The following is a 57,671-nucleotide window of genomic DNA, read 5'->3' as shown; positions in this document are numbered from 1 at the left end:
CAGGCGGATGGTGAAAGGCACTACATCAACTACCGCGACTTGAGCGTCCAGCAGCTTGGCTCGATCTATGAGCGCCTTTTGGAACACGAAATCGTGCGTGAAGGTGATCAGGTTCTTGTGCGACCAAACACCTTTGCTCGCAAGAACTCAGGCAGCTATTACACGCCGGACAACCTGGTCAGCTTGATCATCGAAGAGACACTTGAGCCGCTCGTAACCGGCATCACAGAGACGTTTCTCGCCAATGTTGAAGAGGTCAGAAACGAGCCGGTAGGAACCAATCGTCGGGTCGGCCTGCGGCGTTTCGATCCTGCAATGAAGTTGCTTGAACTGAAGGTATGCGACCCTGCAATGGGCTCGGGTCATTTCCTAGTCAGTTTGGTGGACAAGCTCGCAGACCATGTCATTGAAGCTATGGCAGAAGCTGAAGCCAGAGTGGATTGGGGTGACTACATCTCACCCTTGGCGGAGCGCATTGAAGCGATCCGCAACACGATCTTGGACAACGCGGAGGCGAGCGGCTGGACGGTCGATATGGACCAGCTAGACGACCGGCATATAATCCGCCGAATGGTACTGAAGCGCTGCGTCTATGGGGTTGATAAGAACCCGATGGCGGTAGAACTGGCAAAGGTTGCCTTGTGGCTGCACACTTTCACAGTCGGCGCTCCCCTTAGCTTCCTTGATCACCATTTGAGGGCTGGAGACAGTCTATTCGGCTCGTGGGTAAAGGCGGGAACAGAGAAGGCTGCCTCATATGGTTCTCCGCTTCTGTTGCATGATCCCATAAGAAAGGCCGTTCATTCCGCATCGCAGATGCAGATCGTAGAAGGGTTGACCGACGCAGAGATTGCGGAGGCGCATAGGTCGGCAGACATCTTCGATCAGATCACCGACATGACCGCTCCGCTTGCCTCGCTCTTATCGTTCATTCACGCCCTGGAGTGGGTTAATGGCAATGACAGGACGCGGATCGGCTTGATCAATAGCTTCTTTGACGGCCAATTCGGCGACCCCGTCGATATTGTTATGGGTAAGTCAAAGCCGCGAGGCGGTCGCGATCTTGCCGCATTCAAAGAACTATTGAATGAGATCAAGGAAATTGTTGAGGAGGAAGGTTTCCTACATTGGCAAGTCGCCTTCCCCGGCGTCTGGACCGATTGGGAAACAGACAGTCTGGTAGGTGGATTTGACGCTGTCATCGGTAATCCACCGTGGGATAGAATGAAGTTGCAGCAAGTGGAATGGTTTGCTGCACGACAACCTGATATCGCGTTGGCACAACGCGCATCTGATCGCACTCGACTTATCAATGAGCTTCGGAAAGCCGGAAGCCCATTGGCAGCGGCGTTTGATAAGGCCAGCGCTCGCGCTGAAGCCAGTAGTCGAATAGCCCGGAGAGGTGGTGACTACCCACTTCTCTCAGGCGGAGATATAAATCTCTATTCCTTGTTCGTCGAGCGGGCGATGAATTTGGTTAAGCCTCGCGGGATGGTTGGCCTGCTGGTACCGTCTGGTATTGCATCTGACAAAACAGCATCAGCCTTCTTCAAGGGCGTGGCAACAGAAGGACGACTAAAGGCGCTCTATGACTTTGAAAATCGTCGCACCCGTTATGGATTGCAGCCGTTTTTCCCCGACGTGGATAGCCGTTTCAAGTTTTGCGCCTTCATTGCCAGCCCATCACCGACGGATCATGCAGCACGATGCGCATTCTTCCTACAAGACGTGGCAGAAACGGAAGACAGTGAACGCTGTTTCCCTCTCAGCGCAAAAGACTTCGCGACGGTAAACCCGAATACAGGGACAGCACCTATCTTCCGTAGTACGCGGGATGCGGTTCTTACGTCAGAGATTTACCAGCGCTTGCCTGTTCTGGTTGATCGTTCTCATGGTGAACCTCGGAAGATTTGGCCGATCCACTACGCGACAATGTTTCATATGACCAACGACAGCGAGCACTTTAGAACACTCGAAGAATTGGGTAATCAGGAACAAGCATATCACTTAGGCGGCAACGTCTATCGCAGCGCAGCGGGCGACTGGCTGCCCTTATATGTCGGCCGGATGATCCATCTTTACGATCATCGCGCAGCATCTGTCAGAGTGAACGAGGGAAACATTCACAATGCCGCACTAAGCGATGACGTTGAGATTGCAGAAAAAGCCAATCCCGATTTCGTCCCAATGCCACAGTACTGGGTTCCAGCCTCCGAGGTACGATTGCCGATCAATGCTGAATGGGTCATTGCCTTCAGGGACATTGCAAGAGCGACAGACGCACGTACCATGATATGCACGGCATTGCCAAAAGTGGGTGTCGGCAACACCGCACCTTTGATCCTCCCGGATAGAGGAAAAACGTTGGCGCCTGAACTCTTGGCAAATCTTGCATCCCTTTGCCTAGACTACGTCACAAGGCAGAAAGCCCAAAGCACACACCTGAACTGGTACATTGTCGAGCAGTTGCCAATCGTTCCACCGAACGCCTACGAGAACACAAAGTTTGGCTCCAAAACAGCGGGCGAGTTGATTAGGGCAGCAGTGTTGGAGCTCGTTTACACCGCTCATGACATGGCGGGGTTTGCGAGGTCATTGGGCTACACGAACGACAAAGGCAACGTGAAACCTCCCTTTGTTTGGAATGAAGAGCAAAGGCTACATCTCGTGGCCAAGCTGGACGCAATTTTCTTCCACCTCTACGGCATCACAAACAGGGATGATGTGCGGTACATCTATTCGACGTTCCCTATCGTTGAACGAGAAGAGCTCACAAAGTGGGGCGGGATCTACCGTTCCCGCGAACTCTGCCTTGGCTACATGAACGCTTTGGCAGCAGGTCACCCAGACGCATTTGTCAAAGGCTAATTGCAGGATCAATGCGCGGGCTGGGCGACCTCGAAAACCAAAGATTTTTTCGAGGGGGTATTTAATACCCCTCGTACAGCCACTTCCCCCTTAGGGTACCGTCGGCTACCCGGGTCCATACTCTGTGCAGTGGCCGCACAATCAACCAGCGAAAGCCTCAGTGACAGACTGAGCACATTAGGAGGGCATAGGGGGGGCTGTCCGCAGGGGCATGCCGTAACGTACACCCGGAATGGTGTACAAAAGACTGTACGAAAGGGTTGACCTAGTTCAACGTACATGCATTTTAACGGACATAACCTTAACGGATAAAGGAATGGACCATGTCCAAGACTGTACTCTATGCCCGTGTTTCAACGACAGACCAGACGCTTGATCACCAGCGGACACAGGCCGAGCAAGCAGGTTTTGTCATTGACGAGGTGATTGCAGATCATGGCGTGTCAGGCGTCAGCACCAGACTTGCGGACAGGCCGGAAGGCAAGAGGCTGTACGATAAGCTTCGCCATGGTGACATACTGGTTGTCCGGTGGGTCGATAGGCTTGGTCGCAACTACGAGGATGTGACCGACGCGATACGGCATTTCATGCGGCAAGGGGTGATCGTCAAAACTGTCATCAACGGGATGACGTTCGACGGGGCGACGGCGGACCCGATACAACAGGCCGTTAGAGACGCGCTGATTGCGTTCATGGCCGCGACGGCGCAAGCTCAGGCCGAAGCCACAAAAGCCGCTCAGCGGGCCGGCATCGAGGCAAGCAAGGGCGATGTCGAACGCTATCGGGGCAAGAAGCCAAGCTATGACCGGAAGACGTTCCGGCAGGTCGTGGACATGCTGTCAATCGGCAATGGTGCATCCGAGATTTCCAAGGCGACGGGATTGACCAGACAGACCGTTCTCAGGATCAAGGGCGATCAGGCCGGGGCGGAGGCTGCCCTTGCAAGGTGGGACATGTGATGGCCTTGGGCCGGGAGGCGAAAAGGCCGGAAACTAGGGGCTTTTCGCTTGTGGTCCCTATTAGGAATAACAACGGTTTTAAACCGGCGCTTTCCCGCCTTCGGCGGATCATAAGCCGGGATTGAGCCGAAGGCTGTTAAGCCGGAATGTTTTAGCTGTTGCTTACGGTATCAGTCTCACCCATCGGAGATGGAAATAGTACCAGTAGTAAATACAGATATAGATACAGAGATACGATAGATATAAATACATATAAATAAACAATATCATATAATTAGTATCGTAAATAGATAAATATACAGCATTCCACAATGTATATAATAAATTGTATATACAATAGATTAATACCACTATAGTCATAACTTTGTCGTACAGTTACAACATACGATAGTAACTATGGACTTATATCTACATGTACATCGGCCACACGGATCTGACCTGTATGGTTCCGGCTAGATGTATTACATAATAACAACAAGAAATTCGACGCAGATCATGACACGGCTACGATCTATAGAATTAACAACAGTCATGTTCAATTTTTTGCATAAGTTGATTAATACACTGCTTCTTTACCAATGCCGGAAACAGATTATCAGAACAGTTGCTTACATCGGCATTGTGTAAGATTGAAAGGTCAAGAAATATACACCAGAACCTCATTCGGCTGGTCAGATTTCTGCTTCGAACTCGCCAGCGTGAAAGGTGCGGCCAACCCGGCAGGATGTATGGCGTCTATTTCGGCCATAGCGGGGCGTCAGGGCGCATTGCGGGCTTCAGATAGGCAACCATAGCCAAAACGATATTTTGCTCGCTACGGCGCAGATATGGCGGTTTTTCGGCCTGGGTGGAAATTCAGATAAGACACTGAAACAAATGGTCTTTTCGTACACGGCGCTCGTAGAGCCTGCTTGTGGAATGGCCCGTAGCGATCACCTGCCAGGACGATTTCAGCACCATGGCTGCCTTCTGCCTGTCCATGTCCGGGCCAAGCCTTCCGACACAAGCATGTCGCCAAGGGATCGGCCATCCCGTACCAGCACACGGAGTTTGCGCCCGTACTTGTCTTCGTCTCGCCCCTGCCATGCCTGCATCTGGAAAGGTCCGGCATTGACCAGTTCTATGAAGCGTGAGGTTGCACGATCCCCTAGCGCCTTCTCGGCTGCACAACGGGGTTCACTGACTTCCGGCGTGTCTATGTCAGCAACGCGGATTTTGACGCCATTGCTCCAAAGCGTATCACCGTCCACGATGCAGTTGATGCGGACGCTTCCGGAGCAGCGCTTGTAGGTCACGCTCTGTTTGATGGCGGCAAAGACCACTTGTTCGGTTAGCTGCGCTTGTTTGCCGTTGAATACGGCGATGGGATTGCTAAACCCAGCAGCAAGCGCTGTGACTGAATTGGCGCTGTCGATGAATTGAGACGCAGCCAAGCCAATGGCAAAGCTTCCAGTCATGGCAATGGCTGTGAGCTGGATGAACGAGCCGGTTTTGGCAGCTCGCTTTTTGTGTCGTGGCTTGAACTGCACAACCTTGGACATGAGAAATGCTCTCCCTCCCTGCACTGGATACAGGCGGGCGGTGTAGGTCAGACTAATTGGATCGCTGCAATTTTAGACAATGCTGGTATTTCAGGCTTGGGCTGCTGCCTTTGGTGACGATGGTTCGACCTTGGGGTACTTCGCTTGCAGATAATCGTAGTAGCGAACCCCGAACATTTCCTTGAACATGGCTTCCATGTTGAACCGCAGGATTTGCCCCATCATCATGGCTGCTGCTTGCTCGTCTGTTTTAACTTGCCTGATAATCTCGTTGCGATGAGCGGCCAGTTCGGCTTCGGTGATGTCCGTGCCTGCTTCTTCCTTGTGCATGGCGCGAATGAATGGCCCTAGAGCCGCATGGCTGTTGGCCCACTGGATGTTCGCGGAAAGTAGCTTGCGAATATCTGCAACGGCCTTCGGGTAATCGCTGGGCTGTAGATTGCGCCCGCATTCAGCTTGAAGGTAGTTGCCCAAACTGGCGATGAAGGATTGCTGCACGCCTCCGGCGATACGCGGCTCCATGAGGCCGACAAGCTGTTCCGGTACATCGCCGCTGCTCGAACCATGGAGGCACAACGCATTTGTAGCGTAGTAGACGGAGAATTTTCTTACCCAGTCGTTCCGATTAGCCGGTGCCCGGTTCTTGTAGAGCCAGTAGACGCAACCGGCGATGACAAGAAGTACGATGATTTCCATGATGCTGCCCCCATGCGGAAGGGCGGTAATCGCGGTACGTCCCCGCGAATTGCCCTTCGATCTCTGGTGATCGGGGAGTTAGTAACCGTACAGCGACGGCCCCACGGCCTTTAGTTCGGAGAACCTGGACATACGCCGCAGGCTCCCCGACCATATAAGGTCGAAGAGTGGTGCTGATTTGGCAGCACGCATACCTAGCTGTAGGGGTTACTAAGCCCCTGAAGCCGCACGTACGGCTCCAAGGTCTGTTTCTCGTGTTCGCGCTTTGTTGTCAATCCTGAATGGAAATATCAGGTTTCTGTGCTGGCAAGCTGTAGTCCAGCTTTTGCATAGCGTAATTGCGCTGCTGCAATGTGAAGCCTTCCTTGAAGTACTGCTTGTGCGTCATGCCATCCTGCTCGTGGCCGATGATTGATTTCACCAGTGGGTCCGCTACGCCAGCTTGCAGCAGTCGCGTGTTAACGGTGTGTCGCAGGCTGTGGAAAACGCGCGTCTTGGATTTCAAGCCAAGCTGGACGAGAAGCCTGTCATTGAACCAGCGGCTTTGCTGCCGTCCCCATCCGTTCTTCGGATCGTAGGTGAAGTCGGGGAAAAGCTTGGTTGCCCTCTTGTCGGTCATGGCCTGTACATATTCGAGAAGTCCGGCCTCAATAAGCTTACTGTGTATCGGCACCAGACGGCGAGCGGCGGACGTCTTCAAGCTCTTGCGATCGCCTTCCTCGTTCATATCGAACACCCATACACCGTCCTGTTCCCGAATATCCTTGAGGTGCAATTGGGCGATTTCGCCAAGTCTGGCACCTGTATAGATGCCTATGAGCGTGGCCCATTTCTGATATGGTTTCGTAACCAGCCCATGCTCATTGTGTAGAACCGCCCGCAAAATCAGCCGGATTTGTTCATCCGTATACGCCTCCCGGTCGCCTTCCCTGTTCTTCTTGGCCTGTTTGACGGCGAGACCGGAGAAGAAGTTTTCGCTGATATGGTGGTTCTGCTTCGCCCACTCGAATAGCTCACTGTAGGTTTGCAGGTACTTGTTGATCGTCGGAACCTGAATGGTCTCGATGTTCGGAAGATTGAGGACATCGGCCAGTGGCTTGCCTCGTGTCAGTGGGTTTTTGGAACGGTTGCGCGGATAGACAAGCAGAATGTCCTTGACCCGCTTCGCCTCCATGGCCGTCAACGTCCGTACGTCCGTATCGCTGCCAAGAATTTCTTCCAGTAGTTTGATATGGTCCACCTTCTCGATAACCGTCTTGGCTGCCCATGCGTTCCCGCGCTGCCTTTCCTTGCTGTAGGTGGCGGCAACGTCGCTGATGCTCATTCCCGCCACTCTAGCGCCCTGGGTCATATCACCAGTAGGTGAGATTGGGCCGCTTTCGAAATCATAACGCTGCAACGACTTGTCGTAGGCAAGGACTGCCTTCACAAAACCATGGAAGGACAGTTTCATTTCCCGTTCAAGCCAGACGTATTCAGCGCTGCCCTTGCTGATGCTCAGCCCGTACTTCTCGATAAAACGGTCAAGAAGATCGTCGTCGGATTTGACGAGGGAGAGCGGAGTATCTGTTTTTCTTGCCTGCTTGGCGACACGCTTGCTGGTCTCGTAGGTCTGCCTGTCCAACTCGCTCAGCGGGCCGGTATCGTTCATCTCGGTCTTCGCCTCTTCTAACAATTGGCGAAAATGCTCTGTCAGTACGCCTCTCAGTTCCTCGTGCCGCATCCCGTATGCAATTCCGTGTTCATTCAACTGTTCACCTATCTGGCTCAGGGAACGGGACAAGCGCAATGCTTTTCGTGGTTCGCGGGTCCGTAGCGAAAGCTTGAGCGTTGATGCTTTTTTCTGCGGATGTAGCTGCTTCGGTAGAGGCCAGCGTAGATAGAAAACGCCGCATCGGGACTTCACGAGATAGGCCGGATTGAACAAATCAATGTTCCCCTTGGATGTTCCCCCAAGAAAATCCGGCATCTAAGTAATTGATTTTAAACGAAATGGTGGGCCCGGAGGGACTCGAACCCCCAACCAAGCGGTTATGAGCCGCCGGCTCTAACCATTGAGCTACAGGCCCCGGCCGGCATTGCGCGGCGGTGACGGACAATGGTAACCCGTCGCGGACACGCTCTAACCGAATTCTTAGGCAGCGACAAGCCGTTGCCGTATTCGCTACACAATCGATCGCCAAGACTGCGCCATCATCAAGCCGGAGGACATCCCGAATGAAGACTACCCTGAACGCCACTCTCGCGGCCGCGGCCCTGTTCGGCCTAACGGCGGCGGCAGCGCCAGCCTTGGCGGAGACGCCGCGCGAGGCGACGGTGATCGTCTCCGGCGAAGGCGAAGCGACGCTGACCCCCGACATGGCGATCCTCACCATGGCCGTCGTACGCGAGGCCGAGACGGCTGCGGATGCGCTCTCGGCCAACAACGAGGCGATGGCGGCGGTGCTTGCCGACCTGAAGCAGGCGGGTGTCGAAGAGCGCGACGTGCAGACGAGCGGCTTTTCCGTCAGCCCGCGCTACCGTCAGGATCCCTCGACCGACGGCGGCTACGAGGCGCCCGAGATCGCAGGATACCAGGTGAGCAATTCGGTAACCGTGCGTGTGCGCGACCTCACCGCGCTCGGCGGCATCATCGACCGGTCGGTGAAGCTCGGCGTCAATGACGGCGGCAATATCGCACTCACCAACGACAATCCGGATGCAGCGGTCGCGCAAGCCCGCAAGGAAGCCGTCGCCGATGCCGCCGCCAAGGCAAAGGCGCTGACGGACGCAGCCGGCGTCAAGCTCGGCCGTATCATCGAGATCAACGAGAATTTCGCCCGGCCGATGCCGCAGCCGATCTATCGGGCCGCGATGGCCAAGGAAATGAGCGACGCGTCGGTTCCGATTGCAAGCGGCGAAAACAGCTACACTGTTACGGTCAACATCACATACGCCATCGAGCAGTAAGCAAGACGGCACTATAGACAAAAGCCGCTCCGGCCGATTGGCGGGAGCGGCTTTTTCATGGGCGTTACCCGGATCAGCTGCGAATCAGCGGGCAGCCGTGACGATTGGCGAACACCATCCGGTCGAAGCGGTGATGCCGGTGGCCAGCCACGACGACTTTATGACGCGAGACGTGCTCCACATGGGCGCGACGCAAACCGGTCCAGCGGGCCTTCTCGACCGCCATCATCGGCCGGCAGCCGCGCTCGCGGTCGCCGTGCCATCCATGGTGTCCGCCGGGGCGACCCGGTCCGCCGATGTGAAAGCTGAAGCCGGGGGCATCGTAGTAGTATCCGCGTCCACTGGCACTAGCCGTGGTGGCGAATGCGGTCAGCGACATCAGGGCACCCAGCATCGCTGCGCCGATCTTGATCAAGGTCTTCGTCATGGCTGCTCTCCTCAGGTTCGATCTCCCGCGTCCGTGGCGGTGACAGGGACCCTAGGACAGGCCGGCTGAACGCCCGCGTAACCCTCCATTCAGCCAGGGTTCATTGTAAACGAGATCAGCCGGAAAGATGCAGCACCACCTCGCGCCGGTGCGGCCGGTCGCGATGCTCGAAGAGATAGATGCCCTGCCAGGTTCCAAGTAGCAACCGGCCACTTGAGACGGGAATCCCGAGCGACACCTGCGTCAGCCCGGCCTTGATGTGGGCCGGCATGTCGTCCGCCCCCTCGTCCCGGTGCACGAGATAGGCCATGGCGGGATCCGTTGCCGGCGGCACCAGCCGCGCGAAGAAGGCTTTCAAATCACGCTTCACGTCCGGATCGGCGTTTTCCTGGATGATCAGCGAGCAAGAGGTGTGGCGTACGAAGACAGTCAAGAGCCCCTCGCCCCGCCCGGTCCTTTCAACGAAGTCGGAAGCGGCGGAGGTGAATTCGTAAAGTCCCTGCCCCCGGGTATCGATCGTCAACCGTGTCTGCGCCATCGCATCGCCTTCCCTGAAATCCCCTGCCAAACGCACACATAGACCAGCGGGCGGCCATGGCAAGCGCACCCTTGGCGACGCGGGACTGGTCAAGCCCTTGCGGCTGTGGCTAGAGTGCGGCCACTTGACTCGGGAGGAAAATGAGATGGGGAACGGAACACCGCTGGTCGACGAGATCGCCGAACAGGAGCACCGTCTGGTGTTCGAGAGCTTCGATGAGGACACAGCCCTTGCCCTGGGTGAGACGCTGGTCGGTCTGGCCCGCGCATCCTCCGCACCCGTCGTAATCAACATCCGCACGCCGAACCGCACTCTCTTCCATGCCGCCATGCCGGGTTCGGCGCCGGATAACGATGTCTGGGCGCGGCGCAAGAGCAATGTCACGCTGCGCCTGCACAAGGCGTCGATGTGGGTCGGCGAGAACAACCGGCTGAAGGGCCGCACGCTCGGCCCGGACCATGGCTTCGATCCGATGGACTACGCCGATCACGGCGGCAGTTTTCCGATCCGCGTGAAGGGTACCGGCGTCGTGGCGGCCGTCACCGTCTCAGGCCTGCCATCGGCCGACGACCACGCGATGATCATCAAGGCGCTGGAAGCCCAGCTTTCAACTCGCTGATTTCGATCACGTACACGGAGAGGCCCATGTTTCTCACCAACCAGGACCTCGTCTCGCTGATCGATCTCAGGCACGAGCTGCACCGGTTTCCCGAAGTGTCCGGTGACGAGGGGGAGACGGCCGCCCGCGTCGTGGCGTTTCTGCAACCGCTGTCGCCCGCCCGCATTTTGACGGACCTTGGAGGCCACGGCGTGGCGGCCGTGTTCGATAGCGGCTCATCTGGCCCCACGCTCCTGTTCCGCTCGGAGCTCGATGCGCTGCCGATCGAGGAACTGTCGGACGCGCCGCACCGCTCCACCATCGCCGGCAAGGGTCATCTCTGCGGCCATGACGGCCACAGCACGATCCTGACCGCCATGGCGATCGGCCTTTCCCGCCAGCCACCGAAGCGTGGCCGCGTCGTTCTGCTGTTCCAGCCGGCAGAGGAAAACGGCGTGGGTGCCGCCGCCGTGATCGCCGATCCGCGTTTTTGCGAGATCGTTCCGGATTTCGCTTTCTCGCTCCACAACATGCCCGGCCTGCCGCTCGGCCACGTGGCGCTGACGGATGGCCCGGTCAACTGCGCCTCGCGTGGCATGCGCATCCGGCTGACCGGAAAGACCTCGCATGCGTCGGAGCCGGAAAAGGGCGTCTCCCCCATGCAGGCCGTCGCGTGCCTGATGCCGGCTCTTGCCGCTCTCTCCCACGCTAGGCCGCCCGCGCCGGACTTCCTACTGGTGACGATCACCCACGCCGAACTCGGAGAACCGGCCTTCGGCATCTCGCCCGGCGCGGCGGAGATCTGGGCGACGCTGCGCACACTGACGGACGACCGTATGGATGCGCTGATCGAAGCCGCCGAGATCCTCGTCCACGACGCTGCACGCAAGGATGGTCTGCAGGTCGAGATCGGTTACGAAGACGTCTTCCACCACTGCGAGAACGCACCGGAAGCCGTGGCGCATCTCGAACGTGCGCTCGCGACGGAAGGAATACCGTTCGGTCCGGGAGACCTGCCGATGCGGGCATCAGAAGACTTCGGCCGGTTCCGCCAGCATGCGCCGACGGCGATGTTTTTCCTCGGCGCCGGTGAACGCCACCCGGCCCTCCACAATCCCGACTACGATTTTCCCGACGACCTGATTTCAACAGGATCACGAGTCTTCATGCGGGTCGTACGCGATATCCTAGGCTGACGACCGGTCCGATCAGAAGCTCGGAAAACCGCGCCGCGCCCATTCGCTGCGCGGTATGGAGGGGCCGACGTGAAATGCAAACGACAGGACGCGGGTGGCATCCTGATCGACTTCGCAGCGGAAGCTCAGGTCGTGCCATTCGCCCTCTGCCCGGAAGGCCGCACGACGGATTTCGTAGATCGTGCCCTCGCCGAGCCGGTGTGATGGCAGGAGGTCCGGCCGGTAGCGCGGCGTTGAATTCAGGAGCTGCGCGCGGAGCTCCGTTAGGCAAAGCTGGTCCGCTCTGACACCCCGCGGCAGGTTGCCCATGGCGGTCATGGCGATCGGATCCTCGCTGACGCGGGTCGAGAACAACCGCTCAGCCCGGTCAAGGGGCGGGTCGTCCGCCGCCTCGTCAAAAGCGTCCGGCTCCGCCTGATCCGTTGCGTCCGCTTCAGACGGGTCGGATATTTCTTCGGCAGGCGCCGCCAAACCTGCGTCGGCCTGTCCGCCTTCCGCCGTCAGCAAAGCGATATCGGTCCGGGACGGCTCTTCCGGCAACGGCTCCTCGGCGTCCGTGTCCTGTGTCTCTGGCGCGACCTCGGTTTCCTCTAGCGTTTCAGCCTCCGGTTTGGCCGGCTCTTCGACCGCCGTTCCGTCAAGCGCCTCGCGAGGCCCCTGATCCCGGTCGCCAAACTGCACCACAGGTCTTAACCTGGGAAGCGGAATGCGTGCTGGCGGCAGAGGCTCTTCCAATGACGGGGCTTGCTGCTGGTCGGCTGGCGGAGGGGGTGGAGGCGGTTCTTCCGGCTCGGCCGCCTGCTCTTCCTGCGGCTGTTCTTCTTCCGCCGGCGGCTCTTCGGTCTCGGGTTCCGGTGGCGGTTCCTCCGCTTCCGGCTCCGGCGGCGGCACCAGCGTCACGGCCACCTCGGTCTCCTCCGGCGCAGCCTGCGGCCAGGAGATCGGCACGATCATCACCAGCACGAACAGGGCGTGCAGCGCCAGCGATCCGGCGATTCCCCATCGCAGGTTCCGCCGCCAGGTGATTTCGCTATCGTCCGTCTTCGACAAGAAGCGCCTTTCCGGGATTTACCTTCGCTACCGCATATAGTGTGCCGCCGACACCGTAGAAACATCTTTTCGGCAGACATGCGGCAGTTCACTACCATGACGGCATTCCGTGCGGCGAATTCCCGGTTGAAATTTTCGCGAGGCGGCATCTCTCGAGAAAGCCATTCGCCGACAGCCAGCTGAAAACCTGTCAGGATCGCGCCAACTCAGATGATTTTCAGGGAGACACGCCATGAGCCTTCGCATCAACCAGACCGCTCCGGACTTCACCGCCGAGACCACCCAGGGCACGATCAGCTTTCACGAGTGGATCGGCGACAACTGGGCCGTTCTCTTTTCACACCCGAAGAACTTCACTCCGGTCTGCACCACCGAACTCGGCACCATGGCCGGCCTTGAAGGCGAATTCCGCAAACGCGGCGTCAAGATCGTCGGCATTTCCGTCGATCCGGTCGAAAGCCATGGCAAGTGGAAGCAGGATATCCGCACCGCCACAGGCTTCGACGTCGAATATCCGCTGATCGGCGACAAGGACCTGAAGGTTGCTAAGCTCTATGACATGCTGCCGGAAGATGCCGGTTCAAGCTCAGAGGGCCGCACGCCGGCCGACAACGCCACCGTTCGCTCGGTCTATGTGATCGGCCCGGACAAGAAGATCAAACTGATCCTCACCTACCCGATGACGACCGGCCGCAACTTCGATGAAATCCTGCGTGCGATCGACTCGATCCAGCTGACGGCGAAGCATCAGGTGGCGACCCCCGCCAACTGGAAGCAGGGCGACGATGTCATCATCACCGCCGCCGTTTCCAACGAGGATGCGATCACCCGCTTCGGCTCCTTCGACACGGTGCTGCCGTATCTCAGGAAGACGAAGCAGCCGACGGCTTGAGGCCTATCAAGGCGGCGGTTGAAGCGGAATGTCAAAACTGCTATTTATGACCAGAATTATAGTCATGGATAAATCAGATGACCACGGTCAACGTCGCACACGCCAAAGCCCGTCTGAGCGAACTGATCAACAAGGCGGAGCGAGGCGAAATCACCGAGATCGAGCGGCATGGGAAGCCTGTCGCTCGACTGGTACCGGCACGGCGGTCAGGCGAGCCGATCGACTTCGAGTGGTTGCAGACAATCGTCGACAGCATGCCCCGTACCGAACCGGACACGGTGCGCAAAATGCGTGATGAAGACCGCTATTGATGGTCTACGTCGATACATCAGTGTTCGTTGCGCTTTTGACGAATGAGGCCTCAGCGCCTCGGGTCATGGAGTGGTTAAAGCGGCAGCCGTCCGGTTCGGTTCACGTCAGCGGATGGACGATCACGGAATTCTCGTCGGCGGTTGCGATAAAAATACGAACGCGGCAGATTGACACCTCGCAACGGCAAGCCGCGCTGACCGCCTTCAACAGGCTTCTCTCGACATCGCTCAACGTGTTGCAGGTCAACGCCTCCGACTATCTGGCGGCGGCGCGCTTTTGCGACCGCGAGGAACTCGGCCTTCGCGCGGGTGATGGCCTGCATGTGGCAGTCGCCATGTATGGAGGCCTCTCCCTGGCGACCCTCGATGTAAAGCTCGCGGAGGCCTGCACAGCCTTCGGGGTCTCCAGCAAACTTCTATAAGAAAAAACCCGGCGTCGCCGCCGGGTTCTCCTTATCAACGTTTTGCACAAGCCTCAGCTATCCAGGAACGAGCGCAGCTTGCGGCTGCGGCTCGGGTGCTTCAGCTTGCGCAGCGCCTTCGCCTCGATCTGGCGGATACGCTCGCGCGTGACCGAGAACTGCTGGCCGACTTCTTCCAGCGTATGGTCCGTGTTCATGCCGATGCCAAAGCGCATGCGCAGCACGCGTTCTTCGCGCGGCGTCAGCGATGCGAGGACTCGAGTGGTGGTCTCGCGCAGGTTCGCCTGGATGGCGGCGTCGATCGGCAGCAGCGCGTTCTTGTCCTCGATGAAATCGCCGAGGTGGCTGTCCTCTTCGTCACCAACAGGGGTTTCGAGCGAGATCGGCTCCTTGGCGATCTTCAGGACCTTGCGGACCTTTTCGAGCGGCATGGCAAGCTTTTCGGCCAGTTCTTCCGGGGTCGGCTCGCGGCCGATCTCGTGCAGCATCTGGCGCGAGGTACGGACGATCTTGTTGATCGTCTCGATCATGTGCACCGGAATACGGATCGTGCGGGCCTGGTCGGCGATCGAACGGGTGATCGCCTGACGAATCCACCAGGTCGCGTAGGTCGAGAACTTGTAGCCGCGACGATACTCGAACTTATCAACCGCCTTCATCAGGCCGATATTTCCTTCCTGGATCAGGTCGAGGAACTGCAGACCACGGTTGGTGTACTTCTTGGCGATCGAAATCACGAGACGCAGGTTCGCCTCGACCATTTCCTTCTTGGCGATACGCGCTTCGCGCTCGCCCTTCTGCACCATCGAGACGATGCGGCGGAATTCGGTGATCGAAATGCCGGTTTCCTGCGCGAGATTCTGAATCTCGCCCCGGATATCGCGGATCGTCTGGTTTTCTTCCTTGGCGAATTCCTTCCAGCCGCGGGCGGCAAGGTTGGAGATCGACTTCATCCAGTTCGGATCGAGCTCGGCACCCTGGTATTGCTCCAGGAACGAGTCACGCTTCACGCCATAGGATTCGGCAAGACGCAGCAGACGTCCTTCGTTCTGCATCAGGCGCTTGGAGATGTCGTAGAGCTGCTCAACGAGCGAGTCGACGCGGTTCTGGTTCAGCGACAGCGACTTCACGGCCGTGATAAGCTGATCCTTCAGTTCCTTGTAGCGTCGCTCCTGACCGGAAGACAGCGTGCCGGCACAGGCCAGACGCGCCTCCACCTGCTGGTCCTGCAGCTTGCGCAGCTTCTTGTAGGTGTCGGCGATGGTGTCGAGGGTCTCCATGACCTGCGGGCGAAGCTCCGCTTCCATGGCGGCGAGCGACAGGTTGCTCTCGTCCTCGTCCTCTTCCTCCTCTTCCGGAGGAGCGCCATCGCCGCCGACATCGGTGATGTCGTCGTCGCTGGACGAAGCGCGGCTCCGGCGAGCCTTTTCCTTTTCCTCGGCGGCCTTGCGGTCGGCCTCGATCTTCTCCGGGCTCTGGAACTGCGGAGCAGCCTTCGCCTCGGGACCCGAATAGGTCGTTTCGAGATCGATGATCTCGCGCAGCAGCGTCGTGCCTTCGTTGAGCTCGTCACGCCAGATGATCAGCGCCTGGAAGGTCAGCGGGCTCTCGCAGAGACCCGCGATCATCGTTTCGCGGCCGGCCTCGATGCGCTTCGCGATCGCGATTTCGCCTTCGCGCGACAGCAGTTCGACGGAACCCATTTCCCGCAGGTACATGCGCACCGGGTCGTCGGTACGGTCCGTCGGCTCCTTCTTTTTGGTGGTCGCGAGCGCGCCGCCGGTGGAAGTCGCCAGTTCGCCGCCTTCGCTCTCGGCATCCTCGGCGTCATCGCTGTCTTCGGCGGCAGCTTCCTCCGCCTCCTCGTCCTCGATGACGTTGATGCCCATGTCGGAGAGCATGGCCATGGTGTCCTCGATCTGCTCGGAGGTAACTTCCTCCGACGGCAACACCGAATTCAGCTCATCCATGGTCACGTAGCCGCGCTTCTTGGCGGCCTTGATCATCTTCTTGACAGCATCATCCGAAAGGTCGAGAAGCGGACCATCCGTAGCGCCGTCGCGTTCGCCGTCTGCTTCTTCGTTTTCTTTGACTTTCGTTGCCATCTATCTCGTCGCTTTCCCTGACGCGTATCCATGCCATGTTCTTCGGTGAGACGTTACGGGACGATAAGCCCGCCACGAATCCCGCCCATGACCTAGTGGAACGGTATTAATTCCTGCTTAACCACGATGGTTCCCGCCGGCACGTGGTCCCTTTGCGCATCCGATAAACCTGTCATGCTTAGCTGAAAGTGCATGACGTGTTTCACCTAAAAGTGCCTGCAATGGTGATTCCCACAATTTTTCCCGACGTCAAGCTTTTCCGCCGCGAATGCCCATCATTTTTAGAGATTCCGATGGGCTTGCAGCTTTTGCTGCCGAGACAAAACCATCACGTCGACCAGACATTTAGGAAGACTTCAGAAAAGAACAAGGCTGCAATCTCGACAAAGACGACATCAGGCCGCAACGACAGCATTCCAAACCGCCCCATAGCGGTCGACGTCGCTACGATCAGTTATCGTCAGACACCGTGACTCGATGCAGCGCCCTTCACACGCCCCGACATGATGCCGAAGCCGTCGATGATGGCCTCCTGGTTTTCCATCCGGACGATTTCGAGCTGAACCTGCTGAAGCGCGCCGATTAATTGATCCATGCGGTCGGCGTCGCCGTCCTCCGTGGCGGTCGCGACCTCCTGCTCGAGGTCCAGCCGCTGACGCTTCAATGCCTTGGCGCGCTTCTGGAGAGACAACGCTTGGCGGTAGCCTTCCCGCGCATCCTCCAGTGCCGCCACGGTCGTGGCGGTCCACAACCGCGCATTGCGTATCTGCTGGTCGAGACTTGAGAGAATACCGCCTAGCCCCTGCGCTTCCAGTTCGAGGACCAGAGCCTCGCGATCGAGCTTGGCACCGCTCGTCATCGCCACTGTCAGCACTGCGGACCAGAGGCGCTGCAGGTCGCGGTGGTCGAAGTCGATACTGGCGATTTCGTCATACTCTTCCTGTAGCAACTGGGGATGATTGACGATGGTCAGCGCCAACACGCTGTCGCGCAGCGCCGGGTTGCTTTGGTAGCCTTTCACCAAGCCGGAGCGGGCGAGCCGGTCCGAAATTCCGCCTGCGGCCGAGGTGCCCGGCATCCCGCGCCCGGCCCCTTGCCCGCCGCGATTGCCATTGCCTCTCTCGAAGCGCTTTCTCCCGTCACCACTGAAACCGCCTGCGGGCCGAAACAGGCCGTTGAGCCGGTCGCGCATGTCCTGGGAATAGTGACGTCGGACACTTTCATCGCCGACCGTCGCGACGATCTGCTTCAGCCGTGCTTCGAGCTCCGCGCGTTTTTCCGGCGTATCGAACCCGCCCTGCCCCGTCTCGCGCATCCAGATCATTTCGGCCAGCGGCCGCGCATCGGCGAGAACACGGTCGAAGGGTCGCCGGCCTTCGTGCCGAACAAGATCGTCCGGATCCTTGCCTTCGGGCAGGAGGGCAAACTGTACGGAACGGCCGGGCTTCAGATGTGGCAAGGCCAGATCGGCGGCGCGATTGGCGGCGCGAAGGCCCGCCTGGTCGCCGTCGAAACACAGCACCGGCTGCGGCGAGACCTTCCAGAGGAGGTCGAGCTGGTTCTCGGTCAGCGCAGTACCGAGAGGCGCCACCGCGTTTTCGACGCCCGCCTGGTGAAGCGCGATGACGTCCATGTACCCTTCGACTGCGATCAATCGTGCATCACCACCGCTTCCCTGCGCGGCACGACGTGCGCGGGTAAAGTTGTAAAGCACGGTCCCCTTGTGAAAGAGCTCGGTTTCCGGCGAATTCATGTATTTCGCCATGGCATCGGGCGCCATTGCCCGGCCGCCGAAGGCGATGACCTTCTCCCGCGACGACAGGATCGGGAACATGATTCGGTCCCGGAACCAATCGTAGGAAACGGGAATATCGGGCCCGTGACGGACAAGACCGCAGGCTTCGATCTGCTCCTTGGGCACGCCTTTCGCAGCCAGATGCTCCTTCAACGCATTGCGGCTTTCCGGAGCGTAACCGAGGCGGAAGGTTTCAATGGTTCGGCCGGAGAGGCCTCGCTCCCGCAGGTAGGCGCGCGCCTTGGCCCCACCTGCTGACTGAAGCTGCTCCTGGAAAAACTGGGTTGCCATCTCCATGACGTCGAGCAGCGTCGTGCGCTCGCGTTCGCGCTGTTCCGCCTGGGGATCGGCCTTGGGCATGGCGATACCGGCCATGTCGGCAACACGTTCGACGGCCTCGGGGAAGTTCAGACCTTCAAGGTCCGTCAGGAAGCGGAAATGATCGCCCGACACGCCGCAGCCAAAGCAGTGATAGCGCCCCTTGCGATCCTCGCAGTGAAAGCTCGGCGTCTTCTCGCCGTGAAACGGGCAGCAGGCCCAGTAGTCGCCCTTGGCGGCATTGGTCTTGCGCCTGTCCCACGACACACGCGTCCCCACCACGGCCGATATCGGCACGCGGTCACGGATCTCGTCGAGAAAGCTGTTAGAAAAACGCATGAGCGTCCCTGCTGTTGGCTCATTCATATAGAGCTACGAACGAGCAGGCGCCAAGACAATCGGATTGCCTTACCCGCTATTCACAGACCAAAAGTCGAGGGCAGAAACGAAAACTCCGCCCGAAGGCGGAGTTTGGGGTCTCGACCGTTCAGGCCGGGCTACTTCAAAAGGTCCTTCACCACGCCGGACGCCTTGGCGAAATCCATCTGGCCGGAATAGCGCTCCTTCAGTGTGCTGATGCACTTGCCCATGTCGCGCAAGCCTTGCGCGCCGGTCTCGTTGATGACGGCAGCGCAGAGTTCGCGCACCTTCTCCTCCGGCAACTGTTCCGGCATGAAGCTCTTGATGATCTCGATTTCCTCGCGCTCCTGGGCGGCGAGTTCCGGACGGGCGTTGTCCTCGTAGATCTTGGCGGACTCGTCGCGCTGCTTGATCATCTTGACGAGGATTTGCATGATTTCGTCGTCGCTGACGGGGTCCTTGCCCACGCCGCGATTGGCGATGTCGCGGTCCTTGATCGCCGTCTGGATCAGACGGACGGTCGAGGTGCGGCGAACATCCTTGGCTTTCAGAGCGTCCTTGAGGACATTGGCGAACTTGTCGCGCAGCATGATTTTTCTCCATGAAAAGCCCGTTTCCGGGTTCGCCGAATTGTGGCTTTTCCTTGTCAATTTTGCCGAAGTCATAACGACAGCCGCGCGGCCACGCAAATCAATTAGCCAAGCCTTTGAATTTCATTGGAAGAAATTCCACGCTTTCCACAAACGCGAATTGACCTGTCGGGCCTATGCGACTATTTTCCGGCACCTGCACCAAATACAGTCGGGACGAACCGGCGCGACCTTCGCGCCTCCCTTTGCCTGCGCTTAAATGGCCCTCAGCCCGCCGTCCTTCAAGGGCGGCCGCAAACGGCCGGAAACGGATAGACCATGACCACGACAGCCCCGTGGACCTCCCGCAAGCCCACCGCCCTGCTCGTTCTCGCCGACGGCACCGTCATCGAGGGACAGGGTATCGGCGCCACCGGCAAGGTCCAGGCCGAAGTCTGCTTCAACACCGCCCTCACCGGCTACGAGGAAATCCTGACCGATCCCTCCTATCTCGGCCAGATCGTCACCTTCACCTTCCCGCACATCGGCAATGTCGGCACGAATGACGAAGATATCGAGGATCTGACGCCCGCTGCCCGCCACGGCGCGGTTGGCGTCATCTTCAAGGCCGATATCACCGATCCCTCGAACTACCGTGCCGCCAAGCACCTCGACGCGTGGCTTAAGGCGCGCGGCGTGATCGGCCTTTGCGGCGTGGACACGCGTGCGCTGACTGCCTGGATTCGCGAAAACGGCGCGCCAAATGCCGTGATCGCCCACGATCCGAACGGTGTCTTCGACATCGAGACGCTGAAAGCCGAAGCCAAGGCCTGGAGCGGCCTCGAAGGCCTCGACCTCGCCAAGGTCGCTTCATCCGGCCAGTCGTCGCAGTGGTCGGAAAAGCCATGGGTCTGGGACGAAGGCTTTGCCGAGCTGAAGCCCGAAGATGCGAAATACCATGTGGTCTGCATCGACTACGGCGTCAAACGGAACATCCTGCGCCTGTTCACCGGCCTTGATTGCAAAGTTACCGTCGTCCCCGCGACCACGAAGGCGGAAGACATCCTGGCGCTCAAGCCGGACGGCGTGTTCCTGTCGAATGGACCCGGCGACCCGGCAGCGACCGGCGAATATGCCGTTCCGGTTATCCGCAAGCTGATCGATAGCACCCTGCCCGTCTTCGGAATCTGCCTCGGCCACCAGATGCTCGGCCTCGCGGTCGGCGCCAAGACCGAAAAGATGCACCAGGGCCATCACGGGGCCAACCACCCGGTGAAGGACTACACCACCGGAAAGGTCGAGATCGTCTCGATGAACCACGGTTTCGCGGTCGATACGAAGACCCTGCCGGAAGGTGTGGAGGAAACTCACATCTCGCTGTTCGACGGCACCAATTGCGGGCTGCGCATCGTCGGCAAGCCGGTCTTCTCGGTTCAGCATCATCCCGAGGCTTCGCCCGGCCCCCAGGACAGCCACTACCTCTTCCGCCGCTTCGTCAACATGCTGCGCGAGAAAAAGGGCGAGCCGGCGCTCGCAGAGCGCTGATAAGACTCATCTTATCGAAATGGTACAAACGGCTGGCGCCTCAGGCGCCGGCCGTTTTCATTTCGTGCCGGACCAGCAGAACGAAGCGAAGGCTGAGCATCAGCGCAGCGCTCGCAAGACCGATGAGAAAGCCGAGCCAAATGCCGATGCCGCCGAACTCGAGCGGAAACGCCAGGAGCCAGGCGAGGAAGAACCCGATTGGCCAGTAAGAGACCAGCGCCAGCACCATCGGCACGCGTGCGTCTTTCAGCCCCCGGAGCAAGCCGGACGCAACAGCCTGCAGACCATCCATCAGCTGGAAGAAGCCTGCCACCACGATGAACGGTCCGGCGATCTCCAGGACGCGCGCGGCATCCGCCGTGCTGGTGTTCAGGAACGGGCTTCCGAGCGTCGTCGGAATCGCCGCAAACAGGATGCCGCCGACCAGCGCGATCAGCATCGCGATAAGCGTCACCGTGATCGCCGCCCGCACAAGGTTCGGATAGTCGTTCCGCCCGTGGGCGATACCGATGCGGACAGTGGCTGCCTGCGACAGACCCAGCGGGATCATGAACGCGATGGAGGCCAGTTGCAGGGCGATACCGTGTGCCGCGAGCTCCAGCGTGCCGATGCGCCCCATCAGCAGCGATGCTGCTGCAAACAGGCTGACCTCCGCCAGCACAGTGACGCTGATCGGTAGCCCGAGATGAATGACCTCCCAAAGCGCGTGCCAGTCCGGCCGCCAGAAGCGGACGAACAGTTCGTATCCCCGGGTCTCGGGTCGCCTTTGCAGATAGACGACGAGGAAAAAGAAGCTAGCCCAGTGGATGACCGCGGCGACGATCGCCGCACCCAGCATTCCGAGCGCCGGCAGGCCGAAATGGCCGAGCACCAGCGCGTAGGCAAGGATGGCGTTCATCACCAACATAACCAGCGTCGCATAGAGGATGATCCCCGCCTTGCCCGTGGCACTGATAAGCGAGCGCAAGACGGCGAACAGCAGCGCCGGCAACAGCCCGAGATGCACGATACGGACATAGTCGGCGGCAAGTGTGGCGACGTCAGGCTTCTGCCCGAGCGCGAGCAGGATGGCTTCCGCATTGTAGAACAGCGGCGCCGTCAGCAGCGTGTAACCGATCGACGCCCACATGCCCATGCGGATCGAGCGGCGGACGGAAACGGCATCGCCACGGCCATAGGCCTGGGCGACCATCGGCACGACAGCGATTGAAAAACCCGAACCGAAGATGAAGATCGTGAAGAAGAACTGTCCGGCGATCACCATTGCCGCAAGTGGAACCGGACCAAGCTGCCCGACGATCACGACGTCGGTCGTGTGGATGCCGAGCTGCGCCAGCTGGGCGCCAATCAACGGCACGCCAAGCGATAGCGTCGCACGAACGTGCGCCATCCAGCCGTCCGCCACCTGTTTGGGGCGCAGAAGTGTGGCGGTGTGATCCATGATCGCGTTTCCAGAACGAAAAAAGCCGCTTTCCAGATCGGGCTGGCGGAGCGGCGGTCCCCACTTCGATAGTTGAACAAAATTTAGGCCGCAAGCCCGAAAACCAATCAAGAAATAATATTGGCCGCACGATCACGCCGATTGATGCATCGCTGCAATGTCACAGCCAGTCGACAACATCGAGGAAAACGACCCTTCCCATCCAGAAGTCGCGATTCTTAACTTGACTATTTTTATCTTGTTTAAATAGGTTCCGCCCACGGCGACGGTGCGGCCTGCTGTCGCCACATGATTTTGATCAAGGAAGGGACGATAGAATGACGACGGAACGGGGCAAGGTTCTGATAAGGCGACTAACGGCGAGCAGTGCGATGATGACGATCGCGTTGCTGGGCATCAGCGGGTTCGCCAGCGCCCAGGACGCAACCGAGCTTCAGACGATCGTCGTCGATGGCAAGTCGAATCGCCCGGTTGGCCCGGACACCACGATCGTTGCCGAACAGTCCGCCACCGGAACCAAGACCGATACGCCGGTCATCGACGTCCCAGCCTCGGTGTCTGTGGTAACGCAACAGGAACTCGAGAAGCGCCAGGTGGACAGCCTGCAGCAGGCAATCGGCTATACATCCAGTGTGTTCGCCGATGAGTTCGGCAGCGATGATCGCTATGACTACTTCCGCATCCGCGGTTTCGACCAGACGACCTTGGGAACCTACCGTGACGGTCTGGCCGCCCGCATTCCCGCCTGGTTCACGGCAAGCCGGCTCGAGCCCTACGGCCTGCAGCGGGTAGAGGTGCTCAAGGGATCGACATCGACCCTGTTCGGCCTCAACGGTCCCGGCGGTCTTGTCAATGCGATCACCAAGCGCCCGCAGGACGAAAAGCACGGCGAGGTGTTCACGTCCTACGGCGACGGCACGAAGACGGTCGGCGTCGATTTCGGCGGACCGATCGACGAGGAAGGGATCTGGAGTTACCGCCTCACCGGTTTGGCAAAGGAAGGCGATCTTGGCTGGGACTATTCAAATGATGACCGCATCTACGTCGCGCCGGCCCTTACCATCAAACCGGAAGAAGGCACGTCGCTGACGATCCTGACCGACTATTCCAAGCGCGACGGCACAGGAGCGCGCGGCTTTCCAACCGGCGCTGATATCGACATCGACACGTTCACCGGCGAACCGGACTTCAACCGCTTCAACACCGAGCAGGTCGACATCGGCTACCAGTTCGAACACGAGTTCAACGAAAGCCTGACGTTCCGCTCCAACGGCCGCTATACGCATCTCGATCTCGACTATGCCGAGGTCTACGGCGCTTCCACGGATCCGACGGCCGACCGCACCGCCTTTTCCGTCGACGGCATGTCCAATCGTTACGCCTTCGACAATCAGTTGCAGTACGACGCGAGTTGGGGTCGCTTGGATAGCAAGACACTCGTCGGTGTCGACTACACCAACGACAACACGCGCGAGGAGATCCTCTACGGCACCGCCGGTCCGATCGACATCTATGATCCCCAGTATTGCGGCATGTCGTGCATCGCCGTTGGGCCCTACGTGAACTGGCAGGTCAAACAGGAGGCCGTCGGCGTCTACGCGCAGGAGCAGCTGACGATCGACGACCGATGGATCGTCACGCTCGGCGGACGCTGGGATCACGTCAATACCGTCGCCGACTATCTGGATACCGGAGCCCGCGATGACGAGACAGCCTCGGCCTTCACCTCCCGCGCTGGTCTGACCTACAAGGTGACCCCGGGGTTAGCCCTCTATGCAAACTATTCCGAGAGCTTCCAGCCGCTCGTGGCCCCCACGGCAAACGGCTACGCGGTCGATGGCTCGCTGAAGCCCCAGGAGGGTGAACAGTTCGAGGTGGGTCTGAAGTATAAGCCGGAGGGCTTCGACGGCCTCTTCACAGTTTCCTTCTTCGACCTCACCCAGACCAATGTCCCGAGCTATGTCTCGCCGACGGAACAGCGGCAGATCGGCAAGGTCGGCGTTCGCGGGATCGAACTCGAGGGCAAGGCCGCGTTGACAGACAATGTGAATATCACCCTCGCCTATTCCTATTGGGATGCGGAAATCCTGGAGGACGGTATCAGCGGAAATGTCGGCAACAGACCTGAGCGGGTGCCGCAGCACCTCGCATCGGCCTGGCTCGACTACACCATTCCGGGCGACGGGCAGCGCGGCGACCTCACGATTGGCGGCGGCGTGCGCTACATTGGCCAAACCTACGGCGATGCAGCGAACACCGTATCGGTGGAGGGTTACACCCTCGTGGATGCAGCGGTCAGCTACAAAGTCACGGAAGACGTCACCCTGGCGGTCAATGCTACCAACTTGTTCGACAAGGAATACGTCTCGACCTCATACTACGGCACCGAATACTATGGTGACCGTCGCAAGGTGATCGGCACGCTGAAATACAACTGGTAGAAGCGGCTGGCTTCTGTGAAAGCAATCCGGTCCCGGAGGCAATGTCTTCGGGACCTCCATCAGCGACGTTCCGCAGCCTTCCCCTCCTGCCGCACGAAATCGACGAACGCCTTCAACGGCGCCGGCATGTATTTTCGGCTCGGATAGTAAAGATACGGCCCGGTAAATACCTCGGTCCAGTCGTCGAGGATGGACACCAGACTGCCGTCGTCGAGAGCGGGACGGACAAATTCCTCGAAGGTCGCCAGAATTCCCAGGCCTGACACGGCCGCGGCAAGCTCGACCTCGAACGCTTCACATATCAGTCGCGCCGGCGGCGTTACCGTCAATGACTCCTCTCCACGCTCGAAATACCAGTTGAGCATCCTTCCGTTGGGGAAGCGGTGAAGGACCGACCGGTGGGCGACCAGATCGCGCGGATGAGCCGGACGACCGTACTCGGCAAGATAGGTAGGCGATGCCGCGCAAACATAGCGCTGCCGCCGCGGTCCGATTGGAACGGCAATCATGTCCTGATGCAGGGATTCCTCGTAACGGATTCCCGCGTCATACCCCTCGGCCAGGACATCAACGAGCGTGTCGTTCACGGAAAGCTCGACCACGATATCCGGATAGTCCGCCAGGAAACGCGACAGGATATCCGGAAGGAATGTCCGCGACGCCGCGCCCGGCACGTTGAGGCGCAGCCGGCCCATCGGCCGGTCGCGAAATTCGTTGACGTCATCGAGCGCTGTTTCCAGTTCGCTCATCAGCGGAGCCACGCGATCGAGAAGCCGCATGCCTGCATCTGTCAGTGTCACGCTGCGGGTCGTGCGGTTGAACAACCGGACTCCAAGCCGTTCCTCCAGCCGCCGCATCGCCTCGCTGAGCGAGGAAGCGGAAACGGCTCTCACCTTGGCGGCCCCACGGAAACTGCGAAGCCGTGCGACGGTCGCAAAGGCATCAAGGTCGGCAAGAGGAATATCGCGCATTGTTCTATTTTCCGCACAACTTGTACAAATAATGCATTATTATCTCACAATCCAAGCTGGAGTAAAATCCCTTCCGTTTCCGATGCGGGTTCGACAAACCCGCCAACGCCAGATGGAGATCCCTATGAAGAAGACACAACTTGGCCAGACTGGCCCGAACACCTCTCGCATTGGCCTCGGCTGCATGGGCATGTCCGATATGTACGGACCCTCCGACCGGACGGAGAGCATTGCCACCATCCACGCGGCGCTCGACGCCGGTATCACTCTGCTCGACACGGGCGATTTCTACGGCATGGGCCACAACGAGATGCTGATTGGCGAGGCTGTCAGCGGCCTCAGCCGCGATGTGTACCAGCTTAGCGTCAAGTTCGGCGCACAGCGCGATCCGTCGGGAGCCTGGATCGGCTACGACGCCAGCCCCAACGCCTTGAAAACAGCCCTCTGCTACACACTGAAACGCCTCGGCGTCGACTATATAGACATCTATCGGCCCGCGCGCCTCGACCCGAAGGTGCCGATCGAGGACACAGTCGGCTCCATAGCCGACATGGTGAAAGCGGGATACGTGCGCCACATCGGCCTCTCGGAGGTCGGCGCCGACACGATCCGCAAAGCGGCGTCCGTCCATCCGATCGCCGACCTACAGATCGAATATTCCCTGGTGTCACGCGGCCTCGAAGACAAGATCCTGCCCGTTTGCCGCGAACTCGGTATTGGCATCACCGCCTACGGCGTCCTCTCGCGCGGCCTCATTTCAGGGCACTGGGATCCCTCGAAGGTCGGCCAAACCGATTTCCGCGCCCACGGCCCCAGGTTCCAGGGAGAAAACATGGAAAAGAACCTGGCGCTTGCCGCAGCGCTCGGCCGGATCGCCGCCGCCAAGGGCATGACGACGGCCCAAGCCGCCATCGCCTGGGTTCTTGCTCAGGGTGAGGATATCGTCCCGGTCATCGGAGCCCGCCGTCGCGACCGGCTGGCGGAATCGCTCGGTTCCCTTGATCTGGAACTGACACAGGCTGACCTCGCGGAGATCGAAAACGCCGTACCCAAGGGATCGGCATCTGGCACCCGCTATGCCGAGGCGATGATGTCCCACCTCGATAGCGAGAAGTGATCAACACCGAACACAGGGCGCAACCACGTCCGCGCCCTGTGTTCTGTACCTCGGCAAATCACACGGGTCCGGAGAATGTATCGCAATCGGAGAAGCGTCCGCTCTCAAAACCGCGACGGAACCACTTTGCCCTTTGCTCGGAGGTGCCGTGGTTGAAGCTGTCGGGCACGACATAGCCCTGGCTGCGTTTTTGCAAGGTGTCGTCGCCGATCTGGTGGGCGGCGTTGAGCGCCTCCTCCAGATCGCCCTGCTCCAGCAGCCCCTTCTGCTCGGTGAACTTGCCCCAGATACCCGCGAAGCAATCGGCCTGCAGTTCGACGCGCACGGACATCTGGTTAGCCTCGACTTCGGTCATCGAGCGGCGCATCTCGTTGAACTTCGGTAAGACGCCGGTGAGGTTCTGCACGTGATGGCCAACCTCATGCGCGATCACATAGGCCTGGGCAAAATCGCCGGACGCACCGAACTGCCGGTCAAGTTGGCGAAAGAAGTCCGTATCCAGATAGACCTTCATATCGGCCGGGCAATAAAACGGCCCGGTGGCCGACGATGCGGCCCCGCAAGGCGAGGACGTTCGGTCGGAGAACAGGACCAGTGTCGGCTCGCGGTAGGTTTCGCCGTCGGCCTGGAAGATGCCATGCCATACGTCTTCGGTCTCGGCCAATACGGTCCGCACAAAAGCCGTCATCTCGTCGCTTGCAGGGGAGCTCGGCTGCGACCCCGCCGACTGCTCGTATCCGCTACCGGAGCTCGAACCATCGTCGAGCACCTGCAGCATGTCGATACCCATCATCTTCAGGACGAAGTAGATGACGACGAGGAAGATGATCGTCGAAATTGACAAACCGCCACCGCGCCCACCTGTTGGAATACGCATGCCCCGCCCGCCGAACGGATTGCCGCCCATGCGCCCGCGACCAAGCGACGTCCCGCGCCGGTCCTCGACATTGTTGGATTGCCGACGGCCTCTCCATTCCATCTTTCTGCCCTCTCCTGAAGCATCCGAGCCCGAAGAACAATCTACAGGTCAATGGGTTCCGGGCGCCACCGGAAAAAATCCGTCAAAAGCGACGTCGCTCCGCGACCCGCAGCGACTATGCCCTGCAACCGCCGAAGCAAGGGTTTGTTAACGACGTTTACCTACCGTTGTCGCCGGCTGGATCCAATCACCGAGGGAGCGAGGGGTGTCATGATATTCAGGTCGGCGACAAGCAGGAACGTGTTCTCGATCGTTGCCCTGGGATTGGCGACAACCATGACGGCGGCCGGAGCACTGCTCTATGTCACCTATTCCGGCATTCGCGACGCAAGCATCACCGAGATGACGCTCGCTGCGGCACAAAACGCAGCCGAGATCGAATCCGACCTGCGCAAGGACTACCAGCTGGTTGCGGACATGGAAGCCGCGATCAGCGCCGTTCGCACATCCGGCACCGCAACGCGCGACAACGTCATGGCGCTGATGCAGGAGTTCCTGACCCGTGCGCCAAACCTGGTGGGCGTTTCGACCGGCTGGGATCCCGACACCTTCGACGGCAAGGACAGCGAGTTCGTCAACGCCCCCGCACATGATGCAAGCGGACGCTTCGTGCCGTATATCTTCCGAAGCGGTGGCGCGATCCAGACGGATGTGCTGGTTGACTACGACAAACCGGGTGCCGGCGATTACTACATCCTGCCGCACGATACCGGCAAGCCCGTCCTGCTCGAACCGTATGTCTATCCGGTCGACGGCAAGGACGTCTTGATGACGACGATCTCGGTGCCGGCAAAAGCCGACGGCAAGGTTGTCGGCTATGTCGGAGCCGATATCGATCTCGCCGAAGCCTCGCAACAGCTTGCGGAAAAGAAACCCCTTGGCGATGGCTTCATCGCTATGCTTTCCGCCGCGGGCGCCGTTGTAGCCCATCCCGACAGCACGATCGTCGGCAAAAGCCTCGCCGAGTCCGGCCTGGATGCCGCCGCTTGGCAAAAGGTTGTCGCGACCCCCGGCGATGCTGTGGCCCTGCCGGCAAAGGACGGAACACACCTTCTCGCCGTGGCAGTGCCGATCAAGCCTTTTGAAGGTGCAAGCTGGTTCGCCATCGCCGCGGTGCCGGAAGCCACCGTGTTTGCCAAATTGGATAGCCTCATCGCAACGGCCGCCCTGATCATTGTCGCGGGCGTCGTCGTCCTCAGTGTCGCCGGTTGGCTGATCGCGCGCCGCTTCGTGCGCCGGATCGCCGATGTCGTCGACCAGACCACGCAGATTGCCGAAGGCCGCTTCGATGTCACGCTGACAAATGTCGATCGCACCGACGAACTTGGCGACCTGTCGCGATCACTGGAAATCCTGCTCAACAACAGTCGCGAAAAGCTCGAACTGGAGAAGAAGGACGAGGCCCGACTGGAGCAGGAGGAACTAGATCGTCAGGAACGTTCCAAGGAGCACCGCGCCCGCGAAGCCGATATCCGTTTCGTCGTCGACGAATTGAGCGCCGGGCTTTCGCGTCTGGCAAACGGCGACATGACTGTTCGTCTCGAGCGTCCGTTTACCGCCAACCTCGATTCGGTTCGAACCGATTTCAACCAGTCGATCGAGAAGCTGCAGGCGGCGATGGTGTCCTTTTCCGAAAACGCCGCGACCATCCGCAGCGGCTCGGAAGAAATCCGCTCGGCAGCAGACGATCTTGCCAAGCGGACGGAACAGCAGGCCGCCTCGGTCGAGGAAACAGCCGCGGCACTCGACGAAATCACCAAGTCGATCAAGGATTCCACCCGCCGCGCTGAGGATGCCGGTGACCTTGTGAACCGCACCAAGGATGGCGCGGAGCGCTCGGGCGAAGTCGTCCGCCGGGCTGTTGCCGCCATGAGCGAAATCGAACAATCGTCCGAGTCGATCTCCAACATCATTGGCGTGATCGACGAGATCGCCTTCCAGACCAACCTGCTGGCGCTGAATGCGGGCGTCGAGGCCGCTCGTGCCGGGGAAGCAGGCAAGGGCTTCGCCGTCGTGGCTCAGGAAGTTCGCGAACTCGCCCAGCGTTCCGCCAATGCCGCCAAAGAGATCAAGTCGCTGATCACCGCCTCGGGCGACCATGTCAAACACGGCGTGGCCCTTGTCGGAGAAACCGGCGAAGCGCTGGAAGCCATCGTTGCGGAGGTGCAGGACATCAACAGCAACGTCCAGGCCATCGTCATGGCCGCGCGCGAACAGTCGACTTCGCTCCAGGAAATCAACACCGCGATCAACGTCATGGACCAGGGCACGCAGCGCAACGCCGCCATGGTCGAGGAAACGAATGCCGCCTCCCACACGCTGGTGCAGGAGGTGTCTGCGCTTTCCAACCGTCTGGCCCAGTTCAACCTGGGCCTCGTTGGCGCGTCGCAGCCGGCAGCGATGCCTGCGAGGGCCGCGCCCGTCGCACCCGCAAGCCCGTCTGTCGCCGGCGCCCAGTCCCGTCCCGCGCCATCGCCGGCACGTGCGCTCGGCAACAAGATTGCCACGGCCTTCACCAAGACCGCCGGCGGGAACACCGCCGAAGAATGGCAGGAGTTCTGACGACAAACCGCGGAACGCGTGGCAGCCGGCGTGACCGGCGGCCTTGCGTCTTAACAGCGGTCAAGTCTTGGAATAGGCGTAGAGCCCTCCCCGCTCCAGTGCCCGCCTGTAGGCGCCACGGGAACGGGCTGCCTCAAGCCAGGGTCGGAGATGCCGCGTCTCAGCCGCCCCGGCATAGCGGCTCATTGCAGTCTCCACCGGGAAACTCATTGCGATGTCTGCCGCCGAAAACGCCTCACCCGCGAAGTAGCCGCCGCGCGATACCTCGCTCTCCCAGAACGCCAGATGGTTGGCGAGTTGCGGGTCGAGAAGCTTCGCCGACACGCCGTTCGAGATCAGGCGTGCAACAGGGCGCAGCAGGAGCGGCATCTGGCCGGGCAATTTCGAGAAGATCAGCTTCATCACCAGAAGCGGCATGGCCGAGCCTTCCGCGTAGTGAAGCCAGTATGTGTAGCGCAGCGCCTCATCTGTTCCCGGTCTTGGTCGCAGGGCGTCGCCGCCATAGGTCTGCACCAGATATTCGATGATCGCACCGCTTTCGGCAATGATCCTGCCGTCATCCTCGATCATCGGCGACTTGCCGAGCGGATGCACCGCCTTCAATTCCGGCGGCGCCTGCATGTCAGGCCGGCGCCGGTAGACGTTCACCTCGTACGGAACCGCGAGTTCCTCCAGCAACCAGAGTATCCGGTGGGCACGTGAGTTTTCGAGATAGTGAACGAGGATCATGAAGGGCTCCGGTGTTGGCCGGAGATGATCCGGCGGCGATGAGGGGTGCACCTTAATACGCCCGAGACCGGCCTGCGGTTTCCGAACCGTCCGTTTCCGTTCAGCCGGACACCGGCAACACGATGAGTTCCTCAAAGTGGTTCATGTCCTCAAACGAACAGAATGCCGGCGGCTTCAGCTCCAGAACGGGTGCGCGCCGTTGGATATCCTTAGCAACCTCGTCGAGCATCGCATGCCACCGCGCCAGCGCCTCCTCGTCGAACCAATCGGTGACATAGGCGAAGGTGATATGGAAGACATAGGTATCGTGGTCGGGATGACGGTAGCCGAACAGATCTGCGAGACGGTTGCGCCAGTCCATCAAAGCCCTGCGGTCAGCCTCCGTCGCGCCCTCGAGCGTCAACCCGGTCGGCAGCGCCTCGACGACTTTCATCTGGAAGGCCGGACCGGGGGAGAAGCCCGCCACCCTTTGCGCCAGGATCGCCGTCATATCCTCGATCGGAGTCGCGAGCGGCACATCCGCCGGCCAGTAACCCTCCGTCCGCCGATACTCGATGATCCCCTGAAAGAGCGTCATGTGCAGGCTGGAGAGCGGTGTGAACGCCAGCTGCCTTGCCTCCGGCATGTCGAGATATCTCTGACGCGCATCTGCGAGCGCCCTATCTGTCTCCGTTCCCGGCATCAGGTGGCATACGACCGTATTACCCGGTTCGGGCAGGAAAGTGCCGCTCGCGTCGTACCGCGTGCCGAAATGCCGGGGCGGCGCAGCGTTGCTTTTCCTTGCGTATGTCTGGAGGCGGGCGGCGAGACTGGTCTGGTCCATGGTGGTTCCTGCTTGAACTGGAAAATGCCGTCTAGGCAAACAGTGCAACGTCGGTGTGACGCCTTCCGAAGTCACATCATCAGATGCGCGAATAAATCATGCGGGATTCGTCATTTCCGGGGTTCCGCTCCGGCAAACATTTCCCTATAAGCCGCTTCTAGCCTGAAAAGACCCTCCTTGCGCGCCCCGGCCGGTAAATTGCCCTGGCCGGTTTTTCGCGCAACAAGAAATTGGAAGACGCCGATGCCGAAGCGCCAAGATATCAAGTCCATCCTCATCATCGGCGCTGGACCGATCGTCATTGGCCAGGCATGCGAATTCGACTACTCCGGCACGCAGGCCTGCAAGGCGCTGAAGGAAGAAGGCTACCGGGTCATCCTGGTGAACTCCAACCCGGCGACGATCATGACCGATCCGGGCCTCGCCGACGCGACCTATGTCGAGCCGATCACCCCGGAGGTCGTCGCCAAGATCATCGCCAAGGAGCGCCCGGACGCGCTGCTGCCGACCATGGGCGGCCAGACCGCGCTCAATACCGCCCTCTCCCTGAAGCGCATGGGCGTTCTGGACCGCTACAATGTCGAGATGATCGGTGCGAAGCCCGAGGCGATCGACAAGGCAGAAGACCGCGCGCTCTTCCGCGAGGCCATGGCGAAGATCGGGCTCGAAACGCCCCGCTCCATGCTGGCCAACGCCACCGACATCAAGGACGCTGACCGCAAGACGCATGAGGCGGCCCGTGCCGAACTGCGCGCGAAACTGTCAGGTGCCGAACTCGACAAGGCGCTAGACGAACTCGAAAATCAGTGGAACCTTGGTGAAAGCGACCGCAAGCAGCGTTACATGAGCCACGCTATGGCGATTGCCGCCCAGGCGCTCGACCATGTCGGCCTGCCGGCCATCATCCGCCCGTCCTTCACGCTCGGCGGCACCGGCGGCGGTATCGCCTACAACCGCTCGGAATTCTTCGACATCGTCGGCGGCGGTCTCGATGCGTCACCGACGACAGAAGTGCTGATCGAGGAGTCCGTGCTCGGCTGGAAGGAGTATGAGATGGAGGTCGTCCGCGACAAGGCGGACAACTGCATCATCATCTGCTCGATCGAGAACATCGATCCGATGGGCGTCCACACCGGCGATTCCATCACCGTCGCGCCAGCGCTGACGCTGACCGACAAGGAATACCAGATCATGCGCAACGCCTCGATCGCGGTTCTCCGCGAGATCGGCGTCGAGACCGGCGGCTCGAACGTTCAGTTCGCCGTCAACCCGAAGGACGGCCGCCTCGTCGTCATCGAGATGAACCCGCGCGTCTCGCGCTCGTCAGCACTCGCCTCCAAGGCCACCGGCTTCCCGATCGCCAAGATCGCCGCCAAGCTCGCCATCGGCTACACGCTCGACGAACTGGAAAACGACATCACCGGCGGCGCGACGCCCGCTTCGTTCGAACCCTCGATCGACTACGTCGTCACCAAGATCCCGCGCTTCGCCTTCGAGAAATTCCCGGGCGCCTCGCCTGTGCTCACCACCGCCATGAAGTCTGTCGGCGAAGTCATGGCCATTGGCCGCACCTTCGCGGAATCGCTGCAGAAGGCCCTTCGCGGTCTCGAAACGGGCCTCACGGGTCTCGACGAGATCGAAATCCCCGGCCTCGGCGCCAACGGCGACGGCGCCGACGACAAGAACGCCATTCGTGCCGCGATCGGCACGCCGACCCCGGATCGCCTCCGCATGGTCGCCCAGGCGCTGCGCCTCGGCATGTCGGAAGCCGAAGTGCATGAAGGCTGCAAGATCGATCCGTGGTTCATCGCCCAGTTCAAGGCGATCGTCGACATGGAAGCACGCATCCGCGAGCACGGCCTGCCGCAGGATGCCGAAAACCTGCGCATGCTGAAGGCCATGGGCTTCTCCGACGCGCGCCTCGCCTCGCTGACCGGCAAGCGTCCGAAGGAAGTCGCGGAACTGCGCAACGGCCTCGGCGTGCGCCCCGTCTTCAAGCGCATCGACACCTGCGCGGCCGAGTTTGCCTCGCCGACGGCTTACATGTACTCCACCTACGAGACGCCCTTCGTCGGCGCCACGCGCTCGGAGGCACAGGTGTCGGACCGCAAGAAGGTCGTCATCCTCGGCGGTGGTCCGAACCGCATCGGCCAGGGCATCGAGTTCGACTATTGCTGCTGCCACGCCGCCTTCGCGCTGAAGGACGCTGGCTTTGAAGCGATCATGGTCAACTGCAACCCGGAGACCGTCTCGACCGACTACGACACCTCCGACCGTCTCTATTTCGAGCCGCTGACGGCCGAAGACGTGATCGAGATCATGCGCGCCGAGCAGGAAAAGGGCGAACTGGTCGGCGTCATCGTTCAGTTCGGCGGACAGACGCCGCTGAAGCTCGCCGAAGCGCTGGAAAAGAACGGTATCCCGATCCTCGGCACGGCGCCTGACATGATCGATCTTGCCGAAGACCGCGACCGCTTCCAGAAGCTCCTGACGAAGCTCGACCTGACCCAGCCGAACAACGGCATTGCCTACTCGGTCGAGCAGGCCCGTGTGGTCGCAAGCGAGATCGGCTTCCCGCTCGTCGTGCGCCCGTCCTACGTGCTCGGCGGCCGCGCCATGCAGATCATCCACCAGGAAAGCCAGTTGCAGGCCTACCTGCTCGATACCGTTCCAGAACTCGTTCCCGAGGATATCAAGCAGCGCTATCCGAACGACAAGACCGGCCAGATCAACACGCTTCTCTCCAAGAACCCGCTGCTGTTCGACAGCTATCTGACCAACGCCATCGAAGTCGATGTCGACTGCCTGTGCGATGGCACGGACGTCTATGTCGCCGGTATCATGGAGCATATCGAGGAAGCTGGCATTCACTCCGGCGATAGTGCCTGCTCGCTGCCGCCGCGCACGCTGTCTGCGGAGATGACCGACGAACTGGAACGCCAGGCCAAGGCCATGGCAAAGGCCCTGAACGTCGGCGGCCTGATGAACGTCCAGTTCGCCATCAAGGACGGTGTTGTCTACGTGCTCGAAGTCAACCCGCGCGCCTCGCGTACCGTGCCCTTCGTCGCCAAGACCATCGGCGCGCCGATCGCCAAGATCGCCGCCCGTGTCATGGCCGGCGAAAAGCTCGATCCGGTCTTCAAGGCCTATGGCGAGAAGCCCGATCCCCGCGCGCTGAAGCATATCGCCGTCAAGGAAGCCGTGTTCCCGTTTGCCCGCTTCCCCGGCGTCGATACGCTGCTTGGCCCGGAAATGCGCTCGACCGGCGAGGTCATCGGTCTCGACACGAACTTCGCGCTCGCTTTTGCCAAGAGCCAGCTCGGCGCCAATGTCGAACTGCCGCGCGACGGCACCGTCTTCGTGTCCGTCCGCGACGAGGACAAGGAGCGTGTTCTGCCGGCGATCCGCATCCTGACCGAGATCGGCTTCAAGGTCATGGCGACCGGTGGCACCCAGCGCTTCCTTGCCGAAAAGGGCATCGAAGCGATCAAGATCAACAAGGTGCTCGAGGGCCGTCCGCACATTGAGGATGCAATCCGCAACCGCCAGGTTCAGCTGGTCATCAACACGACGGACGGCAACAAGGCGATCTCGGATTCCAAGTCTCTGCGCCGCGCCGCGCTGATGCAGAAGGTGCCCTACTACACCACGATGGCCGGCGCGCTGGCCGCGGCGGAAGCGATCCGCGCGCTGAAGAGTGGCCAGCTTGAAGTGCGCCCGCTGCAGAGCTATTTCTGAGGAAACGTGGACAAGCTATTGAAAAGGCAGGTCTCAGGCCTGCCTTTTTTGTTTTGAGAGAATGGCGAAGGCAATACCGCCGAGCACGACGAAGCCGGCGACGACGAAGTGCAGCGTTAGCGCTTCCCCGAGCAGGAGGATTGCACCGGCCGCGGCGATAACTGGAACCGAAAGCTGAATCAGTGCTGCCCGGAATGTCGTCAGTCCGCGAAGCGCGCTGTACCAGATTGCATAGCCGAGACCGGACGCTACAATCCCCGATGTGAGGGCCAGCACGACGCCAACGGTCGTCGCGCTTTCCCCAACCAACGCATAAAAGCCAAGCGGGATACAGAATGCGGAGGCACGAACGAAATTGCCTGCCGTCTCCCCTACCGGATCGACAGAACCACGACCAAGCAGGGTATAGGCTCCCCACGCCACGCCAGAGACGATCATCAACAGACTGCCAAAGAGATCCGGGCGGCCTGCGCCCGGAAGGACGAGATAGACGAAGGCAGCGAACGCGACGGCAAAACCGAGCGCCTCGTTAAGGCTGGGCCGATCGCCCCGCGCCACGGCATAGACCAGCATCGTCGCCTGTACCGAGGAAAACAGGATCAACGCGCCCGTTGCCGCACCCAGGTCGACATAGGCCGCCGAAAACGCGATGGCATACAGAAACAGCGCCAACGCCGCCGGCCAGCTTCCGGGAATGCTGCCACCGTGGGTCAACCCGCGCCTCCGCCGAAACAGCAGGAAGAGAACAATAGCGCCGGAGATGACGCGCAGCGCCGTATAGCCGGCGGGATCGATCGCTGGCACGCCAAGTGCTTGACGGGCCAGAAGCGAATTGGCCGCAAAGGCGACCATGGCCACCGCTGTCAGAATAAATGTCGACCGCAAACATCCCTCCCGCTCCGTCACGGGGGCGGCTTTCCTCGTCCGGTGACTATCTCCACACCTCATCTCGCTGTCAAATCGGATGCGTGTTGACACAAAGCTTTTTCGAAATTAATTAGCTACTAGGTTAATTAACCGATGAGATAAATATGGCCCCGGATCCTCTGTCGGAAACCCTCTCCGCCCTCGCCGACCCAACCCGTCGTGCCATCCTGGCGCGCCTGGCTCAAGGCGAAGCGACAGTGAACGAACTCGCTTCGCCCTTCTCGATGAGCCTGCCGGCGATTTCCAAGCACCTGAAGGTTCTGGAACGCGCCAAGCTAATCTCGCGTGGCCGCCATGCCCAGTGGCGACCATGCCGACTTGAGCCGGAACCGTTGCAGGCGGTGGACAGCTGGCTCGCGGACTACCGCAAGCTCTGGGAGGACAGGCTGGAGCGCCTCGATACCTATCTCGCGACTTTGCAGGACAAACGCACACAGGAGGGCGACATCAATGACTGACAAGATCGAAATCCTCAACGACCGCCTCTTCCCGGTAAGTCGGCAGACGCTGTTCGACGCCTTCGCCGACCCAAAAACGCTGGAAATCTGGTGGGGACCGGACGGCTTCACAAACCGCATTACCGCATTCGACCTGCGGCCCGGCGGCGACTGGCTCGTCACCATGATCGCATCGAACGGCGATGAGTTTCACAATCACTGGAGCTTCGAGGAGGTGGTCGCCGGAGAGCGGATACGGGCATTCCATCACGGACCTGTCCACGCCTTTCCGCTTGAAATGACCTTCGTCGAAGAACCGGACGGCACACGTCTTTCCTGGCGCATGCTGTTCGAGCGGACGGAGGAAAACCTGGAAATCGAACGCTTCCTCCACGCCGCCAACGAACAGAACTTCGACAGGCTCCAGGTCGTTCTTGAAAAGGGAGCAAACTGACATGTCCGCCGAACTAGACCCCGCCAAGATCCTCCGCGTCGAACGCCTGGTGTCGGCACCCCGGCCACTCGTGTTCGAAGCCTTTTCCGACGCCAGGCATCTCGACGCCTGGTGGGGACCAGACGGCTTCACCAATGACACACATGAGATGGAATTTTCCGTCGGTGGCCTTTGGCGCTACACGATGATCGGGCCAGACGGAAAACACTGGCCCAACTGGATCCGCTACACCGAGATTTCCCCACCCTCACGTATTGTCTACGACCATGGGGGCGAGATGGGAGAACCGGCGCATTTCATCGGCATCGTCGCGTTGGAAGAGCGGGGAAACAAGACCATGGTTTCGCTGACGCTTGTATTCCCGACGGCGGAAGCCCGTAACGCAACGCTGAAGTTCGGAGCCGTGGATGGCGGCCGCCAAACGCTCGCAAAGCTGGATGTTTACGTTCAGAAACGGGCCGCATGACGCTCATCCAGCGGCCGATAAGACCGCCATCCGCTCGGAGATCGCCCGGAAATCCCGCCGGAAACGCTCCATCTCCTGCGCACGGCGATCCTCATCCGGCAATCGCAAAAGGTAGGAGGGATGGACGGTGACGAACAGCCGCCGACCATCCTCCAGCATCCGCTCGCCCCGCATGTCTCCAAGCGCCGAAGTCTCGCCGGTCAGCGCCGTGACGGCGGTTGCCCCCATGGCGACAATCAGCCGGGGTTGAACGAGGTCGATCTCCTTGGTCAGCCACCACCGGCATTTCTGCACCTCGCCCGCATTCGGACGCTGGTGGATGCGCCGCCTCCCGCGCGGTTCGTATTTGAAGTGCTTGACGGCATTGGTGAGATAGATCGCACGGCGGTCGATGCCGGTTTCCTCCAGCACCCCGTTGAGCAACCTGCCGGCCGGCCCGACGAACGGCCGCCTCGCAACATCCTCTTCGTCGCCGGGCTGCTCCCCGACCAGCATGACGGAAGCTCGCTCCGGCCCCTCGCCGAACACGGTTTGCGTTGCCTTGCAATGCAGCGGGCATAAGGTGCAGGTACTCGCCTCCTGCCGCACCGCCTCCAACGTCTCCCCGGCGACGACGGGCGCGGGTTCCTCCGCCCGTCGCAGCCGGTGATGAAATGCCGGCGGCATGGTCGGCGCCTGTGCCGCCATTTCGATGACGCGCGCCTCCGCAGAGGCGATCAGCCCAGGAATGAGATCGGCCTCCGCCAGGTTCTTCCAGTATTTCTTCGGCATCTCGGTGGTCATCATTTTGACCTTCAGCCGCGCCGGATTGAAGATCGAGGCATAATAGGTGCGCCAGAGATCGTCGGTGTCATCCGACAGATCGGGTTTCTCCGCACCCTCGTCTGTCGCCCGCAACGTCGCCCCGTCCCACGATGCCGACCCTTTGGGAGATGCGATCAGCCAGTCCATGTCGGTGAACCGGCGCTGGAAGAACGGCGCGGTGCGGGCGACGATGAAATGGTCCGGCTCGAACCATGCCACGAACCGTCGCCGTCCCGCCTCACCCGGCGCGAGCGGCATCTCCTTGAACCGCACGAACGCCGTCATCTTGTGGCAGTCGCGTCGCACCGATTTTGCCAGCCGATGCGCCGCCACCACGTCCACGTCCGTGCGCATGCCGAGCAGAGCACGGTCACCGGCCAATCGCCACAGCAGACGATAGAGCAGCGAAAAGCGTCGAGGATCGGAATGACAGATGACCGCTTCGGCCAGGTGAAAGAAGGGCGCCGGAACCGTGGGCGGCCTCGCACCAGGTCGTGGTGAGGGCAAGACGCTACTCGCGCTTGCGAACAGCCCGCCGTCCGTTCTGTCCGCGCACAGCCAGGAGACCTTGTCTGGTTCGACCTCCCCCATCAGCAGGGCCCTGGCGGCGTCACGCCATTCCGCAAAATCACCCCTGCCCCTGAGAACGACCTCCTGCATCAGAACAACGCAAGCTGTTCTGGCGGCGGCGCGAAAAGCCCGCGAAGATCGCTCCGATCGGCAAGCCGCATCGGCGTCCAGCTCTCCGCGACAATGAACGGGCGCACCTTCTTCAGCGACACCCCGAGACGTTTCAGGTCATCAAGCCGCAAGCGCCGGAAGCGGCGCGCCGCCAGAATACTTGCCACCGTCTTCGTGCCGAAGCCAGGCACCCGCAGCAGCATCTCCTTCTCCGCCCGGTTGACGTCGACCGGAAAGCGGTCCCGGTGCGAGAGCGCCCAGGACAGTTTCGGATCGAGGTCGAGATCAAGCATGCCGTCAGGTCGCGCGGACGTGATCTCGCCGATGTCGAAGCCGTAAAACCGATAGAGCCAGTCCGCCTGGTAGAGCCTGTGCTCCCGGATCAGCGGCGGCTTGACCAATGGCAGCTTGCTCGAGGCATCCGGGATCGGACTGAAGGCCGAATAGTAGACGCGTTTCAGATGGTAGCTGCCGTAGAGCCGCGCACTCGTGCCGAGAATGGTGGCATCGCTTGCCCCATCGGCACCGACGATCATCTGTGTACTCTGCCCCGCAGGCGCGAACACGCGCCGGCGTTTGGTCTTCAGCGTCGGCTCCGCCATGTCCTCGATCTTCAGCCGCAACGCGCCCATCGACCTGCGAATACCGGCCGGCTGTTTTTGCGGCGCGTAATCGGTAATTCCCTTGTCTGTCGGCAGTTCGATGTTGATCGACAGCCGGTCGGCATAAAGCCCCGCCTCCTCGATCAGCGCCTGCGATGCCTCAGGAATGGTCTTCAGGTGGATGTAGCCGCGGAAGTTATGCGTCGTCCGAAGCTCCCGCGCCACACGCACCAACTCCTCCATCGTGTGATCGGAAGAGCGGATAATGCCGGAGGACAGAAACAGCCCCTCGATATAATTGCGTCGGTAGAATTCCAACGTCAGCCAGATCACTTCGTCGGTCGTGAAACGCGCCCGCGCGACATTGCTGGAGGAACGGTTGATGCAATAGGCGCAGTCGTAGATGCAGAAATTGGTGAGCAGGATCTTCAAGAGCGAAATGCATCGTCCATCCGGCGCGTAGGCATGGCAGATACCGGAGCCCTCCGTCGAACCGAGCCCTCCGGATGCGGAGGAGTTGCGTTTTACCGTGCCGCTGGACGCACACGATGCATCATATTTCGCCGCGTCCGAAAGGATCGCGAGCCGTTCTTTCAGCGTCTTTACAACCATGTATGTTCACTATATGTTCCATTTCTAAAAGTCAAACATCGAAAGGTTGTGTTGTGATGGCTCTCGCCCGCTGTACGCCGCCGGGATCCGTGTCTGCTGACATCGTCTGTCACCATTGGCCTCTAGGAGACTTTTGATCGCTGTCGCCGTCGCGGGGATTCAATCAAAATTTCATATTTGTCCATTCACGCGCCGCGAGGCACTCTCCACGCCTCATCAAGGATTGCGCCATGCAGATCAGCAACGCCCGAGCAGCGACACCAGCCGGAAAGCGCGAATGGACCGGGCTTTTCATCCTGTCCATCGCCTGTCTCGTCTATTCCATGGACCTGTCGGTTCTGTTCCTTGCGATCCCGGCGATCACCGCCGACCTCGACCCATCGGCCGCCGAACTACTGTGGATCAACGACATCTACGGCTTCATGGTCGCAGGCTTCCTGGTCACCATGGGCACCCTCGGCGATCGCATCGGTCGACGCAAGATCCTGATGATCGGCGCCGTCGGCTTCGGCCTTGCCTCGCTGCTTGCCGCCTTCTCGTCGACCGCGCAGATGCTCATTATTTCGCGCGCGCTTCTCGGGATCGCCGGCGCAACGATCGCGCCCTCGACGCTGTCGCTGATCGTCAATCTGTTTTCGGTCGAAACCGAGCGTAACCGCGCCATCGGCATATGGGGCACGGCGTTTGCGCTCGGCGGCCTGGTCGGACCACTCATCGGCGGCGTGCTGCTGGAATTCTTCCACTGGGGTTCCGTCTTTATCATCAACGTACCGATCATGCTGGGCCTCGTCTTGACCGCGCCGTTCCTGCTGCCGGAATTCCGCAGCGACGACACCGCGAAGCTCGACCTACCCAGCGTCGGCCTTTCCATGGCAACCGTCCTGCCAGTCATCTATGGGCTGAAGCACATCGCCACCGACGGCTTTCAGGTCATTCACCTCGCACCCATTGCCGCCGGCATGCTGCTCGGCATCATCTTCATACGGAGGCAGAAAAAGCTCGAAAACCCGCTGATCGATCTATCGCTGTTCGCGATCCCGTCGTTCACGGCATCGCTTTTGGTAAACCTCTTCGGCGTGTTCTTCGTCTTCGGCATCTTCCTGTTCCAGAACCAGTTCCTGCAGCTGGTGATCGGCCTCTCTCCGCTGGACGCCGCAATCTGGTCGGCTGCGCCGGGCCTCGTCTTCACCATCATGTCGCTACAGGCCTGGCGCATTACAAACCGTCTCGGTTCCGTCAGGACGGTGCTCATCGGCCTCGTCGTCAACGCTTTGGGCGCAGCCGTCATGGCAGTCGCCGCCTATCAGCAAAACCTCTACCTCGTGCTGTTTGCGAGCATGATCATCGGTCTCGGCTTCGTGCCCGTGGTCTTGACCACGACCGGCCTGATCGTCGGCTCCGCCCCGCCCGAACGGGCCGGTGCAGCCTCGGCGATTTCCGAGACAGGCGCGGAATTCGGAGGCGCCATGGGTGTGGCTCTGCTCGGCAGCCTCGGCACCGTGATCTATCGCTTGACCATGCAGCCGGTCGATTTCGGTGAGGTGCCGCCCGCGCTTGCGGAAGGCGGACGCTCGACACTCGCCAGCGCGCTTGAGACGGCAAAGACGTTCGGACTGACCAACGCCGCATGGCTGGAAGCGGCAAGGCACGCCTTCTCCGCCGGTTTTGCGGTTTCCTGCGCCGTGGCGACCGTCACCCTGCTTCTCCTCGCGCTGCTTGCCCGGCGCGTCTACGCCAGCGGAGCACCCCTCAATCCACAGGCAGTGCACGGACATGGCTGAACGGACATGAGCGTGTGTGACAAAAAATCTGGCAATTGCCGCGCACGTTCTGCTATAGTTTGAGTAAGGTTGATTTGAAACATGGTTCCGTAGCTTCGCTCCGGAGCCTGTTTTTCTTTTGTGTCTGCGGCAAAGTGGACAGGATAATGCAAAGGAAAAGGACATGGTAGAAAAGGTACCCATGACGCAGGGCGGCTTCACCAAGCTGCAGGAGGAACTGCGTTGGCGGCAACAGGAGGAGCGTCCGCGGATCATTGAAGCGATCGCGGAAGCCCGTGCCCATGGCGACCTGTCCGAAAACGCCGAGTATCACGCCGCCAAGGAAGCGCAGAGCCACAACGAAGGCCGCATCACCGAACTCGAGGATCTGATCGCGCGCGCGGAGGTCATCGACCTCTCCAAGATGTCCGGCGACAAGATCAAGTTCGGCGCGACGGTGAAACTCGTCGACGAGGACACCGACGAGGAAAAGACCTACCAGATCGTCGGCGACCAGGAAGCCGACGTGAAGTCCGGCCGCATCTCGATCTCCTCCCCGATCGCGCGGGCGATGATCGGCAAGGAAGTCGGCGACTCCATCGAAGTCGTCGCTCCCGGCGGCTCCAAGGCCTACGAGATATTGGCCGTCAACTGGGGTTGATCGAAGGAGCAGTCCTCTGTCCAGCAGCCTAGAGCACACGAACGGCGACGATCGTCGCCGTGTCGTGAAGATCATGGGGCGTGTCGATCGCGGTCCGGGCAGGAACCCCCTCGCCCGCCAGATCCTTCAAGGCTTTGCCGAAGAGCGTGGTCTGCGCTTCACCTTCGACCCTGAGGCCCGCGACTACGACTGGTTGGCGGTGTACGAGAACCTGCCTGCAGCCGAAGGCGAGCGTCGTCCAGTCCGGGTCGAAGAGCTCGCATGCCCGCAGGAAAACACCATCCTGTTCACGACCGAGCCGAGCGGCATCAAGATCTATGGCCGCACGTTCACCCGCCAGTTCGGTCACGTGGTCACGAGCCAGGAGCCGTTTGCGCTGCGCCACCCGGGACGGATCTGGAGCCAAGCAGGCCTGCGCTGGTTCTATGGGAATGGCAGCAAGCACCTGATGACGGCTGACGAGATCCGCGACCATTTTCCGGAAAAGACCCGGATGATCGGCACCGTCTGCTCCACCAAGCGACAGGGACATACACTCCATCGCCTGCGGTACGACTTCACGCAGGACATGGCCGTCCGTATGCCGGAACTCGACGTTTTCGGACGCGGCCACCGCCCCGTCGACGACAAGGCGGAATCGATCGATCCCTACAAGTATCACATCGCCATCGAGAACCATCTTGCCCCGCATCATTTCACAGAGAAGCTGAGCGATGCCTTCCTCGGCCTGTCGCTACCCTTCTATTTCGGGGCGCCCAATGCGGCCGACTATTTCCCGGCAGACAGCTTTATCGCGATCGACATCCGCAAGCCTGACGAAGCACTGCGAGTCATGAAGCAGGCTATGGCGAAGGGCGAATACGAGAAGCGACTGCCAGCCATAAAGGAAGCGCGCCGCCGCGTCCTTGAGGATCACAATATCATCACGCTTATCGCCAACATAGTGGACGCAAATCCGAGCGGAAGCGGCGCCAAAAGAGGCGGCGGCACGATTAAAAGCCAACGCGCCGCGCGACAGGGTCACCCCCTCCTGACGGCGGGTGACTTCGCCTTTCGCGAGGCCCTTCACCTCCGGAACCGCGTCGCCGGCTGGCTCTCCAGATAGAGCAGGCGCACGGGCGCAGCCGGGCCAAGCTGCCTAGCGCCAGTTCTCGGTGATCCAGGGCGTTGGGCGCACGTGCTTGTAGAGTTTCTTGTACCAGGCACTTGCTGGCCACACGCCGATCTCGGCCTCGTCGGGATCCGGTTTCCCCGTAAAGGCGACCACCCGCGTTGCCGGCGGCAACGGCGCGACCTTGAAGAAGTTCATCGGCCATTTGGGCAGGAGCGTGTGCTTGAAGCTGACGCACCACTCCGCCGGCCAGTAGGTCATGCTGTCGACGGAGCCCGAAACATAGCGCTGCGAGATGCCGTACTTGGCAAACGGTGTTTCGGCATCCCTGTTGAAGTCGTCGAAGATATGGGTGTTGGTACCCACGCGCCAACGATAGACCGACGTGTTGCCGATCCCCTTGCCCGGCTGCGTCCAGTTCTCAGCGATGCAGAAGGTTTTGTCCGGCTCGTAATCGAAGAAATCGTCGAGCGGACCCGTGATGACAACGTCGAGATCAAGAAAGAGTACATCGCCTTCGAGATCGGCCAGCGGCGCCTGCCACAGCGAGATCTTGCGCCACGGCTTCCATGCGATCTTCGCCGGAATATTGATCTCCGGTAACGGAAACACATGAACGGCCGGGTCGATGCCGGTGGCATCCTCGGTGAAGCAGACGAGCCGGGTCGGGCGCCGCGTGTTGCGCTTGATCATCGACCAGAGCCGGTTGACATAGTCACCGGGATAGCGCGTTCCCCATTTCATGCATACGATGGTCTGCACCACTTCACCGCTCCTGATACGCAGGCACAAGAGAATGGCCCGCTTTTAAGGCGCCTCATTAGACCATTTGCGCGCTGGAAGAAAGCGTGCGCACCGTCGGCTTCCGCGGTTGCTTGCTTCAGCGACGGTGGCTTGCTAGCGGAGTTCTCAGACGACACAGGAATGGTAAAAATCGATGAGTGATCCGCGTATACTCCAGCTGCTGCCGGCCCTTGGCGACGGCGGCGTCGAGCGGTCGGCGCTGGAGATGGCCGAATTCCTGAGTGGGCGCGGGATCAAGAACTGGGTCGCCAGTGCTGGCGGACCGCTGGTGGAGGCGGTCGAGGCAGCAGGCGCGGTGCACGTCACCGTACCCGTGGGAACCAAGGCGCCCTGGCGCATGATCTCGGCAGCACGCGCGGTGGCGAGACTGGTCGACGCGGAAGGAATCGATATCTTGCATGCCCGCAGCCGGGCCCCCGCCTGGGTCGCCTTGATGGCCAGGTGCTTCAGCACCCGCCCGGTCCGCTTTCTCACAACCTTCCACGGTGTCTACGGGCACGCCAGTGCGCTGAAGCGGCTTTACAACAGCGCCATGCTGCGCACGCCCGTGGTGATCGCGAACTCAGACTTCATTCGCAAGCACATCGTCGAAGTCTATGGATACCCTCGCGAGCAGATCATCGTGGCGCCGCGCGGCATCGATCCCCTGGTCTTCGATCCGGCGGGGATCGATCAGGCAACAAGGGAGGCCATCCGCGCGGAATTTGGTGCCGGCGAGGAACACCGTCTCATCGTGATGGTGGGGCGCATCACAAGCTGGAAGGGCCACGCGATCCTTCTGGACGCCTTCGCGCGTCTTGCCGACCCGACACTGCGGCTTGCCTTTGTCGGCAGCGGCGCGGCATCCGTAATATCGGAACTAAAGACGCAGGCGGAACGGCTCGGCGTAACGGACCGGCTGATCTTTGCCGGAAGCCGGCGCGACGTTCCGGCCGTGCTTGCCGCCGCCGATCTCGCCGTCTCGGCTTCGACCCGCCCGGAAGCATTCGGACGCGCGGCGATAGAGGCACAGGCCATGCAAACGCCGGTCATTGCCACAAACCACGGCGGCAGTCGCGAAACGGTTCTGCCCTCAGAAACGGGCTGGCTGGTCGAACCGGGCGATGCCGCCGCTATGGAAGAGGCTATTCGCGATGCACTAGCCGACCCGGACCGCTTGCGGGAGATGGGCAGCAAGGGCCGTGCCCATGTTCTCGATCACTTCACCACCCAGTTCATGCTTGAACAGGAATATTCCGCCTACGAGCGGATCATGTCCGAAAGCGCGGATAGTCAGTCATGACGAATGGCAGGAGGCCGACAGTCTGGGTGTTGACGGACGGCAAGGCTGGCGATGAGCAGCCGTTGATCGGCGTTGCCGAAGCGCTCGGCGTTACACCCGTTCTCCGCCGGCTCCGTCCACGGCGCGTCTTTTCCTGGTTCATGCCCTGGGGGCCGATCGATCCGCGCGAGGCGCCCAACCAACTCGGCTCGCCGATCGCACCTCCCTACCCGGACATCTGCCTTGCGACCGGTCGCCGGGCGGTCTCCTATCTTCGACGGCTCAAGGTGCTGTCGCCGAAGACGTTGACGGTTTTCTTCAAGGACCCTCGAACGTCGCGCCACGGAGCCGATCTACTCATCGTGCAGCATCACGATCGGCCGGCCTTGGCTGACAACATACTTGCCGTGACGACGGCGCCCAACCGCACGCCGCTGGCACGTCTGGACACGATCCGTCGGACTCCGCCACCTCACCTCGTCGCCCTTCCCCATCCCCGCGTTGCCGTGCTCGTCGGCGGCGATAGTCGTCACTCCCGTTTCACGCCCGACGACATCGACGCGTTCGCCTCAGCCCTGGAAAGCCTGCACGATCGTGGTACTTCTCTGATGATAACGACTTCGCGAAGGACGCCGCGAGAACTTGCAGACCGTCTTGCGACGCTTGGCGAACGGAACGGAGTGCATTTCTGGACCGGAACTGGCGAAAATCCGCTGGCGGGATATCTCGCACTTGCCGACGAGGTGGTCGTCACCGCCGACTCCACCAACATGATCGGCGAGGCAGCCGGCACAGGACGGCCGATCCGGCTGTTTTACCCGTCCGGTGGACACCGGAAAATCGATCGCTTCATCGCAGCCTTGTCGGACCAAGCCAACATCGGGCGCTTTCCGGGCAATCAGGTTATGACCGGTTACGAGCCGGTCAACTCAACGTCATTGATCGCGAACCGCGTCCTGGAAAAGTGGCAAACCATGCGAGAAAAGCAGCCATGGTGATACTCGCCCTCAGATCTCCACAAGCCCCAGCCGCTTGACCTGGCGGATCGTCAGCATGGTCCGGACGGTATCGACATTGTCGTGCGCGGTCAGCACCTCGATCACGAAATCCTGGAACTGAGTGAGGTTGGCCGCCACACAATGCAGCAGGAAATCGCTCTCCCCAGACACCATCCAGGCCTGGCGGACGATCGGCCAGCCTTCGCTGGCGGCCGCGAATGCCTTGAGTTCCGATTCCGATTGGTGCTTGAGCCCCACCATGCAGAACGCCACGAGATCGAAACCCAGCTTTCGCGCGTTGAGCATCGCGTGATAGCCCTCGATGATCCCCGCCTCCTCCAGCTTGCGCACGCGTCTGAGGCAAGGAGGCGCGGAGATGCCGACCCTGTCGGACAGTTCCACATTGGTCATTCGACCGTCGCGCTGAAGCTCGCGGAGAATTTTGAGGTCGATTGCATCGAGTTCGGCGCGCAACAAAGACATACCTTTCAACGTCGGCAATGCACCAGTTTGTAGCGAAGAGGTTGCCTGACGCAAGAATATGTCGCACTTGTGAACAATTATTACGATGTGCGTTTTTGCCCTGTGGCTATTGCAGGGCTGACCTTGAATAAATGCATGGAGGGACCGTAAATGAACCGGCTATTGCGCCCTGCACCAACGCATCCCATCTAAATCGTTCCGATGCGATACGGCGAGTTGAAAGGACATTTGACATGACGGCCCGTCACACCAAGGCGCTCATCATCGGCTCCGGCCCCGCCGGCTATACCGCAGCAATCTACGCCGCCCGCGCCATGCTGAAGCCGGTCCTCATCGCCGGCATGGAACAGGGCGGTCAGTTGATGATCACCACCGATGTGGAAAACTATCCCGGTTTCGCTGATCCGATCCAGGGGCCCTTCCTGATGGAACAGATGCTCAACCAGGCGGTCCATGTCGGAGCGGAGATCGTCAACGATATCGTCACAGAGGTCGAGCTTTCCCGGCGCCCGTTCACGGTGCGCACCGACAGCGGCGCCGTCTGGACGGCCGACACGCTGATCATCGCCACGGGTGCCAAGGCCAAGTGGCTCGGCATCGAGAGCGAGCAGCACTTCCAGGGTTTCGGCGTGTCCGCGTGCGCCACCTGTGACGGCTTCTTCTACCGCAACAAGGACGTGATCGTTGTCGGCGGCGGAAATTCGGCCGTCGAGGAAGCACTCTACCTCTCCAACATCGCGAAGTCCGTCACCGTCGTCCATCGCCGCGACAGCTTCCGTTCGGAGAAGATCCTCCAGGAGCGGTTGTTCGCCAAGGAGAACATCAACGTCCTCTGGAATACCGAGGTAGCCGAGATAACAGGAACGCCGGCCAAGCCGCCGATGCCGCCGTCTGTCTCGGGTGTCAAGCTACGCGACACCCGCAGCGGCGCGATCACGGAAATGCCGATCGACGGCGTGTTCGTTGCCATCGGCCACGCGCCGGCTGTCGAACTGTTCAAGGGCAAGCTGAAGATGAAACCGAACGGCTACCTGTGGACCGCGCCGGATTCGACCGCCACCGATGTGGAAGGCGTGTTCGCCGCCGGCGACGTGACCGACGACGTCTTCCGTCAGGCGATCACCGCCGCCGGAATGGGCTGCATGGCCGCACTCGAGGCTGAACGTTATCTGACCGCCGTGGAAACACGGCGCGAAGCGGCAGAGTGACGATCATGAGAGGGGGAGGCATGCCGCTCGACTGGGACAAGCTGCGCATTTTTCATGCGGCGGCTGAAGCCGGCTCCTTCACCCATGCGGCCGATAAGTTGCACCTCTCCCAATCGGCCATCAGTCGCCAGGTGAGCGCGCTGGAGATGGACATCGGCGTCAAGTTGTTCCATCGCCACGCGCGAGGCCTCATCCTGAGCGAACAGGGGGAACTGCTCTACCGCACCGCCCATGAGGTACTGCTGAAACTCGAAACGGTGAAGATGCAACTGACGGAGGCCACCGAAAAGCCGACCGGCAAGTTGCGCGTCACCACGACAGTCGGCCTCGGCCAAGGCTGGCTGACCGACAAGGTGCAGGAGTTCCTGCAGCTATACCCGGACATGTCGATCCAGTTGCTTCTCGACAACGAGGAGCTTGACGTCAACATGCGCCACGCCGATTGCGCGATCCGCCTGCGCCAGCCGCAGCAGTCGGATCTCATTCAGCGCAAGCTGTTCACCGTGCACATGCATGTCTACGCCTCCCCCTCCTACATCAACAGGTATGGCGAGCCGCAATCGATCGAGGATCTCGACAATCACCGGATCATCACGTTCGGTGAACCGGCACCCGCCTATCTGCTGGATGTGAACTGGCTGGAGATCGCAGGACGCAATTCAGACAATCCGCGCATGCCGCACCTGCAGATCAACAGCCTGACCTCGATCAAGCGGGCATGCCTCTTGGGAATCGGAATAGCGATGCTTCCGGACTATATCGTCGGTCGCGACCCTGGCCTTCTTCAACTGGTTACAAACGCCGACGTGCCGTCTTTCGACACCTATTTCTGCTATCCTGACGAAATGAAGAATGCCGCCAAGTTGAAAGCCTTCCGCGATTTCATCGTGGCCAAGGCACGCAACTGGAATTTCTGACAAGTCGGGCCGACAGCAAAGTGCTACCATCTGAAGGGCTTTCGACGCATACGACATAAATTTGCCCTCACGTCGGCTACGTCTAGAAGTAGAAATGCATGTGATGCATGCCTGACATGCACAAAAACACATTGTTCACTGCACAAAAAACCACCATATCGCACACAGCTGATGCACATGGCGGCTTTCCTCCCAGTTCCGCCGCAGCAGCTGTTCCCCTCTGGAGGTTTTTGACCTTCACACTTCAAAGGGCCCTGGAGCGATCCGGTGGCCCTCTTTTTTTTGCCCCTGCTGAACTTTTTCCCAGCTCGTGCGTTTTCGAGCCGATCAGCCGAAACGATCTGCCATCACCCGAACGTGAATTGACGGAAGGCAATTGCGACCGCTTCGAATGGTCGTCAATCTGCCCGGCGCAGGAATTAGGCACGACGCATGAATGACATTCTCAAGGCACTCGCTAGTCCGGTTCGCATGGATATGCTGAAATGGTTGAAGGAGCCCGAACAATATTTCGGCGAGCAGGCACAGCCCTTCACCACCGGCGTTTCCGCCAGCCAGTTCGAGCGCTGCGGACTGTCGCAGTCCACTGTCTCGGCCCATCTTTCGGTCTTGCAAAGAGCGGGGCTCGTCACCACATCCCGACACGGACAGTGGGTCTACTACAGGCGCGATGAGAACGCGATCAGACGTTTTCTTGCGGACCTGCAATCGACACTCTGACCAGGCGCGCCAGCGCTCCCATCAGATTTCCCACCTGCAATACCCTCCCGATTGCACTTTCCTTTTGAAAGGATCACCGATGCCGTCACTCTTCGATCCCATGACCGTGGGAGGCATCCCCGTCGCCAACCGTATCGCCATGGCCCCGCTGACCCGAAACCGGTCCCCGGGCGCTGTTCCGAACGATCTGAACGTCACCTACTACGAGCAGCGCGCCTCCGCAGGCCTGATCGTCACCGAAGGCACGCCGATCAGTCAGCAGGGCCAGGGGTATGCCGATGTGCCCGGGCTCTACCTTCCTGAGTCGATCGAAGGATGGAAACGCGTAACCGAAGCGGTCCACAAAGCGGGCGGCAAGATCGTCACCCAAATCTGGCATGTCGGCCGGGTGTCCCACACCTCGCTTCAGCCAAATGGCGGCGCACCCGTCGCACCTTCGGCCATAACCGCAAAATCGAAGACATACATCATCAATCCCGACGGAACCGGCGCCTTTGCCGATACATCCGCACCGCGCGCTCTCGATATCTCTGAAATTCCGGGCATCCTCGAGGACTACCGCAAGGCTGCCCGCGCTGCAGTCGATGCCGGTTTCGATGGGGTGGAGATACACGCCGCAAACGGCTATCTTATCGACCAGTTTCTCCGGTCCGGGACCAACCATCGCACGGATGCCTATGGCGGCTCGATCGAAAACCGCGTCCGCTTCGCCGTCGAAGTTGTTGAAGCGGTGACGAAAGAGATCGGCGGTAGCCGCACGGGCATTCGCATCTCCCCCGTCACCCCTGCCAACGATGCCTTTGATCCGAACCCGCAACCGCTGTTTGATCTTCTCGTGTCGAAACTGGCCGATTTCGACCTTGCCTTCATTCATGTCATCGAAGGCGCAACCGGTGGGGCACGTGACTTCCAACAGGGCGACAAGCCGTTCGACTGGGCGGGCATGCGCGAGGCTTATCGCAAGGCCGGCGGTAAGGGTGCCTGGATGGTCAACAACGGCTATGACCGCGACAGCGCCATGGAAGCGGTGGAAAGCGGACGCGCCGACATGGTCTCCTTCGGCAAGCTGTTCATCTCGAACCCGGATCTGCCGGAGCGGCTGGAAAAGAACCTGCCGCTCGCCGATGCCAACCGGGAAACCTTCTATGGCGGAGGCGCGCCCGGATATACGGACTATCCGACCGTGGCCTGATACCTGGCGTCGCGGTCCCGCGACGAGGGACGCCGCCTGAAGCGTCCAAATCACAGGACGAATTTTGCTATGGGTCGGCGGCCTCCGCCGGCCCTTTCACATTAATTGAAAGGCCCAGTCCTCCAGCATCTTTTGCAAGCGGGAGCGCTCCGCAACATCACTCAGGGCGCGTCTTCATATAAAGCAGAAGACCCTCCACGAGCGCATCGAACGTGACGCGACAGCGCGGCGCCGTCCTCAGGCTTTCGTGCATGACGACATAGGTATCGAGATGCAGATCCAGCATGCCTGGCAAAATCGGCACGAGCTCTGGATCCTTTATAGCGAGGCCGACCTGACAGATACCGATACCGGCTCCGGCCTCTATCATGGACAGCTGTGCAACATTGCTGTCCGTCCGCACGGCGAAACGCAACTCTCCCAGTTCCGGGTTGGCTTTCAGTACGGAGCGAACATAGGCCATTTGTCGGTCGAAACCGATGAGGCGGTGCGCGCGAAGCTCGTCTGCGGTGCGTGGAAGACCGTGGCGCACCACGTAGCTGCGATGGGCGAAGAACCCCAGCGGAATTGCTCCAATACGTCGGCTGATCAAGGCCTCCTGCGCGGGAGCAACCATGCGCACGGCAATATCCGCCTCCTGACGCAACAGATCCTCGACCGCATCGGAAACGGATAGCTCTGCGTTGAGATCGGGGTACTGCTCCAGCAGATCTGCAAGGATCGGCGGCAGGACTTCGATGCCCATCACCTCGCTGGAACTGATCCGAACCGTGCCGCGTGGAGTCTGCGTGTCTCCAGAAGCCGTCCGTGCAAGCGCAGCTGCGGAAGCCGCCATTGCTTCTGCGTGCGGCAGCATCTCCCGCGCCGTGACGGTCGGCAACAGTCCTTGCTGCGACCGCAGGAAGAGTGGAGATCCGGACGCGCGTTCGAGCGCATCGATGTGACGGCCGACCGTCGGCTGTGTCAGTCCGAGTTCGCGCGCGGCGGCAGACAGGGAACCGTGCGTCAAAACGGCGAGAAACGTCCTGTAGTGGCTCCAGTCAAGCACGGGGATCATGCATTTTTGTATATCATATCAACAATAATATGCAATTTCGAATATGCAGAGGCTATGGCATCGTCCGGTTGTCACAACAAAGGAACTTGGCGATGACCTCCACCCCGCAGGAACCCATTATGAAGTCAGCAATAGCGCTCGTCCTCGGCGCGACGGGAGGAATAGGAGGAGCAGTCGCGACGCGCCTGCATCGGGACGGCTATCGGGTTCGGGCCCTCCATCGCAACGCCGGCGTCATGCAGCGTCGCCTGCCGATATTTGAGTGGGTGCAGGGAGACGCAATGATTGCCAACGACGTCGTGACGGCTGCCGCGGGCGCGGACGTCATCGTGCATGCGGTGAACCCGCCGGGCTACCGAAACTGGGGCACGATGGTGTTGCCGATGATCGACAACACCATCGCTGCGGCCAAGAGGGCGGGTGCAACCATTCTGATGCCGGGCACCGTCTACAATTATGGCCCCGACAGCTTTCCCGATGTACGAGAAGACAGTCCGCAGAATCCGGTGAGCGTCAAGGGACGCATCCGCGTCGAGTTGGAGCGCCGTCTCGAGATCGCGAGTACCGAGGGGGTTCGCGTGCTCATTGTGCGGGCGGGAGACTATTTCGGTCCAGGCGCCGCCAACAACTGGTTCTCCCAGGTGGTGGTCAAGGCCGGCAAGCCCGTGACGTCAATCACGAATCCCGCGTCCCCGCAAACCGGGCATCAGTGGGCCTACCTGCCCGATGTCGCTGAAACCATGGCTCGCCTGCTGGCCGTCTCCGATCGGTTGCCGACGTTCGCCCGATTTCATATGGACGGCTTCTTCGATCGTGACGGAATTCAACTCGCGGCCGCGATACGCCGTGTCGTGGGCAAGCCTGACCTGCCGATCAAGCGATTTCCGTGGCTCCTTGTCCGGCTCTCTTCGCCCTTAGTCCCCATGTTCCGGGAACTGCTCGAAATGCGCTACTTGTGGAAGCAGATTGTCAGGCTGGATAACCGGGCCCTCGTCGATTTCCTCGGAGAAGAGCCCCACACCCCGATCGACCACGCCGTCCGGGCGACGCTCGAAGGCCTGCGCTGCCTGCCACCCGCCGCAGGCCTGGTCAGTCCTCCGGAACGGGGCCGTTCTGTCGAGGGAGCTATGGCATGATCGGCTACCAAAAACTGGCGGCCGTCGTCCTGGGCGGCGCTGTAATACCCGTAGGCCTGCTGGCGCAGGTGTTCCTGGCGGGGGTCGGCATCTTTCACGATGGGGCATGGTGGCAGGTACATGCCATGTCCGGAGGTTTACTTGGTCTGCCTATACTGACAATGGCCGCCCTCGCCCTGACACGATGGTCCCATCCGCCCGTTCGCCTCCTGGCGCTCCTGCAGGCCGGCCTCTACCTGCTTCAGCTTTCCCTCATTGGCCTTGGCTCGGAAACTGGCAGTGGCTGGATTTCCGCACTGCATCCGGCGAACGCGGTCCTCATGACTGTCGTCGCCACGGTCGTTGCCCAACGGGTCGCGTCGATATCATAGCATAGGCGTCAAGCGGGTTGTCGCCCGGATCGACATGGCACGATCCGGCGTCATCGCTCAAACGGAGAAGCGGTGGCGACAGTGTTCGTCAGGCCGGCAGTTCGGCTCCTGGTGGCTCAAATGGGTCGACGATCTCGACCTCAGGACGGTCGCCGCCGTCGGAATACTCCTCGTGCCACTTGCCTTTTTCGTCCTGGTAGCTGATCTCGACCGGCTCGTCCCCGACCTGCTGCTCCAGCATCACGATCCGGGCGGCTTCCAGCGCCTCGTCGTGACTTGAAAAGGTTTCTGAATATACCCCGTTCGACCGGTAGGCCCAGCCGCCATCGTGAGGTACAATTTCGTATGTCACTTTCACCATCAGGTGCCTCCTCGATGTCACTCCCTCCCGTGCATTAGTATCGCATCACGGAGATGGAACTGCAATCTCGCTCGAGCATTGGGCGAAGGGCGTTCAACGCTCCATGCTCGCCAACCATTATTCTGATCGAACCCAAGAGGTTACGTGTTGACCCTTCTCAAGCGTGAGAGCCTTATTCTCCTGTCCGTGCTCGCCGCAATTATAGGCTTTGCGCTGGAGCATACCGTCATGGAAGCGGGTCGCACGGCGTCGCTAATCGCAGCGGCGATCATGATCGGCGCGATCGTCCTTGCCTCGACCCGCGTTGCCCACCACGCCGAAATCCTAGCAGAGAAGGTCGGCGATCCCTACGGCACGATGATCCTGACACTGTCGGCCGTCGCGGTGGAAGTGCTGATCCTCGCGATCATGATGAACAACGAGGCGTCGCCGACGCTCGTGCGGGACACGATCTATTCCGCCGTTATGCTCGACATCAACGGCATCCTCGGACTGGCGGCACTGCTGGGCGGCCTGAAGCACGGCGAGCAGCCGTACAACGACGACTCCGGCAAGACATACGGCGTCATGATCCTGACGGCCATGGGCATATCCATGGTCGTGCCCGAGTTCGTTCCCGAAGCGAAGTGGCAGTATTATTCCGGCTTCACCATCCTGGCGATGATTGCGCTTTACGCCCTTTTCCTGAAGATGCAGGTGGGCACTCACAGCTACTTCTTCAGCTACAGCTATCAGGGAAAAGGTCGGGTCGCGGACCACGAGACCGACAGGTCCGCATCGCCGGCGACGCCCTCGATCCTCATCATTCTTTTTGGCGTTGCGGTCATCGGTTTCCTGGCAGAGATCATGTCTACTCTCCTCAACAACGGCCTTCGCGGAACCGGGGCTCCCGTTGCCCTCACCGCTATTCTTGTGGCCGGCATCTCAGCCGCGCCCGAGATCCTGACAGCCGTGCGGGCGGCACTTGGCAACCGCATGCAGGCCGTCGTCAACATCGCCATGGGCGCCTCGCTGTCGACGGTCATTCTGACCGTGCCCGTCATGGAGGCCATTGCGCTTTACACGGGCCAGCCGTTCATCATGGCCATGACGCCGGTGCAGACCGTCATGGTCGCCATCACCCTCATCGCCGCAGCCATCAATCTGAACGATGGCGAAACAAATGCGATCGAGGGGATGACCCATTTCGTACTCTTCGCAACCTTCCTGATGCTGGCGATGCTCGGGCTCTGACAACAACGTTAACAGGGGAACTTTTCGGCCGGCTTGTCCGTTGCCGCAGCGCACATGTCAGCGGGATCGCCCCATTGCCGACATGATGACAGGCAAAATCACCCCCGGGTCGCGGGGGCCAAACCGGGAGCCGAACCGTGAAGAGATTGGACGTGATCGACGGCATGCGGGGATACTTCCTCGTGTTCATGCTGCTAAACCATCTGGTCTTTGCCGGCGGGCTGTGGCTCGTCGAAATCAACCACCGCAACCTGGCCTTTGTCGAGGACGCACAAGGCTTTGTCTTCCTCTCCGGCCTCCTGACGGGGATGGTCTATTCCCGCAAGATGCTCCGCGACGGCTACAGGGTCGGCCAGGATCGCATCTATTCCCGCGTGGCCGAACTCTATCGCTACGCGATGGGCATCATTCTTGTCATCCTGGCGCTCAAGCTCTTCCTGCCGGGCGCTGCCGCGATCTGGACCAACTGGCTCGGCGATACCCGCCTGGATGATCCATTGCGGCTTGGCGCCATCGCCACGTTCCTGTTCCAGCCGACCTTCATGGATATCCTGCCGCAATACATCATCTACATGCTCGCCGCGCCACTTGCGATCTGGCTCTGCATTAACGGGCGCTGGTCGACCGTGGCGATCGCATCGCTGCTGCTGTGGATGGCGGCGCAGCTTGGCCTTCAGCGCGTCCTGACCGTTCCGCTCAACGAGTGGCTCTCGGCGGGCCGCGAGGAAGAAGGCTTGCGCGCGAGCTTCAACCTACTCGGCTGGCAGATCGTTTTCTTCTCCGGCATCATCGCGGGATCGCTGACCGCGGTGAACAAGGTTGAATGGAGCAAGGTTTTCGACCCCCGCAAAACGCGCGTACTCAAGGTAGCAATTGCCGTCTGCCTGTTCTTCCTGCCCTTGAGGGTGATGACCGCCCATGGCCTCATGCCCGGTATCGTGCTCGAAAAATTCGGGTTGATGGAAGTCCGAGCAGACTTCGGTCCGGTCTACCTCATGAATTTCGCCGCTGTCGGCTATATGTTTGCCTGGACGCTCATCGCCGGTCCTAAACATGCAGACGAGCGGGTCCGTCGGATCGCACAGATACTGACGGCGGTATTCTCGCTGCGCTATCTCCAGCTGCTCGGCCGCCACTCCCTGCAGATTTACGTCTGGCACGTGCTGATCGTTTATCTGGTCTTCTACGTGGATGGTCACACCTCCGAACTCAGTCAGTTGACAAAGACCGCGATAGCCCTCGTTGGTCTTGCAGTGCTCAGTCTGCCGGCGGTCTGGCGCGAGCGCGACCGACTGATCGGCGAGCCTCCGACGGCATCGGGCGGCGTGAAAGTCGCAACCTGATCAAAACGAAGAAGGGCGGAACCACGGGGTTCCGCCCTCAGACTGCTGACAAACCCCTGGCTACATCCGGGGGTTTATGATTCACTGGGACATGTTGAAGAAACCTGCTCCCGAACAGACGGCTCTCGAGAT

At 60.4% G+C, this 57,671-nt stretch carries 51 protein-coding genes and 1 tRNA gene (1 of these 52 only partly in view); 30 read left to right on the top strand and 22 right to left on the bottom strand.

From position 1 onward, the window contains the following. Together J5J10_RS04825 and J5J10_RS04820 are read left to right on the top strand one after the other, a co-directional pair. Positions 1-2,868, top strand: the 3' portion of a protein-coding gene (locus J5J10_RS04825) for a hypothetical protein (RefSeq protein ID WP_211929051.1). Its footprint begins 1,206 nt before the window's first position; 2,868 of the gene's 4,074 nt are visible here — the last part of the coding sequence; the start codon falls outside the window, past its left edge; its stop codon occupies positions 2,866-2,868. A gap of 323 nt (positions 2,869-3,191) precedes the next feature. Then, a complete protein-coding gene (locus J5J10_RS04820) occupies positions 3,192-3,827 on the top strand; it encodes a recombinase family protein (RefSeq protein ID WP_211929050.1) in 636 nt (211 codons plus the stop codon). A 950-nt stretch (positions 3,828-4,777) separates the two neighbouring features. Here J5J10_RS04820 and J5J10_RS04815 read toward each other — a convergent pair. From J5J10_RS04815 to J5J10_RS04800, 4 genes are all read right to left on the bottom strand, one after another. Further along, positions 4,778-5,368, bottom strand: a complete 591-nt coding sequence (locus J5J10_RS04815; protein WP_249116675.1) for a thermonuclease family protein — start codon at positions 5,366-5,368, stop codon at positions 4,778-4,780. 90 nt (positions 5,369-5,458) lie between these two features. Beyond that, positions 5,459-6,064, bottom strand: a complete 606-nt coding sequence (locus tag J5J10_RS04810; protein WP_211929049.1) for a hypothetical protein — start codon at positions 6,062-6,064, stop codon at positions 5,459-5,461. A gap of 271 nt (positions 6,065-6,335) precedes the next feature. Further along, positions 6,336-8,033, bottom strand: coding sequence for a site-specific integrase (locus J5J10_RS04805; RefSeq protein ID WP_211929048.1), 1,698 nt, complete (start codon positions 8,031-8,033; stop codon positions 6,336-6,338). Positions 8,034-8,057: 24 nt separating this feature from the next. Beyond that, positions 8,058-8,133, bottom strand: a tRNA-Ile gene (locus J5J10_RS04800). A 148-nt stretch (positions 8,134-8,281) separates the two neighbouring features. Between J5J10_RS04800 and J5J10_RS04795 the strand changes: the two genes are divergently transcribed. Continuing rightward, complete coding sequence (locus J5J10_RS04795; RefSeq protein WP_211929047.1) at positions 8,282-9,013, top strand: SIMPL domain-containing protein; 732 nt, start codon at positions 8,282-8,284, stop codon at positions 9,011-9,013. 73 nt (positions 9,014-9,086) lie between these two features. On the opposite strand, the gene J5J10_RS04790 is transcribed toward J5J10_RS04795, so the two are convergent. Both J5J10_RS04790 and J5J10_RS04785 read right to left on the bottom strand, forming a co-directional pair. Next, positions 9,087-9,440, bottom strand: a complete 354-nt coding sequence (locus J5J10_RS04790; protein ID WP_211929046.1) for a hypothetical protein — start codon at positions 9,438-9,440, stop codon at positions 9,087-9,089. A gap of 115 nt (positions 9,441-9,555) precedes the next feature. Continuing rightward, positions 9,556-9,978, bottom strand: a complete 423-nt coding sequence (locus J5J10_RS04785; RefSeq protein ID WP_211929045.1) for a secondary thiamine-phosphate synthase enzyme YjbQ — start codon at positions 9,976-9,978, stop codon at positions 9,556-9,558. A 145-nt stretch (positions 9,979-10,123) separates the two neighbouring features. Between J5J10_RS04785 and J5J10_RS04780 the strand changes: the two genes are divergently transcribed. Together J5J10_RS04780 and J5J10_RS04775 are read left to right on the top strand one after the other, a co-directional pair. Then, positions 10,124-10,597, top strand: coding sequence for a heme-degrading domain-containing protein (locus J5J10_RS04780; protein ID WP_211929044.1), 474 nt, complete (start codon positions 10,124-10,126; stop codon positions 10,595-10,597). A 26-nt stretch (positions 10,598-10,623) separates the two neighbouring features. Then, on the top strand, positions 10,624-11,772 hold the full coding sequence (locus tag J5J10_RS04775) for an amidohydrolase (protein WP_211929043.1): 1,149 nt from the start codon (positions 10,624-10,626) through the stop codon (positions 11,770-11,772). A 12-nt stretch (positions 11,773-11,784) separates the two neighbouring features. On the opposite strand, the gene J5J10_RS04770 is transcribed toward J5J10_RS04775, so the two are convergent. After that, positions 11,785-12,822: a DUF930 domain-containing protein gene (locus tag J5J10_RS04770; protein ID WP_211929042.1), complete on the bottom strand. Its 1,038-nt coding sequence runs from the start codon at positions 12,820-12,822 to the stop codon at positions 11,785-11,787. A 232-nt stretch (positions 12,823-13,054) separates the two neighbouring features. Between J5J10_RS04770 and J5J10_RS04765 the strand changes: the two genes are divergently transcribed. The 3 genes from J5J10_RS04765 (at position 13,055) to J5J10_RS04755 (ending at position 14,447) form a co-directional block, all read left to right on the top strand. Beyond that, positions 13,055-13,714 carry a peroxiredoxin gene (locus J5J10_RS04765; protein WP_208551565.1) on the top strand — a complete coding sequence of 220 codons (660 nt, stop codon included), beginning with the start codon at positions 13,055-13,057 and terminating at the stop codon, positions 13,712-13,714. A gap of 77 nt (positions 13,715-13,791) precedes the next feature. Beyond that, a complete protein-coding gene (locus J5J10_RS04760) occupies positions 13,792-14,025 on the top strand; it encodes a type II toxin-antitoxin system prevent-host-death family antitoxin (protein ID WP_211929041.1) in 234 nt (77 codons plus the stop codon). Then, positions 14,025-14,447 carry a type II toxin-antitoxin system VapC family toxin gene (locus J5J10_RS04755; RefSeq protein WP_211929040.1) on the top strand — a complete coding sequence of 141 codons (423 nt, stop codon included), beginning with the start codon at positions 14,025-14,027 and terminating at the stop codon, positions 14,445-14,447. The genes J5J10_RS04760 and J5J10_RS04755 overlap by 1 nt, the downstream gene beginning before the upstream one ends. A 53-nt stretch (positions 14,448-14,500) precedes the next feature. Here J5J10_RS04755 and rpoD read toward each other — a convergent pair whose 3' ends face one another. Continuing rightward, positions 14,501-16,552: an RNA polymerase sigma factor RpoD gene (gene rpoD / locus J5J10_RS04750; protein WP_211929039.1), complete on the bottom strand. Its 2,052-nt coding sequence runs from the start codon at positions 16,550-16,552 to the stop codon at positions 14,501-14,503. A gap of 221 nt (positions 16,553-16,773) precedes the next feature. Between rpoD and J5J10_RS04745 the strand changes: the two genes are divergently transcribed. After that, complete coding sequence (locus J5J10_RS04745; RefSeq protein WP_211929038.1) at positions 16,774-17,025, top strand: hypothetical protein; 252 nt, start codon at positions 16,774-16,776, stop codon at positions 17,023-17,025. Here J5J10_RS04745 and dnaG read toward each other — a convergent pair. Together dnaG and J5J10_RS04735 are read right to left on the bottom strand one after the other, a co-directional pair. Beyond that, entirely contained in the window at positions 17,013-19,004 is a 1,992-nt protein-coding gene (dnaG, locus tag J5J10_RS04740; protein ID WP_211929037.1) for a DNA primase, read from the bottom strand. The genes J5J10_RS04745 and dnaG overlap by 13 nt on opposite strands. 158 nt (positions 19,005-19,162) lie before the next feature. After that, a complete protein-coding gene (locus tag J5J10_RS04735; protein WP_208551569.1) occupies positions 19,163-19,615 on the bottom strand; it encodes a GatB/YqeY domain-containing protein in 453 nt (150 codons plus the stop codon). 318 nt (positions 19,616-19,933) lie between these two features. Between J5J10_RS04735 and carA the strand changes: the two genes are divergently transcribed. Further along, positions 19,934-21,139, top strand: a complete 1,206-nt coding sequence (carA, locus tag J5J10_RS04730) for a glutamine-hydrolyzing carbamoyl-phosphate synthase small subunit (protein ID WP_208551570.1) — start codon at positions 19,934-19,936, stop codon at positions 21,137-21,139. A gap of 40 nt (positions 21,140-21,179) precedes the next feature. Here carA and J5J10_RS04725 read toward each other — a convergent pair whose 3' ends face one another. Further along, a complete protein-coding gene (locus tag J5J10_RS04725; RefSeq protein WP_211929036.1) occupies positions 21,180-22,580 on the bottom strand; it encodes an MATE family efflux transporter in 1,401 nt (466 codons plus the stop codon). A 317-nt stretch (positions 22,581-22,897) separates the two neighbouring features. On the opposite strand from J5J10_RS04725, the gene J5J10_RS04720 reads away from it, so the two are divergent. Further along, the gene (locus J5J10_RS04720; protein WP_211929035.1) at positions 22,898-25,021 is read left to right on the top strand and encodes a TonB-dependent siderophore receptor; all 2,124 of its coding nucleotides are present in this window, start codon (positions 22,898-22,900) and stop codon (positions 25,019-25,021) included. Positions 25,022-25,080: 59 nt separating this feature from the next. On the opposite strand, the gene J5J10_RS04715 is transcribed toward J5J10_RS04720, so the two are convergent. After that, on the bottom strand, positions 25,081-25,992 hold the full coding sequence (locus J5J10_RS04715) for a LysR family transcriptional regulator (protein ID WP_208551573.1): 912 nt from the start codon (positions 25,990-25,992) through the stop codon (positions 25,081-25,083). Between the two features lie 124 nt (positions 25,993-26,116). Between J5J10_RS04715 and J5J10_RS04710 the strand changes: the two genes are divergently transcribed. After that, positions 26,117-27,109 (top strand): aldo/keto reductase, encoded by a 993-nt coding sequence (locus J5J10_RS04710; protein ID WP_211929034.1) that lies wholly within the window; start codon positions 26,117-26,119, stop codon positions 27,107-27,109. 58 nt (positions 27,110-27,167) lie between these two features. Here the strand turns inward: J5J10_RS04710 and J5J10_RS04705 are convergent, their stop codons facing one another. Further along, the gene (locus J5J10_RS04705; RefSeq protein WP_211929033.1) at positions 27,168-28,088 is read right to left on the bottom strand and encodes a neutral zinc metallopeptidase; all 921 of its coding nucleotides are present in this window, start codon (positions 28,086-28,088) and stop codon (positions 27,168-27,170) included. Positions 28,089-28,298: 210 nt separating this feature from the next. Here J5J10_RS04705 and J5J10_RS04700 point away from each other — a divergent pair, with 210 nt between their 5' ends. Next, entirely contained in the window at positions 28,299-30,650 is a 2,352-nt protein-coding gene (locus J5J10_RS04700) for a methyl-accepting chemotaxis protein (RefSeq protein ID WP_211929032.1), read from the top strand. Between the two features lie 60 nt (positions 30,651-30,710). Here the strand turns inward: J5J10_RS04700 and J5J10_RS04695 are convergent, their stop codons facing one another. Together J5J10_RS04695 and J5J10_RS04690 are read right to left on the bottom strand one after the other, a co-directional pair. Beyond that, a complete protein-coding gene (locus J5J10_RS04695) occupies positions 30,711-31,379 on the bottom strand; it encodes a glutathione S-transferase (RefSeq protein ID WP_211929031.1) in 669 nt (222 codons plus the stop codon). Positions 31,380-31,479: 100 nt separating this feature from the next. Further along, complete coding sequence (locus J5J10_RS04690; protein WP_211929030.1) at positions 31,480-32,202, bottom strand: DUF1868 domain-containing protein; 723 nt, start codon at positions 32,200-32,202, stop codon at positions 31,480-31,482. Positions 32,203-32,445: 243 nt separating this feature from the next. Here J5J10_RS04690 and carB point away from each other — a divergent pair, with 243 nt between their 5' ends. After that, positions 32,446-35,940, top strand: coding sequence for a carbamoyl-phosphate synthase large subunit (gene carB, locus J5J10_RS04685; RefSeq protein WP_211929029.1), 3,495 nt, complete (start codon positions 32,446-32,448; stop codon positions 35,938-35,940). Between the two features lie 33 nt (positions 35,941-35,973). Here carB and J5J10_RS04680 read toward each other — a convergent pair whose 3' ends face one another. After that, entirely contained in the window at positions 35,974-36,825 is an 852-nt protein-coding gene (locus J5J10_RS04680; RefSeq protein WP_211929028.1) for a DMT family transporter, read from the bottom strand. Between the two features lie 146 nt (positions 36,826-36,971). Here J5J10_RS04680 and J5J10_RS04675 point away from each other — a divergent pair, with 146 nt between their 5' ends. From J5J10_RS04675 to J5J10_RS04665, 3 genes are read left to right on the top strand one after another with little or no spacing between them, the layout of a single operon-like run. After that, entirely contained in the window at positions 36,972-37,325 is a 354-nt protein-coding gene (locus J5J10_RS04675; RefSeq protein WP_211929027.1) for a metalloregulator ArsR/SmtB family transcription factor, read from the top strand. Beyond that, positions 37,318-37,758, top strand: coding sequence for an SRPBCC domain-containing protein (locus J5J10_RS04670; RefSeq protein WP_211929026.1), 441 nt, complete (start codon positions 37,318-37,320; stop codon positions 37,756-37,758). Before J5J10_RS04675 ends, J5J10_RS04670 begins: the two co-directional genes overlap by 8 nt. 1 nt (position 37,759) lies before the next feature. After that, complete coding sequence (locus J5J10_RS04665; protein WP_211929025.1) at positions 37,760-38,224, top strand: SRPBCC family protein; 465 nt, start codon at positions 37,760-37,762, stop codon at positions 38,222-38,224. 3 nt (positions 38,225-38,227) lie between these two features. On the opposite strand, the gene J5J10_RS04660 is transcribed toward J5J10_RS04665, so the two are convergent. Together J5J10_RS04660 and J5J10_RS04655 are read right to left on the bottom strand one after the other, a co-directional pair. Then, a complete protein-coding gene (locus tag J5J10_RS04660) occupies positions 38,228-39,688 on the bottom strand; it encodes a UdgX family uracil-DNA binding protein (RefSeq protein ID WP_211929024.1) in 1,461 nt (486 codons plus the stop codon). Next, a complete protein-coding gene (locus J5J10_RS04655; RefSeq protein WP_211929023.1) occupies positions 39,688-40,923 on the bottom strand; it encodes a putative DNA modification/repair radical SAM protein in 1,236 nt (411 codons plus the stop codon). Before J5J10_RS04655 ends, J5J10_RS04660 begins: the two co-directional genes overlap by 1 nt. A 230-nt stretch (positions 40,924-41,153) precedes the next feature. Here J5J10_RS04655 and J5J10_RS04650 point away from each other — a divergent pair, with 230 nt between their 5' ends. The 3 genes from J5J10_RS04650 to J5J10_RS04640 all read left to right on the top strand — a co-directional run bounded on the left by J5J10_RS04650 (position 41,154) and on the right by J5J10_RS04640 (position 44,449). After that, positions 41,154-42,704: an MFS transporter gene (locus J5J10_RS04650; protein ID WP_211929022.1), complete on the top strand. Its 1,551-nt coding sequence runs from the start codon at positions 41,154-41,156 to the stop codon at positions 42,702-42,704. Between the two features lie 163 nt (positions 42,705-42,867). After that, the gene (gene greA / locus J5J10_RS04645; RefSeq protein WP_208551587.1) at positions 42,868-43,344 is read left to right on the top strand and encodes a transcription elongation factor GreA; all 477 of its coding nucleotides are present in this window, start codon (positions 42,868-42,870) and stop codon (positions 43,342-43,344) included. Between the two features lie 73 nt (positions 43,345-43,417). Then, positions 43,418-44,449: a glycosyltransferase family 10 gene (locus J5J10_RS04640; RefSeq protein WP_249116674.1), complete on the top strand. Its 1,032-nt coding sequence runs from the start codon at positions 43,418-43,420 to the stop codon at positions 44,447-44,449. 33 nt (positions 44,450-44,482) lie between these two features. Here the strand turns inward: J5J10_RS04640 and J5J10_RS04635 are convergent, their stop codons facing one another. Beyond that, a complete protein-coding gene (locus tag J5J10_RS04635) occupies positions 44,483-45,217 on the bottom strand; it encodes a hypothetical protein (RefSeq protein ID WP_349252037.1) in 735 nt (244 codons plus the stop codon). Between the two features lie 175 nt (positions 45,218-45,392). On the opposite strand from J5J10_RS04635, the gene J5J10_RS04630 reads away from it, so the two are divergent. Then, positions 45,393-46,541, top strand: coding sequence for a glycosyltransferase family 4 protein (locus J5J10_RS04630; protein WP_211929020.1), 1,149 nt, complete (start codon positions 45,393-45,395; stop codon positions 46,539-46,541). Beyond that, entirely contained in the window at positions 46,538-47,518 is a 981-nt protein-coding gene (locus J5J10_RS04625; RefSeq protein ID WP_211929019.1) for a mitochondrial fission ELM1 family protein, read from the top strand. Before J5J10_RS04630 ends, J5J10_RS04625 begins: the two co-directional genes overlap by 4 nt. 9 nt (positions 47,519-47,527) lie before the next feature. Here J5J10_RS04625 and J5J10_RS04620 read toward each other — a convergent pair whose 3' ends face one another. Then, positions 47,528-47,995 (bottom strand): Lrp/AsnC family transcriptional regulator, encoded by a 468-nt coding sequence (locus J5J10_RS04620; RefSeq protein ID WP_211931135.1) that lies wholly within the window; start codon positions 47,993-47,995, stop codon positions 47,528-47,530. Positions 47,996-48,234: 239 nt separating this feature from the next. Between J5J10_RS04620 and trxB the strand changes: the two genes are divergently transcribed. From trxB to J5J10_RS04600, 4 genes are all read left to right on the top strand, one after another. Then, the gene (gene trxB / locus J5J10_RS04615) at positions 48,235-49,209 is read left to right on the top strand and encodes a thioredoxin-disulfide reductase (RefSeq protein WP_211929018.1); all 975 of its coding nucleotides are present in this window, start codon (positions 48,235-48,237) and stop codon (positions 49,207-49,209) included. A 20-nt stretch (positions 49,210-49,229) separates the two neighbouring features. Next, positions 49,230-50,126, top strand: coding sequence for a LysR family transcriptional regulator VtlR (locus J5J10_RS04610; protein WP_208553595.1), 897 nt, complete (start codon positions 49,230-49,232; stop codon positions 50,124-50,126). Positions 50,127-50,558: 432 nt separating this feature from the next. After that, the gene (locus J5J10_RS04605) at positions 50,559-50,846 is read left to right on the top strand and encodes a metalloregulator ArsR/SmtB family transcription factor (protein WP_208551594.1); all 288 of its coding nucleotides are present in this window, start codon (positions 50,559-50,561) and stop codon (positions 50,844-50,846) included. Between the two features lie 79 nt (positions 50,847-50,925). Continuing rightward, complete coding sequence (locus J5J10_RS04600) at positions 50,926-52,038, top strand: alkene reductase (RefSeq protein WP_211929017.1); 1,113 nt, start codon at positions 50,926-50,928, stop codon at positions 52,036-52,038. Positions 52,039-52,195: 157 nt separating this feature from the next. On the opposite strand, the gene J5J10_RS04595 is transcribed toward J5J10_RS04600, so the two are convergent. Next, positions 52,196-53,095, bottom strand: a complete 900-nt coding sequence (locus tag J5J10_RS04595; protein ID WP_211929016.1) for a LysR family transcriptional regulator — start codon at positions 53,093-53,095, stop codon at positions 52,196-52,198. Positions 53,096-53,214: 119 nt separating this feature from the next. Here J5J10_RS04595 and J5J10_RS04590 point away from each other — a divergent pair, with 119 nt between their 5' ends. Beyond that, positions 53,215-54,231 (top strand): NAD-dependent epimerase/dehydratase family protein, encoded by a 1,017-nt coding sequence (locus J5J10_RS04590; protein ID WP_211929015.1) that lies wholly within the window; start codon positions 53,215-53,217, stop codon positions 54,229-54,231. Next, a complete protein-coding gene (locus J5J10_RS04585; protein WP_211929014.1) occupies positions 54,228-54,602 on the top strand; it encodes a DUF6220 domain-containing protein in 375 nt (124 codons plus the stop codon). Before J5J10_RS04590 ends, J5J10_RS04585 begins: the two co-directional genes overlap by 4 nt. 88 nt (positions 54,603-54,690) lie before the next feature. Here J5J10_RS04585 and J5J10_RS04580 read toward each other — a convergent pair whose 3' ends face one another. Then, on the bottom strand, positions 54,691-54,963 hold the full coding sequence (locus J5J10_RS04580; protein WP_208551599.1) for a DUF2188 domain-containing protein: 273 nt from the start codon (positions 54,961-54,963) through the stop codon (positions 54,691-54,693). 144 nt (positions 54,964-55,107) lie between these two features. On the opposite strand from J5J10_RS04580, the gene J5J10_RS04575 reads away from it, so the two are divergent. Together J5J10_RS04575 and opgC are read left to right on the top strand one after the other, a co-directional pair. Beyond that, entirely contained in the window at positions 55,108-56,196 is a 1,089-nt protein-coding gene (locus J5J10_RS04575) for a calcium:proton antiporter (RefSeq protein WP_211929013.1), read from the top strand. Positions 56,197-56,333: 137 nt separating this feature from the next. Then, positions 56,334-57,539 (top strand): OpgC domain-containing protein, encoded by a 1,206-nt coding sequence (gene opgC / locus J5J10_RS04570; RefSeq protein ID WP_211929012.1) that lies wholly within the window; start codon positions 56,334-56,336, stop codon positions 57,537-57,539. Positions 57,540-57,671 lie beyond the last annotated feature (132 nt).

It is taken from the genome of Ciceribacter sp. L1K23 (assembly GCF_018122705.1).
GTDB lineage: Bacteria > Pseudomonadota > Alphaproteobacteria > Rhizobiales > Rhizobiaceae > Allorhizobium.
The sequence above is the reverse complement of the archived record's forward strand: the minus strand, read 5'-3'. Positions and strand labels throughout refer to the sequence as shown.

Coding starts and splice junctions, on each gene's coding strand:
- J5J10_RS04820 (WP_211929050.1), top strand. CDS start 3,192: ATGTCCAAGACTGTACTCTATGCCCGTGTTTCAACGACAGACCAGACG.
- J5J10_RS04815 (WP_249116675.1), bottom strand. CDS start 5,368: ATGTCCAAGGTTGTGCAGTTCAAGCCACGACACAAAAAGCGAGCTGCC.
- J5J10_RS04810 (WP_211929049.1), bottom strand. CDS start 6,064: ATGGAAATCATCGTACTTCTTGTCATCGCCGGTTGCGTCTACTGGCTC.
- J5J10_RS04805 (WP_211929048.1), bottom strand. CDS start 8,033: ATGCCGGATTTTCTTGGGGGAACATCCAAGGGGAACATTGATTTGTTC.
- J5J10_RS04795 (WP_211929047.1), top strand. CDS start 8,282: ATGAAGACTACCCTGAACGCCACTCTCGCGGCCGCGGCCCTGTTCGGC.
- J5J10_RS04790 (WP_211929046.1), bottom strand. CDS start 9,440: ATGACGAAGACCTTGATCAAGATCGGCGCAGCGATGCTGGGTGCCCTG.
- J5J10_RS04785 (WP_211929045.1), bottom strand. CDS start 9,978: ATGGCGCAGACACGGTTGACGATCGATACCCGGGGGCAGGGACTTTAC.
- J5J10_RS04780 (WP_211929044.1), top strand. CDS start 10,124: ATGGGGAACGGAACACCGCTGGTCGACGAGATCGCCGAACAGGAGCAC.
- J5J10_RS04775 (WP_211929043.1), top strand. CDS start 10,624: ATGTTTCTCACCAACCAGGACCTCGTCTCGCTGATCGATCTCAGGCAC.
- J5J10_RS04765 (WP_208551565.1), top strand. CDS start 13,055: ATGAGCCTTCGCATCAACCAGACCGCTCCGGACTTCACCGCCGAGACC.
- J5J10_RS04760 (WP_211929041.1), top strand. CDS start 13,792: ATGACCACGGTCAACGTCGCACACGCCAAAGCCCGTCTGAGCGAACTG.
- J5J10_RS04755 (WP_211929040.1), top strand. CDS start 14,025: ATGGTCTACGTCGATACATCAGTGTTCGTTGCGCTTTTGACGAATGAG.
- rpoD (WP_211929039.1), bottom strand. CDS start 16,552: ATGGCAACGAAAGTCAAAGAAAACGAAGAAGCAGACGGCGAACGCGAC.
- J5J10_RS04745 (WP_211929038.1), top strand. CDS start 16,774: ATGGTGATTCCCACAATTTTTCCCGACGTCAAGCTTTTCCGCCGCGAA.
- dnaG (WP_211929037.1), bottom strand. CDS start 19,004: ATGCGTTTTTCTAACAGCTTTCTCGACGAGATCCGTGACCGCGTGCCG.
- J5J10_RS04735 (WP_208551569.1), bottom strand. CDS start 19,615: ATGCTGCGCGACAAGTTCGCCAATGTCCTCAAGGACGCTCTGAAAGCC.
- carA (WP_208551570.1), top strand. CDS start 19,934: ATGACCACGACAGCCCCGTGGACCTCCCGCAAGCCCACCGCCCTGCTC.
- J5J10_RS04725 (WP_211929036.1), bottom strand. CDS start 22,580: ATGGATCACACCGCCACACTTCTGCGCCCCAAACAGGTGGCGGACGGC.
- J5J10_RS04720 (WP_211929035.1), top strand. CDS start 22,898: ATGACGACGGAACGGGGCAAGGTTCTGATAAGGCGACTAACGGCGAGC.
- J5J10_RS04715 (WP_208551573.1), bottom strand. CDS start 25,992: ATGCGCGATATTCCTCTTGCCGACCTTGATGCCTTTGCGACCGTCGCA.
- J5J10_RS04710 (WP_211929034.1), top strand. CDS start 26,117: ATGAAGAAGACACAACTTGGCCAGACTGGCCCGAACACCTCTCGCATT.
- J5J10_RS04705 (WP_211929033.1), bottom strand. CDS start 28,088: ATGGAATGGAGAGGCCGTCGGCAATCCAACAATGTCGAGGACCGGCGC.
- J5J10_RS04700 (WP_211929032.1), top strand. CDS start 28,299: ATGATATTCAGGTCGGCGACAAGCAGGAACGTGTTCTCGATCGTTGCC.
- J5J10_RS04695 (WP_211929031.1), bottom strand. CDS start 31,379: ATGATCCTCGTTCACTATCTCGAAAACTCACGTGCCCACCGGATACTC.
- J5J10_RS04690 (WP_211929030.1), bottom strand. CDS start 32,202: ATGGACCAGACCAGTCTCGCCGCCCGCCTCCAGACATACGCAAGGAAA.
- carB (WP_211929029.1), top strand. CDS start 32,446: ATGCCGAAGCGCCAAGATATCAAGTCCATCCTCATCATCGGCGCTGGA.
- J5J10_RS04675 (WP_211929027.1), top strand. CDS start 36,972: ATGGCCCCGGATCCTCTGTCGGAAACCCTCTCCGCCCTCGCCGACCCA.
- J5J10_RS04670 (WP_211929026.1), top strand. CDS start 37,318: ATGACTGACAAGATCGAAATCCTCAACGACCGCCTCTTCCCGGTAAGT.
- J5J10_RS04665 (WP_211929025.1), top strand. CDS start 37,760: ATGTCCGCCGAACTAGACCCCGCCAAGATCCTCCGCGTCGAACGCCTG.
- J5J10_RS04660 (WP_211929024.1), bottom strand. CDS start 39,688: ATGCAGGAGGTCGTTCTCAGGGGCAGGGGTGATTTTGCGGAATGGCGT.
- J5J10_RS04655 (WP_211929023.1), bottom strand. CDS start 40,923: ATGGTTGTAAAGACGCTGAAAGAACGGCTCGCGATCCTTTCGGACGCG.
- J5J10_RS04650 (WP_211929022.1), top strand. CDS start 41,154: ATGCAGATCAGCAACGCCCGAGCAGCGACACCAGCCGGAAAGCGCGAA.
- greA (WP_208551587.1), top strand. CDS start 42,868: ATGGTAGAAAAGGTACCCATGACGCAGGGCGGCTTCACCAAGCTGCAG.
- J5J10_RS04640 (WP_249116674.1), top strand. CDS start 43,418: ATGGGGCGTGTCGATCGCGGTCCGGGCAGGAACCCCCTCGCCCGCCAG.
- J5J10_RS04630 (WP_211929020.1), top strand. CDS start 45,393: ATGAGTGATCCGCGTATACTCCAGCTGCTGCCGGCCCTTGGCGACGGC.
- J5J10_RS04625 (WP_211929019.1), top strand. CDS start 46,538: ATGACGAATGGCAGGAGGCCGACAGTCTGGGTGTTGACGGACGGCAAG.
- trxB (WP_211929018.1), top strand. CDS start 48,235: ATGACGGCCCGTCACACCAAGGCGCTCATCATCGGCTCCGGCCCCGCC.
- J5J10_RS04610 (WP_208553595.1), top strand. CDS start 49,230: ATGCCGCTCGACTGGGACAAGCTGCGCATTTTTCATGCGGCGGCTGAA.
- J5J10_RS04605 (WP_208551594.1), top strand. CDS start 50,559: ATGAATGACATTCTCAAGGCACTCGCTAGTCCGGTTCGCATGGATATG.
- J5J10_RS04600 (WP_211929017.1), top strand. CDS start 50,926: ATGCCGTCACTCTTCGATCCCATGACCGTGGGAGGCATCCCCGTCGCC.
- J5J10_RS04595 (WP_211929016.1), bottom strand. CDS start 53,095: ATGATCCCCGTGCTTGACTGGAGCCACTACAGGACGTTTCTCGCCGTT.
- J5J10_RS04590 (WP_211929015.1), top strand. CDS start 53,215: ATGAAGTCAGCAATAGCGCTCGTCCTCGGCGCGACGGGAGGAATAGGA.
- J5J10_RS04585 (WP_211929014.1), top strand. CDS start 54,228: ATGATCGGCTACCAAAAACTGGCGGCCGTCGTCCTGGGCGGCGCTGTA.
- J5J10_RS04580 (WP_208551599.1), bottom strand. CDS start 54,963: ATGGTGAAAGTGACATACGAAATTGTACCTCACGATGGCGGCTGGGCC.